A 57,671-nucleotide genomic window follows, 5' to 3' on the forward strand; every position below is an offset into this window, starting at 1 on the left:
AGATAAAAACACTAAAAAACTCAGTCATTATACTAATATTATGATAGTCGGTGCAGGACAGGCAACAGTAGCCATATTAAATGAAATAAGTAGAAATAATCCTAACAATTATTTAGTGAAGTGTATAGTAGATGATGATAATAGCAAGGTAGGTAGAACTATTAATTCAATACCAGTTATATCAACTACAGATAAAATACCTCATATGGTTAAAAAATATGATATAGAAGAAATCATACTTTCGATACCATCTTTAGATAAAGATAGTAAAAAACGAATATTAGATATATGTGCAGATACTAAGTGTAAACTCAAAATTTTACCTGAGGTATATAGTTTACTAACAAATGATAATAACTTCATGGATAAAATTAGAGATGTTCAAGTAGATGACCTCCTTGGCAGGGACCCAATATCTCTTGACTGTACATTGACTAAAGAGTATATTCAAGGTAAAACAGTACTTGTAACAGGTGGTGGAGGCTCTATTGGTTCTGAATTGTGCAGACAAATATCTTCATATTATCCAAAATCACTAATCATACTAGATATATATGAGAACAATGCTTATGATATACAACAAGAATTAATACGAACTTATGGCGATGAATTGAATATGGAAGTAGAAATAGCTTCCGTAAGAGATAAAAATAAATTAGATAAAATCTTCGCATCAGAAAATATAGATATAGTATTTCATGCAGCGGCACATAAACATGTTCCTCTAATGGAAAAAAATCCAGAAGAAGCAATTAAAAACAATGTCATTGGAACATACAATGTGGTACAATCAGCACATGAATATAAAGTAGATAAATTCGTTCTTATTTCAACTGACAAAGCTGTTAATCCAACAAATGTTATGGGAGCAACAAAAAGAATAGCAGAAATGATTATACAGTCGTACAACAAACATAGCGAAACAGATTTTGTAGCAGTTAGATTCGGCAATGTTTTAGGTAGCAATGGCTCAGTAATTCCATTATTCAAGGAGCAAATAAAAGAAGGTGGACCTGTTACAGTAACTCATGAAAAAATAACAAGATATTTCATGACTATACCTGAAGCAGTTCAATTAGTCCTTAGAGCTTCATCAATGGCTAACGGTGGAGAAATATTTGTACTAGATATGGGAGACCCAGTTAAAATAAAAGACTTAGCATATAATTTAATCAAACTTTCTGGTTTAGAGCCAGAAGTAGATATTGAGATAGAATATACAGGTCTCAGACCTGGAGAAAAACTTTACGAAGAATTATTAATAAGCCAAGATAAAAATCAAATTAAAACAAATTTGGATAAAATATTCATAGAAAGACCTACAGAATTCGATGAAAATGAACTATTTGAACTAATAAAACAACTAGAACAAGCAGCACACAACGCAGACATCGAATCAATACTAACACTAATAGAAAAACTAGTACCAACATACAAAAGAACAACAAACGTACAGCACGAATGCCTGTAACTGTAACACAAACGTACGGAACGCATTCCATGCGTACCGCCCCCACGAATAACATGGAACTGAAACAACAACGTAGGGGACGCATTGCATGCGTACCGTTCCCACGACGCACATAAATGAATTGAACGCAAACGTAGGGGACGCATTGTATGCGTACCGTAACCACAACGACTGACCCAAACTAAAACGTACGGAACGCATTCCATGCGTCCCGCAAGAAAGGACCGACACCAAAATGCCAAAAAAAATATACCTATCATCCCCACATATGTCCGACGAAGGCTACGAAATGCAATACATCCAACAAGCCTTCGACACAAATTGGATAGCACCACTAGGTGCCAACGTAGACGGTTTCGAAAACGAACTATCACAAAAAATAGGCTCAAAACACGCAGCTGCATTGTCATCTGGTACAGCGGCAATCCATATGGCCCTAAAAGCAATAGGCGTTGAAAAAGGTGACATAGTATTTTGTCCGACACTTACTTTTTCAGCAACAGCCAATCCAATTATTTATCAGGATGCTACACCAGTTTTTATAGATAGTAATTATGAAACATGGAATATGGACCCTGAGTTATTAGAAGCTGCTTTTGAAAAATATCCTAACGTTAAAGCTATTTTAGTAGTTCATCTTTACGGCCTTTCAGCTGACATGGATAAAATAGTTGAAATTTGTAAAAAACATAATGTACCACTTATCGAAGATGCAGCAGAAAGTCTAGGTACAACATATAAAGGTAAACATACAGGAACTTTTGGTGACTATGGTATATTTTCATTTAATGGTAATAAAATTATAACTACTTCAGGTGGAGGAATGTTAGTTTCAGATAATGAAGAAAGAATAGCTAAGGTGAGATTTTGGTCTACACAGTCTAGAGACAAAGCTAGACATTATCAACATAGCGAAATTGGTTATAACTATAGAATGAGTAATATTGTAGCTGGAATTGGTAGAGGACAGCTTAAAGTATTAGATCAGAGAGTTGCGAAGAAAAAATATATATTTGACTTTTATGAGAGAGAATTAGGAAATCTTGAAGGTGTAGAATTCATGCCTATTAATGAATGGAATAAACCAAATTGCTGGCTAAGTTGTATGACCGTTACTGGTAGAGTTAAACCACTTGGCATAATGGAAGCTCTTGAGAATGAAAACATTGAATCAAGACCAATTTGGAAACCAATGCATTTGCAGCCATTCTTTGCGGAGTATGATTTCATTGGAGAAGGTATATCTGAAAGGATATTTGAAAATGGTGTATGTTTACCATCTGATACGAAGATGACTGATGAAGAAATTGAGAGGATATGTAAAATAATAAAATTATTATGGAAATAGAATGGATGATGTTATTTTGAGAAATGTAAATTTATTTATAAAAAGGTTGATAGACTTCTTTGGAAGTTTAATTGGCGCAATTATCATATTACCAATCCTTATAATAATTGCATTATTTATTAAGTTAACATCTAAGGGTCCTGTTTTTTTTAAACAAGAACGCTTAGGGAAAAATGGTAAAAAATTTAAGATACTTAAGTTTAGAACAATGGTTGTGAATGCTGAGAAGATTGGTGATGGATTATTCGTTAAGACCGAGCAGGACAATCGAATCACTAAAATTGGGAAAATATTAAGAGCAACTAGTTTAGACGAGCTTCCTCAACTCTGGAATGTAATAGTTGGTGATATGAGCTTGGTAGGACCGAGACCACCAGTACCACACCACCCATATAAGTATGATGATTACACAGAGCTCCAGAGAAAGCGATTTGAGATGAAGCCTGGTATGACAGGATTAACACAAGTAACGGTAAGAAATTCTGTTACATGGGAAGAAAGGATTCCTGTTGATGTTAAGTATGTAGAAACATTTAACGTTTGGGTTGATATTAAAATACTTATTAAGACAATACAGAAAATATTTGTTAGAGAGGATATATATACACATCCTGAACAAAAAGATTCAAAGTCTACTTACATGAGTTGAGGTTAAAATATGGAAATCATGATAAGAAAATTTCAAGAAGAAGATATTCCTTATAAAGTTAAATGGATTAATGATGAAGAAAATAATAAGTTTCTTCATTATGACTTACCACTTAGAAAAGATAAAACATTATTATGGTTTAATTCTATTAAAGATAGAAAAGACAGGGCCGATTATACGATTATTTTAAATGATGAGCCAGCAGGACTTATTGGTCTTCTTAATATAGATAATAAGAACAGAAAAGCCGAATATTATATCACGCTTGGCACTGCAAAATACAAAGGTAAAGGGGTTGCAACTATAGCATCTGATCTGTTGATTAAGGAAAGTTTTAATATTTATAAGCTTAATAAAATTTACCTTTACACAGAAGTAGAAAATTTGCATGCTCAAAAGCTATTTGAAAGAATAGGTTTCATTAAAGAAGGGCTACTAAAAGAAGATCTTATTCAAGAAGGAAGAAAAATTGATAGATTCCTTTATGTATTATTTATTGAAGAATATCTCAATAAGGTGAATTAGAATGATGAAAAATAGCTTTTATGCTACACCAATCCAAAAATTAGTTAAAAAATTGAATGAAAATACTGTGTTCATTAAAAGGGATGATCTTCTTCCGTTTTCATTTGGTGGAAATAAAGTGAGAAAGGCTTTACTGTTCTTTAAAGAGCTAGAAAGTCAAGCTTGTGATTGTGTAGTTACTTATGGAAGCAGTAGTTCGAACCATTGCAGAATTATTGCAAATTTAGCAGCATCTCAAAAATTACGATGTGTTATTATATCTCCGTTGGAAACAAGTAAGAAGACATATAATAGTACAATGATGGATTTGTTTTGTGCTGAAATCATCAATTGTCAAATTTCTGAAGTAAAAGATACCATTGAGCAAAAACTAGCGGAATTAGAATACGAAGGCTATAAACCGTATTTTATTCAAGGCGGTGGACACGGTAATCTAGGTACGAAAGCATACATAAGTGCATATGAAGAAATTAGAAATTATGAATTGGAGAAAAATATTCATTTTGACTATATATTTCATACATCTGGAACAGGAACAACTCAAGCAGGACTTGTATGTGGTCAGTTAATTAATAAAGATCAAAGACAAATTGTCGGGATTAGCAATGCTAGAAAGAATCCTTATGGTGGTGAAGTTGTACTAGATAGTGTGAATAGCTATATGGAAAGTATCGGTTTAGATAATGTTAGCCCAGATACGATTAATTTTATAGACGATTACGTGCTTGATGGGTACGGCGCTTACAATAATGAAATTATTGAAACAATAAAAGAAGCATTAATTCAAGAAGGAATTCCCTTAGATACAACATATACAGGTAAAGGATTTTGGGGGATGAAAGAATACATTAAGAGAAATCAAATTACAGGAAAAAACATCTTGTTCATTCACACAGGTGGCTCTCCGCTGTTTTTTGATGATTTGGGGGTATTAAAGAATGACTAATTCAATGAACATATTGATTTTAAGTTGTGGTACAAGAAATAAAATTGTGCAATATTTTAAGAAAGAATTAAATGGTAGAGGTCAGGTTATAGCAACTGATTGTAGTGAACTTGCTCCTGCACTATATGATGCAGACAAACATTTTATCGTTCCAAGAATGGATGATGAAGGATATCTGAATATTATTTTATCTATATGCAAAGAAAATAGTATTAAAGCAGTGTTATCTCTTATTGATCCTGAACTTAGCTTGTTGGCAGAAAACAAAGAAAAGTTTTATGAAATTGGAACAATTCCTATCATATCAGACTATGACATTGTTGAAATGTGCTTTGATAAATATAGGTTTTATGAATTCGTAGCTAGAAATGGATTTAAGACTATTAGAAGTTATGTAAATAAGATAGATTTCTACAGAGATGTGGAAGCAGGAGTAATTAATTATCCTGTTTTTGTTAAGCCTGTAAGAGGTAGCGCAAGCATTAATATCAGCAAAGTAGCAACTGAAGAAGAAATCGACATTCTTTTCGATAAATATGATAACTTGATGATTCAGGAGTTTATGGATGGCATAGAGTACGGTGCTGACGTTTATATCGATATTATTTCAGAAGAGCCAGTTGCAATTTTTATAAAAGAGAAGATAAAGATGAGAGCTGGAGAGACTGATAAGTCAGTGTCTATAAAGGAAAAAAAACTATTTGAATTGATAAAGAAATTTGTTAAGAAAGCTAGATTTAGAGGAATTATTGATATAGATATTTTTAAAGTTAATGGTGAATACTATATTTCAGAAGTTAATCCACGATTTGGTGGAGGGTATCCACATGCATATGAGTGTGGTGTAAATGTACTTAGAATGATCATTAATAACCTTGATGGAATAATAAATCAAGATGTGGTAGGTCATTACAAACAAGATGTTTATATGATGAAGTTTAATGAAGTAAAGATATTAAGAAAGTAGTGGAGTTGAGAACGCATTATGAAAAAAAAAATTTGGATAATGAATCATTATGCCACAAATATGTATTTCAATGAAGGCGGAAGGCACTATTGGTTTGCTGAGAATTTGATTAAACGGGGGTATGGGCCAACTCTATTTTGCGCAAATACAAGACATAACAGTAAAAATGTTATCGAATTAGATAAAAGAAAATATATTGTAAAAAATATTTGTAAAATCCCATTTGTTTTTGTAAAAACTTCAATGTATACAGGAAATGGCAAAAGCAGATTATGGAATATTATAGAATTCTTTATTAATTTATCTCCAGTAGCTAAAGAATATGCAAAACTATATGGTGAACCTGACATTATTATTGCTTCTTCTGTTCACCCACTAACTCTAGTTGCAGGGATACAAATTGCCAAAAAATATAACATTCCTTGTATTTGTGAGGTAAGAGATTTATGGCCATTATCTTTAGTTGAGATGGGTAGAATTAAAAATGAACAAATAGTAACTAAAATTTTATATAAGTTGGAGCATTGGATTTATAAAAAAGCAGATAGTGTAATTTTCACAATGGAAGGTGGAAAAGATTACATATTAGATAAAGGCTGGAATAATGAAATTGATTTATCAAAAATATATAATATTAATAATGGTGTTGATTTTGATAAATTTAAAGAACGACAAAAATATAAAACTATAGAAGATACTGACTTAGATGATGATTCTACGTTTAAAGTAATTTACACTGGATCAATTAGAGCATTTAATAATATTAATTATTTAGTGGATGTTGCAAGACTCATTAATAAAGAAGAAAGTTATAAAAATATAAAATTTATTATATATGGTGATGGAGATGATAGGAAAAATTTAGAGGAAATTTGTAAAAAAGAAAATTTAAATAATATTGTATTCAAAGGATCTATAAGCAAGGAATATATTCCTTATATATTAGGCAAATCTAATCTTAATATGTTGATATACAGGAAAGATTTAGAAGTGTTTAAATATGGTGGAAGCCAGAATAAGTTATTTGAGTATTTTGCCTCAGGAAAGCCTATTATTTCTAATATTAAAATTAACTATGATTTGATTGAAAAATACAATTGTGGTGAAACGATATACGATGGAGATGCCATAAAAATAAAAAACTGCATATTAAAGTTTTATAACATGTCAAAACAAGAATATGATTTTTACTGTAATAATTCTATTAAAGCAGCTCGAGATTATGATTTTAAAGCTTTAACAAATAAGTTGGAAAAAGTAATAGAAAATACAATGGAAGGTAGAAAAAGATGGAGATAGGTGTTATAGGTACAGGTTATGTTGGATTAGTTCAAGGTGTTATTCTATCGGAGTTTGGCATGAATGTAACTTGTATGGATGTATCAGAAGATAAGATTAATAAATTGAATTGTGGTGAGATTCCAATATATGAACCTGGGCTAAAAGAAATGTTATCTAAAAACTTTCAAGCTAAAAGAATAAACTTTACTACAAATATAAAAAGTGTTGTAGAAAAAAGTGAAATTATTTTTATTGCTGTTGGGACCCCTTCAAATGAAGATGGAAGCACTGATTTAAATTATGTAAGAGATGTAGCAAGAGATATCTCTAAATATATTAATGGATATAAAGTAATAGTTATAAAGTCAACTGTACCTGTTGGTACAAGTAATTTAATAAAAGAACTAATAAGTGATGAATTAAAAAAGAGAGATTTTAATATTGACTTTGATATAGTTTCTAATCCAGAATTTTTAAGAGAAGGAAAAGCTTTGAAAGATTGTATGAATCCTGACAGGATAATTATAGGTAGCGAATCAGAAAAAGCTAAGACCATAATGAAAAATGTTTATGATGTTTTTAATATAAATCAAACACCGTTTGTGTTTACAAATTTAGAAACAGCAGAAATGATTAAATATGCTTCAAACTCTTTTTTAGCTGTAAAAATATCGTTTATTAATGAATTGGCTTTACTTTCAGAAAAGGTTGGAGCTGATATACAAGTGATAGCTAGGGCTATGGGGATGGATGGAAGAATTTCATCTAAATTTTTACATGCTGGACCTGGTTATGGAGGAAGTTGCTTTCCTAAGGATACTAAGGCGATTGTAGATGTGGGTAATAAAAATAAAGAAGAAATGTTTGTTATAAACGCTGCAATAAAAGCTAATGAAAAACAAAAACAAAAAATGGTGCAAAAAATTGCTTTGAATATAAATGAAAATGGAAACTTAAAAAATAAAATAATTGGAATTTTGGGTTTGTCATTTAAGCCTGAAACTGATGATATGAGAGATGCACCATCAATAGATATTATCGAAGGACTTGTAAGAGCAGGAGCTAAAATACAAGCATTCTGTCCTGAAGGTATGAAAGAAGCGAAGTGGAGACTTGAACATGTTAATAAATCTGTAAAGTATATGAATGATGAATATGAAGTAGCAAAAGATGCTGATGCTATTGTAATTATAACAGAATGGGCACAGTTTAGAGCAATGGATTTAAAAAAGATACGTGAAAATATGAAGGATAGTTATTTTTTTGACTTGCGAAATGTATATAGTAAAAAAAGAGAAATAATGATGACAGATTTTAAATATTTTGGAACAGGAATTTAGGTGGAGGTATTAATTATGAGCATACCATTAATGGATATAAAGAGACAATATGAAAACATTGAAATTGAAGTGAATGATGCTGTATTCGATGTTTTAAAGTCAGGTAGATATATAATGGGAGAAAATGTAAAAAAATTCGAAAAAGAATATGCAGATTATATAGGGGTTAAATATGCGATTTCTGTTGCTAATGGTACTGATGCATTAACAATTGCTTTAAAAGCTATAGGTATAAAAGAGGGTGATGAAGTAATTACCTGCGCAATGAGTTTTTTTTCTACAGCAGAGGCTATATCAACTGTAGGGGCAATTCCTGTATTTGTGGATTGTACTAAAGATACTTACTTAATTGATGTAAATAAAATTGAAGAGAAAATCACTAAAAAAACAAAAGTTATTATACCGATTCACTTATATGGTCAATGTGCAGATATGGATGAGATAAATAAATTAGCCCAAAAATATAATCTTAAAGTTATTGAGGATGCCGCACAGGCTTCAGGAGCTGAGTATAAAAATAAAAAGGCAGGGTCACTTGGAAATATTGGGTGTTTTTCCTTTTTCCCGACTAAGAATTTAGGATGTGCTGGAGATGGAGGAATAATAACCACTAATGATGAGAGTTATGCTAAGATGTGTAGGGCGTATAGAGTTCATGGTAGTGGATTGGATGGAAAATATACTTATGATGTTATAAATGGTATAGACGAATCAGATAATGTTGATTTTAACGGTAATTTACCTAAATATTATAACTATGTAATTGGAGGTAATTCTAGGCTAGACGAAATTCAAGCAGCCATCTTAAGAGTTAAATTAAGATATTTAGATAGCTGGAATGAGATAAGGATTCAAAATGCAATATTCTATAATAACAGTATAATAGATGAATTTAATATTCCATTTAAAGAAGATTATAATAAACATATATATTACGTGTATATTATAAAAGCTGAAAATCGAAATGATCTTAGAAAATATTTAGAGGAAAATGGTATTACTACCGGAGTATATTTTCCAGTACCATTACATTTACAAAATGTATATAAATACTTAGGATATAGCAGAGGAGATATGCCTAATGCTGAAGACTTAGCTGAAAAATCATTAGCTATACCTATGTTCCCAGAATTAACAAAAGAAGAAAAGGAATATGTTGTAGATAAAATTAATAGCTATATAAAAAAATAATTATTTTTAAGGAGAACTATTATGAAATATGCAATAATAGGTTGTGGAAGAATAGCTACCAATCATATAAAAGCAGTAATAAATAATAAGTTAGAATTTGTTGCAGCTTGTGATATAAAAGATATGCAAATTGAAAAACTTTTATCTAAACATGATTTAGATAAGGATACTAGTATAAAAAGATATACAGATTATAAAAAAATGATAGAAGAAAATGAAATAGATTTGGTAGGCATTGCTACAGAAAGTGGAATACATGCAGAAATAGCATTATATTGTATAGATCATGGCATTAATGTTATTATAGAAAAACCAATGGCTATGGGTATCAAAGATGCAGATAAAATAATAAAACATTCGAATGAAAAAGGTGTTAAAGTTTCTGCCTGTCACCAAAATAGATTTAATTTAGCTATACAAGAATTAAGAAAAGCTGTCGAATTAGGTAGATTTGGAAAGCTATCTAATGGTTCTATTCATGTACGTTGGAATCGTAATAAAGATTATTATACTCAAGCTCCATGGCGTGGTACTTGGTCACAGGATGGTGGAGCATTAATGAATCAATGTATTCATGGAATTGATTTACTTAGGTGGATGATGGGTGATGACATTGACGAAGTATATGGTGCAACACGTCAGCAATTTCATCAATATTTAGAAGCAGAAGATGTTGGAATGGCAATAGTTAAATTTAAAAATGGAGCAATTGCTACGATTGAAGGAACTACTAATGTATATCCTCAGAATCTAGAAGAGACTTTATATTTGTTTGGGGAAAAAGGCACAGTAAAAATTGGCGGAAAATCTGCAAATAATATTGATGTATGGGATTTTGTAGATGAGACAGAGGAAGATAATTTAAAAAAAGGTTTGGAAGAAGAAACAAATAACGTATATGGAAATGGTCATACAAACTTATATGCTGATATGATAGATGCTATAAATAATGATAGAACACCTTATGTAGATGCATATGCTGGTAAAAAAGCATTGGAAGTTGTTTTGGCAATTTATAAAAGTCAAAAATATGGTGTACCTGTGAAATTGCCGTTAGATGATTTCAATTCTACTGATATGATTGGAGAATTTTAGGAGGAATTATGATTAATGACAATGCACATGAGATAGTTTCAGCTTCTTATATAGGTAGACCTGAAAGTAATACTGTAATGTACTTAGCAAAAAAAGTAGAGTATTTATTGAAGAATTTATATGAAGTAGATCATTGTTTGATTTTTTGTGAAGAAACTATTTCTATTCCATATGATTTATCAAAAAAGCATACTTTTATAAAAACGACTAATCCTCAATTTGAATATTCAAAGTATGTAAATGAATTAGCACTTAATATTGAGAAAAAGAAAAAGCAAAGGAAGTATGTTTTGACTGAAGGTGGGTATTATATTGGTGAAAATGTATCTATAGGAAAAAACGCACTAATTGAACCACTATGCTTTATAGATCATGATGTTGTTATAGGGGATAATGCAAAAATATTTTCTGGTGCTAAAATTAAGAATTCAATAATAGGAAATAATTTTATTGCAAATGAAAATTCAGTAATTGGAACATATGGTTATACAATGGCAAGTGATGAGAGTGGTAATAATTTAAGAATTCCTACAATAGGAAAAGTTGTTATAGGCAATTATGTAGAAGTTGGTATGCTTGCAAATATATCTGTTGGATCTGCTGGAAATACAGTTATTAATGACTATGTGAAAATAGATTCTTTTGTTCATATAGCTCATGATGTTAATTTACATAAAAATGTTAGAATTACATCTGGCACAATAATCGGTGGATTTGATATTATTAAGTCTAATGTATTTATAGGCATAAATTCGACACTGCGTAACAGAATAGTGGTTGGGGAAAACTCATTTATTGGTATGGGTAGTGTAGTAACTAAAGATGTACCTGCAAACACTACTATAATGGGAAACCCAGCTAAAAATAATCATGAAAAAACTAAAGCTTAGTTGGATTGGAAAAAAATATGAATTTAAATAAGATATATAACGGAAAAAAAATTTGTCATATGACTAGTGGTCATAAGCGGTACGATGTTCGAATATTTAAAAAAGAGTGTACATCATTGGCTGATTTTGGCCTTGATATAACTTTATTAGTAAATGATAATAAGCCTGATGAAGTTATTAATAATGTTAAAATTATATCTACAAAATATGTACCGAAAAATAGATTTAGTAGGATGATATTTTCTAATAGAAATTTTTATAAAATGGCTGTAGATATTGATGCAGATATATATCATTTTCACGATCCAGAGTTATTACCTGTAGGAAATAAATTAAAGAAGATTGGTAAAAAGGTTATATTTGATGCACATGAAAATTATATAATGCAAATTAAGGAAAAGTATTATATTCCTAAATTATTTAGGAGTGTTATTTCATGTGTTTATGGCAAATATGAGTCATTTTCTGTTAAAAGATTTGATTCAGTGATATTCCCTTGTACATTAAATAACATGAATCCTTTTGAAAAAAAAGCTAAAAAAACTGTTTTCATAGATAATGTTCCTGTTTTGAGTGAACTTTATAATAAGTACAAAGAAAACGAGTCAAAACAAGAAAGGTTAATATGTTATGTAGGAGGCTTGACATACCAAAGAGGAATTACCCATCTTATAAAAGCAGCGTATAAAGCTAGGACTAAATTAATATTAGGAGGTATTTTATCTCCATTAGATTACAGTAATGAAATTAAGAAAATGAAGGAGTTTTCATGCGTTGATTATAAAGGCTATGTTAAACATGACAAAGTTGTCGATATATATAAACAAAGTTCTATAGGCATATGTACAATTTTAAATGTAGGACAATATAATAAAGGCGATAACTTTCCAACAAAAGTATATGAATATATGTCAATGGGTTTACCTGTTATAATATCTGATTATCCATATGTAAGGAAAGTATTTAAACAATATAAGTTTGGTATAGCAGTGCATCCAGAAAATGTTGACGAAATAGCGGATGCTATAATATATCTGTTAAATAATCCAGAGATTGCTTTAAAAATGGGACAAGAAGGTAGGCGAGCTGTAAAGGAAAGATTTAATTGGAACATAGAAGAAAAAAAACTGTTAGAATTGTATGAAAAGTTAATTGAGTAGGATGGATTAATGTTAAATAAAAATTTTTATAAAATAAAAAAAGAATATTTTTATTTATTTTTGGGTTTATTAATTTATAAATTTATATTAGATTTTGTATATGTAAATTTTATTAATAAAGTATATGTATATAGTAATTTTACAATAGATTTTAATAATTTAAAATACATGTATAGTTTTATATTGTTTTTTTTAATTTATATAATGTTACCTAAAAACAATAAAAAGGTATCATCAATTATAATATTATTACACTTTATGTTAATGATATTACCTATGTTTACAATATATGCAATGAAAAATGAATCCACTATTTTTTTAAATATGGTTTGTTTTTGCTTTGCAATAGAATGTTTTTTTGTTCGAAAACTTCCATTAATTAAAGTATATAAAACTAAGCAATCAAAATATATCTTTTATGCAATAGTAGCAGTATTATCAGTATATGTATATAGTTCAATGATTGTAGCAAATGGAATTCCTAGTTTAGATGCATTAAATTTAACAAATGTTTATAATATTAGAAAAAATGTTAACTATCCTTTTTTAATGAATTATTTAGTGACATGGCAAGCTAAGGTAATTAACCCAATGATGATTGCTGTTTCATATAAATATAATAATAGGAAAACATTAATTTTATTTATTGGATTACAATTTATATTATATTTAATTACTGCTCATAAATCATACCTATTTATACCAATAGCAATTATTATTATAATGTATTTATTTAATAAAAAAAATATTATGAGTATAATAAGTTTTGCAGGTGTAACTGGATGTTTAGTTTCTTATTTGTTGTATGAATTGACCTCATCTTTAACAATAGCTTCTTTATTTATTAGGAGATTAATGTTTGTTCCAGCACAATTAAAATATTTTTATTTTGATTTCATTAGCAAAAATGAATACCTACTTTTTTCGAGTGGTATTATTGGAAAAATAATTAATACTAAGTATCCATATAATATGAGATTTGTAAATTTAATAAGTTATGTATATTATAATGATCCTATCACAGCTGCAAATACAGGATACCTGGGAACAGGGTACGCAAACCTAGGATTTAGTGGTATAATTATATATACGGCATTAATTACAGTTATATTAATTATAATTGATTCAATAGGAAAAAAACTTGATAATTCAATGGTTGTAGGGATTTTATTATTTTCGATGCTTTCATTAAATGATAGTGATTTATTAACAACATTATTAACTGGAGGACTATTGTTGTTAATTGTACTGCTATATTTATATGCTGGTATTGATAAGCAAGTAATTTCAAAAAATAAATCTTAGTTACATTAATATTACTATCATATATTAAACGAGGAAAAAATGAAGAAAAAAATTATTTTTGATTTACTATTAAATATAGTAGCGACAGCTATACCAATTGCTATTATACAATTATTAATATATCCTATTATTGCTAAAGAATTAGGAAATACTGATTATGGTTTAATGATAACTCTGGTTAGTTTATTTAATCTAGTTAGTCATCCATATGGAAATGTGCTAAATAACATTAGGTTATTACAAAATAATGATTATGAAAAAAATAATTTTGAAGGTGATTTTAATATTTTACTAATTGTTGGGTTGTTTTTCAATTCAATTATTATGATAATTGGTACTATATATTATGAAGGTGGTTTTTCTTTTGTAAGTATATTATTAAGTATAGCTATATCAGCCTTGATTTTGATTCGGGAATATATGATTGTTACATTTCGAATAAGTTTAAATTACAAAGCAATATTATTGAATAATATTTTTTTAGTATTTGGTTATTTAGTTGGATTTTTGTTATTTATTATTTTTGGATATTGGCAATTAATATATTTAAGTGGTTATTTTGTAAGTTTATTATTTATTTTAAAAAATTCTGATATGTTAAAGGAAAAGTATAAAATTACTCCTTTATTTAATAGTACATCGCATAAAAGTATGATATTGTTTTTTTCTACATTCTTAAAATCTGCAATTGTATATGCTGATAAATTAATAATATATCCATTACTTGGTCCTGTTGCAGTATCAACTTATTACTCAGCTACAATATTAGGTAAAATAATATCAATGGGTATAGCACCTATAAGTAGTGTTTTTTTAAGTTATTTACCGAATATTAAAAAAATAAGTTTGTATAATTTTATAAGGTTACTTTTCATTACAGGTGTAATCGGGGTAGTTGGGTACTACTTATGTATACTTGTCAGCAAACCTATGTTGTTCTTGCTATATCCAGAATGGGCTATTGAATCATTAGATTTGATAAAAATCACCACTGCAAGTGCCATTTTGGGGGTAATGTGTTCTGTAATTAACCCAGTAATCCTTAGGTTTAACAATGTTAATTGGCAATTGGTAATAAGTATGGTAGAAGTTATGTTTTATGTTGTATTTACTATTTTCTTTTATAGAATATTCGGGTTGAAAGGGTTTTGCTTAGGAATTTTAATTACAAAGATTTTTAAATTATTATTAATGATTACTGTATATATATCATATTTAAGAAGGAATAAGCTACAATCTTAATTCCATTAATTTGAAAACTATAAATGTATAATTAAAACACTTGGAGGGACATTTCAATGAAAAAACATCATATTTACTTAATGATAATTAATGCTATAATTTTGAGTCTAATTTATGCTACTCCTAGTGATGCATTGGAAAACGACATAATAAATAAAGAAATTAGAATAAGTATTAATGGAACTTTGATAGATACAGCTATAAGTAAACCATATATGAATAATGAAACTAATGAATTAATGATTCCTATCAGAAAAGTATTAGAGTCATTGGAATTTGATGTTATATGGTTAGATGAAAGCAGAGAAGTTTATCTTGAATTAGGAAATGATAAAATTAAGATAAAAATAGATGAAAACACATATCAATTTCAAAATGATATAACTGCCATGAATGATAATTTTGAAATTATTGAAGGCAGAAGTTTCGCAACTAGTAATTTTTTTGAAAAAGTATTGAATGTAAATATAGATTATCATAAAAACAATGGATTTGTAATTATAAGTGAAAAGGAGCCTTACTATCTTGAAAAAAATGAGATTGATAAAGTAGATAGAAAATTATGGGACGATACTATAAAAACTTACTTATCTAGTGAATTATGGACTGATAGAGATGCTTATGATGCAGGACATTATCTTATGATTCCTTTACACACAGCATTTAAATATAATGAGGAAGAGTGGAAAAATCAATTTTCCGAACATTTTCATAAATTTGTAGAAGAGTACAAAAGTGATACTAATAATATTGTAAAAGGCAGAATTGATAGATTACAGTATATGTATTTAGCTAGTCAATTTGTTGTGTTGTGTGAAAATACTAATAATTCATATTTAATACCAGATGGATTAGTAGATATATTGAATAATGAAATATATGATATATGGATAAATGAACCTGCATGGCAATGGGGAAGGGATCCTTTTGAAGGTGGAATGAAGGAAAGGTTAAATTGGAAGTTAAATAATAAGTACTTTGATAAAAGTTATTATAAGGCAATTATTGACGAAGAGTTTTTTACATTGGCAATAGCTGCAGATTTATATACTAGCGAAAATTTAGTAAGGGGTACTGACAATAGTAGCAAATTCAAAAGTGAAATAATGAATTATGTTCAAATAATATTTGAACAAGAAGGAATATTTAGGGAAGATGGTACATGGTTATTTCAACCTGGCGTTCGGTCACAACACAATGATTATATTTATGCTGGAAATATTAAAAAGTCGAATAATATTAAACCAAGTCCAATAGAAAATATAGCTTCTGATACATCTCATAGTCATAGGTTTCCATTGTGGATAAATAGTTTTATAAATGCATACGAATCTAATGGTGATAGTGAAAAAGTAGCTTTATTTTTGAAGGTTCGAAATGGGCTAGAAAAACAATTTTATGAAAATGTAATTGTAAAACCAACCGAAGAATTTAATGGTTATAGAACCAACAACTTTATGGATGGAAATAATGGTATATATAGATGGAATTATCCAACACAAGGTCAAGGAAATGGATATGGACCATATGAATTATCTGGTACATTAACTCTTGGATGGTGGAGTTTGTTAAAATCTGAAAGGATAAATCAAGTCTATTATGAGATGGCAAGTAAATTTCCCCTAACAGAAAATGTAATTAATGTTTATGTTGGTCCAAATACGACAAGAGATAGACACGATTTAGTAACAATGCCTAATAGTTTTTATAATGGTGTTACAGAGCTGATTTGCAGGCTAGCTAGTAAGATATATTAATATAATTAAGTAATAAATGAACTGGAAACAATTAAACCCTGTAGTATAATTTTATATAACATTATACTACAGGGTTTTTACTTTAATATAAAAAGTCTTTTATTGTCTCTAAAAATATGTTTCAGTTGGATATCAGTAAATTGGAACATGTTTTAGATCATTTCTTTAATCTTGTTGTATTATTATTTAACTGAATATAATTATATATCTATATTGACATTTACAACATTTGCAGGTATTCCACTATATTAATCATTATCAATTATATCTTTAAATAAATCAGAATCAAAAAAGTCTTCATCTCTATTTTCAAACCAAAACAAATGTAGTATATGGTTTTAATTGTTGGATTTTTGCTTTTGCCATATACGACGTCATTTAAAGTTGATTGTGTGATACCAGACATCGTTGCAAGTTTATTAAGCGTAATATTATTATCTTGAAGAAGTTGTAATATTCTTAGTGAAATTGCCTTTTTAATAGATTTTAGATAATGCTATAATTACTAATGATATGTCGTTATATTAGATTCTATAAAATATTATCATAGAGTTTATAAGATGTATTATTGCATAATATCTAGTTTGGATGAGAAATACTAGATTGTTGTGAGGCTCAAGTGCACAGTTGCTTGAACATTTAATGTGAATCAGGTATGGCTCTGTCATTAAGTTAAAAGTTAAAATTATATCTTGATTACAAGAACTTGTAAAATATTGTAAAAAATTTAAGGAATTTTTTCCATAAAATAATGAAGTATGTTATAATTGTAGTAATATAGAAATATGTTTTAACTTTTATTATTTGAATTATTAAAATGTTAAGAAATTATTTACTAATAAAAAGGAGATTATTAAATGGAAAATGAATCTAATAATTGTGGGATTTATATTCAAGGTGGCTCTAAAATCACTGTAGAAGATAATGAGATACAAGGTTATAATTGTGGTATACATGCAGAAAATACAATTGATTTAAAAGTTTCTGGTAATGTAATTCAAAGATTGACTACTACTGAATTTAATGATTTGAAATCTCAAATAGTAAGTGAAATAGAAAGCACGTTGGATGAAATTAGAAATGGAAATAATAATAAAAGAACTAAACATTTATTTAATTTTATTACTTCATTTAGTTCTGCCTGTTTAATAGAAAGCTTAAAGGCGTATGGTATTTTACCTAATTAACATTAATATATTCAAGAATAACAGTCCTGTCATTTTTATTAATGTCAGGGTATATCATTGGTGCCTGTCACCTGAGCTAATGAGTTGTTTGATTGCTTATGCTAAGATTGACAAGAGTCTACCGGTGTACAGTAAGGGGACTTATGAAAAATTTTACTACTTTTAAAAACCAGAACTCATCGCTGAATAGTGATGAGTTCTTTATCGATTGTTGTTTTTATTATAAATCATTTCAGATATTTTTCCTTTAATGATGTTTTGTTCATACTTATCTAAAGTTCTAAACTCTTTTAGTAACTCAGATTCACTAACTGTTAGTTGAACATTATCATTTTTTATTTCATAAGTTGTTTTAGAAACTGATTTTCCTAATAGATAATCAGTTGATACATTAAAATATTCAGATAACATGTAAACTATTTCTATAGAAGGTATTCTATCTCCAGTTTCCCATCGGCTAATAGTTTGCTTTGTTACATGAAAAATTGAACCTAATTGTTTTAAAGTTAGATTTTTTTCAAGTCGCAATTCTTTTAATCTAGTACAAAATATTTTTTTAGGAAACATAAAAATACCTCTTGACAGTTACCACAACGGAGACTATAATAAATATATAGTTACCATTGTGACGACATAATATGAGAAAGGGCTTATATAAAAAGCAAAAACAAATAAACACATACAATGCGGAAAATTAGAAGAAGTAAAAGACCATCACCATATGAATATTAAAACTAAAAAATGTTTACCTTTCTCGTAGGGACTTGCTGCAACAAGTCCCTAATATAATCATTTTATCAAATAAATTACAATAATTCAATAACTATTACAGCAAAACTTAGATAAAGATTAGGTTACTAGGAGGAATTATTATGATAGATAAAAACAAAACTATATGTTTCAGCGGACATAGAACAGAAAAACTACCTAATAGCAAAGAGGAACTCGGCATACTGTGTCATATGTTGTTTGTAGAGATTGATTGCTCAATTGCTAAAGGTTATAATACTTTTATGTTTGGAGGTTGCTATGGTTTTGATTTGATTTGTGCAGAGCAGGTTTTAATTCGAAAACAAATACTTAAACCTGCAGATCCAATTAATATAAAACTTATTGCTGTAGTACCTTTTGAAGAGCAGGCTACTAGGTGGAATGAATATAACAGAGATAAATATTATGATATATTATCTAAGTGCGATGAAGTAATTACTCTTAATAAACAATATAAATCTGGTTGTTACCATGAAAGAAACAGATATATGGTAGAAAATAGCAGCAAGCTAATTTGTTATTATAATGGAAGTGATGGAGGAACAAGATATACTGTAGATTATGCTAAAAAACAATTAGTTCTTGTTTTAAATTTATATGACAAATGTATCAAACGTGTTATTCAATAAAAACTGATGAACTTATAAGGAATTACCAAATCTAACCTATAGAAATGCTATCTCAAAAAATGAGATAGCATTTTTTATAGCGTTATTAGTATTTTTATTTCATGGCCTTTGCCAATTTTAGTAGCAAAGATTCATGAGTGACATTTTGTTACTTCAAGGTCTCTTTTTTTATTGTGCGGTTAAGGAATGGTTTTCTCGTTGAATAAAATTCGAGTTAATGATAAAATATATTAAACTGATAACAAAAGGGGTAAATATGAGAATTGATAATTGGATAAAAGCAATTTTTGATAATCTTTATGATGGAATTTTGATTATTGATACAAATGAAATTGTTAAATATGTAAATCCTGCATATACAAGAATCACAAATGTACCTTATAATGAAATAGTCGGCAATAAATTAAGACACGTAAGACCGGGAGCAAGACTTCAAAATGTATTATCCACTAAAAAACCAATTGTTGGTGCTTTAAGAGAAGAATTTGGAATTCAATATTCGGTAAACATGTCTCCCATATTCGATGATTCAGGATTGGTTGGAGCTATATCTGTTGTCAGTACCATAGATGATATTTACAGGTTATATCAGGATATAGATAAGTACAAATTAAAAGTAAAAACTCTTGAAAATAGAATCAGTGCTATTCAAAAAGCCAAATATACTCTTAACGATATAATATCTACAGATGAAAGTTCAATAAAAGTAAAAAATATAATAAAAAAAATAGCTAATAAGGATATAACAGTATTAATATACGGTGAAAGTGGAACAGGCAAGGAATTGTATGCTAATGCCATACATAATGAATCAGACAGGGTTGACGGACCGTTTATAGCTGTTAATTGTGCTTCATTTCAAGGAAACTTATTAGTCAGCGAACTTTTCGGTTATGAGGAAGGTTCATTTACAGGAGCCAAGCGTGAAGGTAAAATGGGTTTATTCGAGGCGGCTAATAAAGGTACCATATTTTTAGACGAAATATCTGAAATGGATTATGAAGTTCAAGCAAAGTTACTTAGAACACTTCAAGAAGGTACCATAAGAAGAGTAGGAAGCGTTAAAGAAACCGCCATAGATGTAAGAGTAATTGCAGCAACAAATAAAAATCTTGAAGAAATGGTTAACAAAGGACAATTCAGACATGACTTATTTTATAGAATTTCTGTATTTCCTGTAACAATCCCTCCTTTAAGGAAAAGAAAAAATGATATTTTTCCTTTTGTATATGATTTAATATACTCATACAAAAACAGTTTAAAAAAAGATATTATGATTAGCAAGGACGCAGAATCCGCGTTATATAATTATGATTGGCCCGGTAATATAAGAGAGTTGAAAAATACACTTGAATTTGCAATAAACATGATGGAAGATAATATTATAGAATATAACCATTTACCGGCTAGAATACAGCCTAGTAAAAAAGAATTTGCTGATTATAAATTATCCGACAAAATACGGGAAGTAGAAAGACAAGAAATTATAAAAAGGATTAATTTATACGGTGACAGTATTGAAGGTAAAAGAAAGGCAGCCGATAGCCTTGGAATATCATTGGCTACCTTGTACAATAAATTAAAATAATAAGAATTCCGGGGATGGACTTTGAGTGATTGTTCCCCGATTAACTAATTTCTAAAAAATTGGAATTAACAATTTTTGTTTCTAATTTTTTAGAAATTTTTATTTTGCTATGAAATAAGTGCTTTTGGTTTGATAAATAACTATCAATTATGATGGAAATTCTAAATTATTATAAAATGTAATATTTTGTAGGATTTATGTCAATAATAACAGTTGAAATCTCAACATAAGTTTATTTTAACAAATTGGCATGCAAATTGCTATTAATATAATTGCAGAAATAATATTAAAATTTTAGGAGGGTTTTATGTTAGCAACATTAGGATTTTTATCTGTTGTATTATTACTAATTGCAGTAATGGCAAAAAAACTAACACCAACGGTAGCACTTATAGCAGTACCTACTGTTATGGCTTTTATTGCCGGATTTGGATTTGAGGTAGGTGGATTTATTACAAATGGTATTAAAACAATAGCACCTACAGGAGTTATGTTTATATTTGCAATATTATTCTTTGGTGTTTTAAGTGATGCAGGTACATTTGATCCAATAATTAAGAAAATTATAAAGGCTGTTGGAAATGACCCTGTAAAAATTGCAGTTGGTACAGCGATTTTAGCTATGACAGTTCACCTTGATGGTTCAGGAGCGGTTACATTTTTAGTAACCATACCTGCAGTTTTACCTTTATATGATGCTATAGGAATGAGTAGAGCTTCATTGGCTACTATAGTTGCTTTGGCAGCAGGTACTATGAACGTTGTACCATGGGGAGGACCTACATTACGAGCAGCAACATCTTTAAATGTTCCTGTAACAGATTTGTTTAACCCTTTATTAGTGCCTGTTGTTGCAGGTTTGATAACGGTTTTGGTTATAGCAGGATTTATTGGTAAAAGAGAAAAATCAAGAATCGGCAATATAGCACTTGCTAGTATAGGAAGTACAGAACAAGAAGTTGATCCAGAAAAATTAAAATTGCAAAGACCTAAATTGTTTTTAGTAAATATTATTTTGATAATTGCTGCAATAGGAACAATGATTTCAAATTTATTGCCACCACAGGTAGTATTTATGTTTGCATTCGGTATAGCAGTAGTTGTAAATTATCCAAATGTAAAAGAACAAAGAGCACGTGTTGATGCACATGCTAAGGAAGCTTTAATGATGGCAAGTGTTTTATTTGCAGCAGGAGCATTTACAGGAATAATGAAAGATACAGGTATGATTACAGCAATGTCAGAAGTAATTGTAGGATTGATACCTACATCTATGGGAAGGTTTTTACCTGTAGTTACAGGTGTATTAGCAATGCCTATGAGTTTGTTGTTTGATCCTGACTCATTCTACTTTGGAGTAATGCCTGTATTAACAAGTACAGCAGCTCAATTTGGAGTAGATCCTATAATGGTTGGTAGGGCTGCAATTTTAGGTCAAATGACTACAGGATTCCCTGTAAGTCCATTAACAGCAGCAACATTCTTGTTAACAGGTTTGGCTGGAGTAGATTTAGGAGAACATCAGAAAAAGACAATTCCATTTGCATTTGGGATTACTATTGTAATGTTAATAGTTTCTATTGTAATAGGAGTAATCACATTTTAAGTAGGAGGTAGTGTAATTGAAAAAAATTAGAATAGGAAGCGGTGCAGGATATGCGGGAGACAGACTGGAACCTGCATTGGAACTTATAGAAAAAGGCAATATAGATTATATAAGCTTTGAGTGTTTGGCTGAAAGAACAATTGCCATAGCACAAAAAGCTAAGTTAGTAAATCCCAATAAAGGTTATAACGGATTATTGGAGCACAGAATGGATAAAGTTCTTCCTTTAGCCTATAAACATAAAGTAAAAGTTATAACAAACATGGGAGCTGCCAATCCACAAAGTGCTGCTGATGTAGTTTGTAAAATGGCAGAAGAAAAAGGAATTAAAGGATTAAAGGTAGCAGCTGTATACGGTGATGATGTACTTGATAAATTAGATAAGTATAAAGATACTACAGTTTGGGAAACAGGAAAACCCCTATCTGAATTAGATGGTATTATATCTGCCAATGTTTATATGGGAATTGACGGAATAGTAGAAGCTTTAAAAAATGGAGCTGATATAGTAATTACAGGAAGAGTTTCTGACCCGGCATTATTCTTGGCGCCTTTGGTTTATGAATTTGGTTGGGATTTGAATAATTATGATTTATTGGGAAAAGGAACTCTAATAGGCCATTTGCTTGAATGCGGAGGTCAGGCAACCGGTGGTTATTATGCAGAACCGGGCAAAAAAGATGTTGAAAAACTGTGGGAGCTTGGTTTCCCGATTGCCGAAGTAAGCGAAGGCGGCGAATTTATAATGACTAAGGTTGAAGGTTCTGGAGGAGTTGTAAATAAGGATACATTAACAGAACAGATGATATATGAAATTCACGACCCATCAACATATTTGACACCGGATTGTATCGCAGATTTTTCAAAAGTTACTTTTACACAAAAATATAAGGATGTAGTAGAAGTTAAAGGTGCTACAGGAAGAGAAAAAACAGATACATTAAAAGTAAGCTTAGGTTATAAGGATTGTTATATAGGTGAAGGCGAAATCAGCTATGCAGGTCCCGGTTGCTTGGAAAGAGCAAAGCTAGCTGCTGAAATAGTTGAAAAAAGACTTAAATTAACAAATGTAAATTATGATGAGTTAAGAGTTGATTTTATTGGAATTAATGCAATTTACAAAAATAGCGAAAGAAATTACAACACTCCTGAAGAAGTAAGATTAAGAGTTGCAGCAAGAACAAAAAATAAAAATGATGCAGTTCAAATCGGAAATGAAGTTGAAACATTGTATACAAACGGTCCTGCAGGCGGTGGCGGAGCTACTAAAACAGTAAATGAAATTGTATCAGTAGCTTCAATATTAGTTAACCGCAATGATGTAGAAGCTAAAGTGATTTACAAGGAGGTACAATAATGAAATTATGGGAAATTGCTCATTCAAGAACAGGGGATAAAGGTAATATTTCTAATGTATCTCTTATAGTATACGATATCAAAAATTATGAGTTAATAAAAGAAAAAGTAACACCTGAAGTAGTTAAGGAATGGTTTAAAGACATTGTAAAAGGTGAAGTAAAAAGATATGATTTGCCGCAATTAGGAGCACTTAACTTTGTTATGTATGATGCCCTTGGTGGTGGAGTAACAAGGTCTTTAGCATTAGATAAACACGGAAAAAGTTTAAGTTCATATTTGTTGGATATAGAAATATAAAGCACATAAAAGCCTTGCAAGATATTTATTGCGAGGCTTTTATAATCTGGATTTATGACCATTCCCTTTTTTTATTGTAATATGTCGAGATTTGCATTATAATGGAAAATAAAGGATGAAGGTTTTTTTGGAAAACTATTTGAAGAGAAAGATGTGTACATTAAGGTAAGAGTAGAATTAGCTAGTGCTGCACATGCTAGTGGTAATAATTATGTTTTTTGTAATGTCATTTCATTTTGCAGAAATGGACTTTAAAGAATCAGACTTTCCATATAGGTAAGGTTGAGGTGAAAATGATGAATAAAATAAAAAGTAAAAAGAGATTATGCTTAATTTGCATGGAAGAGCATGAGGTAGATACAGTAGAGGTAATTGAAACTGAGATTTTTAAGGATGAAGAAGTATCTTTTATAGCTACCTACGAATATTGTTCAAATGCAGATGAGTATCTTGAAACAGAAGAAATGATAAAGGTAAATAGTCTAGCTATGAAAGATGCCTGGCTTAGCATATAGTGCTCTTCCTATGGGAGCAGTGCCAGAAGGATATGAACAGATAGTATTACTAGATGGTGTGAAGTATGACACTGTTTGGTATGGAGAGAATGTGGGCTACAGATTTAAAACAGCTCTAGGATTTGAGATTAAAGAATTAACTCAGTCTGAGGTTGAAACATTAGATGATGTAATTCAGCAGCTTGGGAACTTAAATTCAGATGAAATTGTGTATAAGATGCATGAAGAAGAAGCGTATAGATGTACTGACAGTAACTGCCTTATATCCTTTTCATTTGCAGAGAGGTTAAATATTGATTAATAGAATTTTACCCTGGTAAATTGTGAGCCAGGGTTTCTATTTTACGTAGAAATAAGCATTGGTGCCAGTCACTTGAGTTATTATAGAAGGCTTTTATGCTGCTGGAGAAGTTACAGGTGATTTATTTGCAGGTAACCGTCTTGGCGGCAATGCAATTACTGAAATCATCGTTTCTGGTAGAATAGCAGGAGAAAGCGCAGCAAAATAACAATAGATTTACAAACAATCAAATAGCACCCATGTGGTGCTATTTTTTGCAGCAGTGTGAATAATTTTATGTAATCTTTTTTTAGTAAAAATACAAATATGAACTGTTTCCGTGATAGGTATTGAACTTATTTTTGATTTAATCAAGTTGATTATTTTTTATTGTGAGTATATAATTGAAGAATAAGGAATGTAATAAAGGGGGACACACCTTTGGAAAAGAAATATGTTCTTGCGTTAGATCAAGGTACTACAAGTTCAAGGGCCATACTTTTTGATAGAAACGGCAGAATTGTTAACATATCTCAAAAAGAATTCACTCAAATATACCCTAATCCCGGATGGGTTGAGCATGATCCCTTGGAAATATGGGAAACTCAGATAAATGCTGCAAAAGAAGCAATGAGAGATATTAATGTTTCTGAAATTGCATGCATAGGCATTACTAATCAAAGAGAAACTACAATTTTGTGGGATAAAAATACAGGTGAACCTGTATACAATGCAATAGTTTGGCAAAGTAGGCAGACCTCAGAAATCTGCGATGATTTAAAAGAATCAGGCTTAGAGCCATATATTAAAGAAAATACGGGGTTGGTTATTGATGCTTACTTTTCGGCAACTAAAATAAAGTGGATTTTAGATAATGTAAAAGGAGTCAGGGAAAAAGCTAAGCGTGGTGACATCTTATTTGGAACGGTAGATACTTGGCTTATTTGGAACCTTACAGGTGGAAATCAACATATAACTGATTACTCAAATGCATCAAGGACTATGATTTATAACATTAAATCACTTAAGTGGGATGAAAAAATTCTTAATTTGTTAAATATACCTCATGAAATTTTACCTGAAGTAAGGCAGTCTTCGCAAATTTATGGAAATACTATAGAAGAGTTATTCGGCTTAGAAATACCTATATCAGGAATTGCCGGAGATCAGCAAGCTGCTCTCTTTGGACAGCTTTGTTTTCAGGAAGGTATGGTAAAGAATACATACGGTACAGGATGCTTCATGCTTATGAACACAGGAGAGAAAATAGTAAAATCTCACAAGGGGCTTATTACCACGATAGCCTGGGGTTTAAACGGTAAGGTTGAATATGCTTTGGAAGGCTCTATATTTGTAGCAGGAGCAGCAATACAATGGCTGAGAGATGAACTTAAAATTATACACGATTCTGCTGATTCGGAATATTTTGCAAACAAAGTCAGTGACACAAAAGGAGTTTATGTGGTTCCTGCATTTACTGGACTTGGTGCTCCTTATTGGGATATGTATGCCAGAGGAGCAATAGTTGGCTTAACAAGAGGAGCAGGCAGAAATCATATAATAAGGGCAACTCTTGAATCCATTGCCTATCAGACAAAGGATATTATTGATGCAATGATTGATGATTCAGGAATCAATTTAACAGTTTTAAAAGTAGATGGAGGGGCATCGGCAAATAATTTTCTGATGCAGTTTCAGTCAGATATATTAAATGTAAATATTGAAAGGCCTGATATAACTGAGACTACTGCTCTTGGTGCTGCATATCTTGCAGGTCTTGCTGTGGGGTTCTGGAAATCAAAAGGGGAAGTTATTCAAAACTGGAATATGAATAAAAAGTTCAAACCGGAAATGAGTGATGATGAGAGAAATAAATTGTACAGTGGCTGGAAGAAGGCAGTTGGTACGACAAAAATCGAGTTTTAAAGTCCTGAAGTTATAGAAACTAAAGCAATTTTTAATAAAGGTAATATTGCCTAAAATAAATCACAAAACTAATTCTTCAGAACTGCTTATTAAATTTGGGAATAATCTGAACGAAAATGAACTTAAAATAATGAAATATGTTAAATCTGCCGGACGAATAACCAGAAAGAAAGCAGAGAATATTTTATCTTTGAAAAAAACTCAAACTGTTCAAATTTCAAGGGATATGGTAGATAATGGAGTTTTGATAAAGGTTGGCGCTGGTAGAAATACAATTTATGTAGCGAACGCCTAATTGTCATTCGACCGTTTGCTCGTTCATAGTAGCAAAGTTAAGGTTATTGAGTTATCTTTAAATTTAGTAATTTATATGACAAATGTATCAAACGTGTTATAAGGAATTACCAAATTTAACCTATAGAAATGCTATCTCAAAAAAATGAGATAGCTTTTTCATAGTGGTATTTGCATTTTTTATTTCATGGCCTTTGCCAATTTTAGTAGCAATGATTCATTGAATTTGTAAAATTTTAAGTATTGCATTGTATTATCATCAATTCCAGTTTTAGATTGGATAATCTTTTCTGCTTCTTGTACTGTTAGATTTTCCATATTCAAATATTCATAAATTACCTTAGCTTGAGTTTGAGCAATTATCCTTAAATTCTCATTGATTTTTAGGAATGCTTCGTCTTGTTCATTGTCATGGAATCCATTTTCGACTAAAAGTATATGCTTACAGTCTGTAGCTGCAGCACCACGAATTACACCATAATAGTTATAAATTATTCCGCTTTCTGTGTAAACTCTCGTCTTTGCGCCTCGATTAGTATTTCCCATTACTGATGCAACACTAGAAGCTAATTTGTTTGCAAATTCATCGTCTTGTGGCTTGTTATAATCATAATATACTTCTACGCCCCTGACAGTACCATTGTAAGCATTAGTATGCTCACTGATAAATAAGTTATATCCCTTTGCTTTTTGTCCTCTAGCGAAAGGTTCTGGATTTTCATCCCAAGTACGACTGAAATCTGCCTGCATGCCTTTTGCCTGTAGGATTTCCTTTAGATAAGTTGATATCTTCCATACTCCTTGATATTCATAATATCCAGTTGGACCTTTATTAGCATTACCTGGCGCATGTCCAGGGTCTATCATTACTTTAATCATTGTTACACCCTCTATTATTGTTGTTGTTGTTATATTAATATTTTAATAAATAATAAGTTATCTTTATAGTATATGTAAATTTCTAAGTTTGTCTCTAAATTACTATAAAGTCTTTTAAATGTAGGGTACGCATTGTATGCGTACCGCGGTTGGTACAGTCAATTATAATTAACTTAGAACTTAGCTAATTATAGATATTGACAAATGGTAAGTCTGCAAATATGATTATGTGATGTGCTGTTGTGTCAAGACAAGCTAGGATGCAAAGGGGAAACGTCCCCGTGTCTTATAAACGAAGAAAGTTAGGAGAATTAAATAATGGACTACACAAACTTTTCGAGAGAACAGCTTAGAACATTGATAGAAAGCTTGAAAGCAGAGATAGCTGATTATAATAGGACAAAGATTCCATTATCTATTGCAATGTTTGACATTGACGATTTCAAAAAAGTAAATGATAGAAAAGGGCACGTATACGGGGATCAGGTACTTGTTGATGTTGCAGCTCTCATAAATAAAAGTATAAGGGATACAGATTTAGTTGGAAGATATGGTGGAGAAGAGTTTATGGTTATTTTTAAAGAGGCTAATCTTGTGACAGCATCAATTATTGCTGAACGAATCAGAAAAGCTGTTGAAAAACACATTTTTAATGAAGGAATAACCATAACAATAAGTGGTGGAGTAAAGCAGTATGAAGGAGAAAATTTGAAGGACTTTATTCACGAAGCTGATAAAAATTTGTATAAAGCGAAACATAATGGAAAAAATCAAGTTATATAAAACTAGAGTTCATTTTACTGTTCTATCAACTATGGAGGACGGATTATGATGAAAAGAGGCTTTGATTAAATTGCAATTTTTTTTATTATTGTTATTATGAAAGAAAAAGGATATTATAGATTAAAAAAGGAAAATAAATGTATACAATAAAAACAACTCATAAAAGTATAAAAACTGATGAACTAATAAAGAATTATTATGATAAAGAGAAAATAGAAAATTTTTGTAAACAATGTGAAAAGTACAATAAAATTTGGTCTTGTCCACCTTATGATTTTGATACTGAACAATATGTCAGACAATTTGAATACATTCATATTATAGGAACACAGATTATTTTTGATAAAACTACTATAGAAGAAGTTAATACAATAGAAAATATTAAAAAGTTTTCAATTGGAACAATTTTAAAAGAAAGAAAAAAGATTTTTGATAAACTATTATTATTAGAAAGCAAATACCCAGGTAGTAAGGCTATAAATGCAGGTAATTGTTCTATTTGTGAAAAGTGTACAAGGGTTAATAATAGAAAATGTATCAACGAAAGTTTAATTAGGTATTCTTTAGAATCTTTAGGTTTTGATGTAGCGAAAATAACTAGTGAAATATTAGGTATAGAACTTAAATGGTCATCTGAGACTCTTCCAGAATACTTAACAATGGCTAGTGGGTTTATGACCACATAGGATAAATTGAACCTATAGAAATGCTATTTCAAAAAATGAGATAATATTTCTTAATGTAGGGGACGCATTGTATGCGTACCGCTGGTGGATGGTTTGTTACTATTTTTTTTGTGATTTGATATAACTTATTTTCATAAATCCCTTAATTTCAATGAAATTGTTTTATTATTCTTTATAATTTAACTATGATATAATCACTGATGAAGTAAAAATAATAACAATGAGGTATTTTATGAAAAAGTATAGTTTTATCAGTATTATATTAGTACTTATGCTTGTAATCGCTGTTGGATGCACAGCTGAAAAACCACAAGAAACCCCTGAAGTTTTAGAATCTAGCGATGAATTTAATTCACAGATATTATTTAACGGTTCATCAACTTTAGCTCCTGTTATGGCTTCAATTTCCACTAACTTTATTGAAGGTTTTGTAACGTGGGACAAGGTTGATGCATCATTCCCTGAAAAGAATATCGCTATATATGTATCAGCAGGAGGTTCAGGACAAGGTGTTAAATCTGTTATAGATAAAACGAGTGATTTTGGTATGGTTGCAAGAACTGTTAAGGATTCAGAAAAAGAACAGCTTCCTGAACTTCAGGAATTCAAGGTTGGTATTGACGCTTTAACATTGGGAGTTAACCCTAATAATCCTATTTTAATAATCAAGGATGATTTAACAAAAGACGAAATAGTAAAAATATTCTCTGGTGAATATAAAACTTGGAAAGACATAGACTCCTCACTTCCTGACAAAGAAATTATCGTAGTGACAAGAGATATAGGTGGAGGAGCTCATGAAGTATTCCAGTCAAAAATAATGGGTGATGTTGATGTTAAGGCTGATGCTATACAAGCACCATCTATGGGAGCATTGGTTACAAAGATAATTGAAAATGAATATGCCATAGGATATGCATCTTTTGGTGTTGTTAACCAAAATGCAGGAAAAGTATCTACAATAAAAGTAGACGGAGTAGAAGCAACACAAGAAAACATCATAAACGGTTCATACATAATTCAAAGACCATTAATGGCTATTATAAACGGTGAGTTAACTGTACAACAGCAAGCATTCATGGACTATGTAATGAGTGATGAAGGAATGGAAGTAGTAGAATCAATGGGCTTTGTGCCGGCAAAATAATTACTATAACTCCCGCTTTATGCGGGAGTTATAGTTTTAAGGAGTCATTATGAAAGATTATAGAGAAAATATATTTCGCATAACAATAACCATTGGAGCTATATTATCAAGTTTGTTGGTTCTGTTGGTATTTTTTTATATACTAAAAGAAAGTCTTCCCTTCTTCAAGGAGGTAAATTTTCGCGAATATATTTTGGGGTACAGCTGGAGTCCTTTAAGCTCTAAGCCTAATTATTCTTTTCTCCCAATGATATTAGCAACCCTATATATTTCTTTTTTGGCTATTTTAATTGCGACTCCTTTAAGCATAGGCTGTGCTCTGTTTTTAAGTTTTAATTCAAATAAAAAATATTCAAAAGTAATATTATCATTTATTGACATGATAGCTGGCATTCCTTCAGTAATTTTCGGGTTTTTAGGATTAGTAATACTTGTTAAGTTTTTAGAAAAAAATCTAAATATGGTAACAGGTGAAAGTGTATTAGCAGGAGGGATACTTTTATCAGTAATGCTTTTTCCGTATATAGTTACCGGATGCACAGAAACATTTATTAAGGGTAAGAAAGTATATTATGCTGCTTCACAATCATTAGGAGTATCAAAATGGTATACAATGAGAAAAATAATGCTTCCATTTGCTGTAAATTCAATATTTGTTAATATGCTTCTGGCATTTGGCAGGGCAATAGGCGAAACAATGGCAGTAATGATGGTCACCGGTAATTCCCCAATATTCCCTAAGCTTTTTGGAAGGGCTGAAACCATTCCATCACTTATAGCTCTTGAAATGGGGACAGCAACCTACAAAAGTATTCATTATTCATCCCTTTATGCAGCAGGACTTATTTTAATAATTATAATATTGATTATTCAGTTAATTGCATATATGATTAATAAGACAGGAACGAGGCATTCAAAGTGAAATTAAAAGATTTATTTTTTAAATTATGGGTTATTTTTTCAGGAATAATAATTATATCGTCTACTTTTGGGTTATTTTTGTATCTTTTGTATAAAGGTATTGGAGTAGTTACACCTGAATTCATCCTTGGCTCTCCAAAAGGTATACCCCTTGGCACAGAAGGTGGAATATTTCCGGCAATTATAGGCTCTCTTATGTCCGGATTAATATCAGGATTGTTTGGGGGAACTTTGGGATTATGTACCGCTGTTTATTTAACCTTTTATTGTGAAAATGAAAAAATAAGAAAATATATAATGTTGGCACTTCAATGCTTGGCGGGAATACCATCTGTTGTTATCGGACTTTTTGGATATACACTATTAATAGTAGGACTTGGTGTTAGTAAAAGCCTTCTAAGCGCATCCATAACTTTGACGATTATGATTATTCCCTTTATTGCAATTCGAATGAAAAAAGCATTGGAGGAAACATCAAAAGACCAGTTTATTTGTTCATTAAGCTTAGGAATCCCCAAGGGTTATACAATAGTAAAATTAGTAATTCCAAGTGCATTCAAATATATAATGACTTCACTTGGCCTTGGAATAGTATTCGCCATGGGAGCAACTGCACCGATAATGTTTACAGGAGCTGTGATAATGTCAGGTGTCCCCGGTAAGCTTACAGACCCATTTATGGCACTACCATACCATTTATATATTTTGGTAAATGAGGGATTGTCTCTTGAAATGGCCTATGGAACTGCTTTTATGCTAATTGTTATAGTATTATTAATAAATATGATTTGCCATTTTATCGGCAGCTATGAGGATATGTAAATGAATATTTTAAAAACAGAAAATTTAAGTGTAAATTATGGAAATAAAAGCGTATTGAAAAATTTAAATATCGACTTTGAGAAAAATAAAATAACTGCAATTATAGGTCCTTCTGGCTGCGGCAAATCAACATTTCTAAAAACACTAAACAGAACAATCGAAGAATACGGTGGAAGTGCAGAAGGAAATATTTATTTAAACAATGTAAATATAATGGACATACCGGTTCATAATTTAAGAAATAAAATTGGAATGGTTTTTCAGACACCAGTAGTATTTCCATTTTCAATATATAAAAATTTGACTTATGCACCAATTTATTATGGCGAAAAGAACAAGGAAAAATTACAGGAAATTGCAGTTAAATACTTAAGAAAAGCAGGGCTATACGAAGAAGTCAAGGGTGATTTAAATATGCAGGCTTCAAAGCTTTCCGGAGGACAACAGCAACGCTTAGTAATTGCAAGGTGCCTTACTGTAAATCCTGAAGTAATTTTGTTGGATGAGCCATGTTCAGCATTGGACATTAAAAATACTGCTAATATTGAAAAAATGCTTTTAGATATAAAAAAGGAATATTCAATAATTATTGTTACTCATAATTTGGCACAGGCTAAACGAATTGCAGACTATGTAATTTATATGGAAGACGGAACTATCGTGGAAACGGGAACACCTGATGAAATATTCAATTATCCTATGGATTCGCGTACAAAAGAATATATAATGTATATGAAAAATTAGGAGGTTGTTTTTGTGATAAATATAAATATACCAGGGAGATGTGATTGCTTTATAGAAAATATAGTTTTCGACTTTAACGGAACTATTGCTGTAAACGGTAAAATTGAACCATCCATAAAAGAAAAAATATCCATCTTATGCAATATGGCAAATGTATATGTGCTTACTGCTGACACATATGGCTCTGCAGCAATGGAATGCCAAGGCCTTAATTTAAACCTTAAAACTTTTCCAAATGATAAGGTAGCTGATTATAAAGCGAAAATAGTCAATGAATTAGGAAAAGATAAAACAATATGTTTCGGTAACGGATATAATGATATTAAAATGTTTGAAATTGCAGCTCTTTCAGTTGCAGTTCTTGAAAAGGAAGGAACATGCAGTTCTATATTGAAAGAATCTGATGTAATGGTTAAGTCAATAGACGATGGAATTAATTTATTATTGAATCCTAAAGCATTGATTGCTACATTAAGGGCATAAGCCAAAGGGAAAAGAAAGACATAAGCTTAATATAAATATAGAGGATTTATCGTTGTTGATTCGAGTGGTATCGTTGTTTATATGAACAATATATATGCAAAATTTTTAGGTATAAAACAAGAAGAAGCAATTGGTAATGAAATCGGCGATATGCCTATGTATCTTCAAACAAAACTTCTTCGCGTACTTCAAGAAAATGAAGTAGAAAGATTAGGAAGTATAAAAACAATTCAATGAATGACAAGTTGGTATTTATAAAGAACAATTTAATAGAAAATTAGGTATTAATTTACCTATAGAAAAAATTTCAATCTAAAGGGTTGTATAAACATTTGATAAAAAGGAAGCATTTTAAATGTTTAAAATATATAGATATCATATCAGACATATTAGAAGAACCAGATTATATTGGTATTAGCCCTAATGAAGTAAATAGCATAGAAATTATTAAAAGGTATGATGACATTATTCTTTTAGGTATTAAATTAGATATGGAAGAAAATTATTTTTATATATCAACAATATACGATATACAAAAATCAAAAATATCCCGTAGGTTATATAGTGGAAGGATTGTAGAATTCAATCATTAATCAGGTTCGTAAAAAATGCACGAAAGATTGTGAATTAGCACAATATATAAAGCGCGTATTATAAAATGGCAAATTATTATACTACAAAATTTATTTTTAAAAAAGCAGAGTTGACAATTTTATTATTTTAAGGTATCATTATTGTGAAAGTACATATAATTATATTAGAATTATTGAGGTCGGAAATGGTTCCCGACACACTCTAACGAGTACCTGAGATGATGGATACACCGCCCATCCAATAATTCCATAATTGTTTAAGTGGAGTATTCGCATTAATTTGTGGATGCTCCTTTCTTACACTTTTATTACCACCCGCGGTACGCATGCAATGCGTCCCCTACAATTTAATAAATAATAGGTGTATTTTTCATACGCCTATGTAAAAACAGTAACTTAGCAGCTTGAGGGGAAGGATATCCTAGGAATGCCAAATAAATAAAATGTTTTATACAAGTAGTTTGTTGTGTAGAGGAAATTCGTTATAGAAATAGGAGTAAAATTTAAATGAATAAAAAGAAATACATAATAGTTGGTTTTATTATATTAGTTATTGTTTCGTTAATTTATATTAACAATGATAATAATAAAAACCAATTAACTACAGAGGAAAGACAGTGGCTTAAAAGTCAAAGTGCAATTATTTATGCTGCTAATGAAAAGGCACCGCCTCTACGTTTTGTTGATCAAATAGACAATCAATATAAGGGAGTGGTAGTTGACTTAATTAATCAATTGTCCTTAGAACTGGGATATGAAATTCAGACCATTCCAATGAAATGGGATGAAGCTTTACTATCTTTAAAAGAAGGTAAGACACAAATATGTGATATATTTATTAATGCTGAAAGAAGTCAATTCTACTTATTTACAGATTCAATTTATAATTTAAGAACGGTTTTATTGACCAGATCATCTGAAAGCTTTAATGTTAATCAAATTAATAATATGAGAGTAGCTACAGAAAAAGGCGATTATGCCAATAATTATCTGATGGAAAATTATCCTAATGTTGAATTAGTTTATACTAATAATGTTGAAGAGGGATTAGTTCTTTTCTTAAATGGAAAGGTAGATGCTGTTATTGGAGATGAACCTATTATAACTTATTTATTGAATAAAAGGAATGAGAATCAAAATCCAGAATATTCGAATATTGTTTTATATCAGGAAGAGGTTGTTTTAGGTGTACCAAAAGATAAGCCGGAGTTGGTGCCGATATTAAACAAGGCAATAAATAGTATAAAAACTAAAGGGCAGATAGAGAAAATTCAGCAAAAATGGTTTGGTATATCAACACCTTTAACCGTTAACAACATAGAAAGAGAAATTATTAGAAATATTGCTATATTAGTTGTAATAGTAGGTAGCACATTTGTATTTATAATATTAAATAATTTATCATTACAAAAAAAGGTAAAGAAGAGAACAAAGGAATTAGAGAACAGTAGAGATGAACTTCAAATTATATTTGATGAAATTTCTGATTATATGCTTGTTGTTGATAGTGATAAAAAGGTATTGAGAATAAATAAAAGTTTAGCTGATTATTTAGGTGTTTCTACTAATGAAATTTTAGGAGAAGATTGTAATAAGTATATTGGAATGTTTTGCAATAATTGCAATGAATGTATAATTAAAGAGGTTAATTTAGGAAACAACAAAGTAAAAAAAGAAAGCACGGTAGGGAACGAAGTTTATGAAATAAACCTGCAAGTGTTAAAAGAAATTAATAACACATTACTTATAACGATAAAGAATATAACTTTGGATAAAATCAAAGGAAATCAAATGCTACAAACTAATAAAATGGTTGCGATAGGGCAACTGGCTGCAGGGATGGCTCATGAAATAAGAAATCCATTAGGTATAATCAGGACTCAAAGTTACTTAATCAGAATTAATGATAAAATTGATGATGCAGTCAATAAGTCCTTAGAGTTTATAGACAATGCAGTTGAAAGAGCAAGTAAAATAATTGATAATATATTGAGTTTTTCAAGGTTATCTAGCAATGATATTCAAAATATAGACATAAATGAATTGATTAAAAAATTATTAGAAATGCACAATGATATAATTTATAAAAACAATATAAAAGTAGAAATTAAAACTAACATAAAAAAAGAACTTAAGTTAAATGTTGAAAGTATGGAACATATTATAATAAATTTAATTTCAAACTCTATAGATGCAATGGAGAATAACGGTATCCTTAAAATTAGTACTGATATAGAGGATGGTAATTTAATATTAATTTGTGAAGATAATGGATATGGAATTAGTGATAAAGACATTAATAATATCTATAATCCATTCTTCACGACAAAAGAGTTAGGCAAGGGTACTGGTTTAGGGTTGTTCATAGTATATTCTGAGGTTGAAAAATTAAACGGAAAAATTGATGTACAAAGTATATTAGGGGAAAAAGCTAAATTTACCATAAAAATTCCTTTAGAGAGGAGGGACGATTAATGTCTAGATTATTTAAAATTTTAATAGTAGATGATGATGCTGATTATAGAGAAACATATCGTATGTTATTGACTAAAAAAGGATATATGATTAATACTGCTGCTAGTGCTGAAGAGGCATATGAGTTAATGGAAAAAGAATTTTATCCGTTAATAATCAGCGATATAATGATGCCTGGTATAAATGGAGTAGATTTTTTGAGAGACGTTAAAGAAAGATATAATAAAAATATTGAAATGATTATGGTTACTGGATATGGAAGTGTTGATACAGCAGTACAATCAATGAAAATTGGCGCTTTTGGTTATTTCATTAAAAGCCATAATCCAGAAGAATTAATTTTAGAAATTGAAAAAGTTCGTAAGATATTTTCTCTGCAAAATATTAATGAATTAAATAAACGCAATCAAAAAAGCAAATTTCTATATACAAGCAAAAATAAAGAAATGAAAAATGTATATGAATTGGTAAGACGTGTTGCAAACAGCAATACTAATGTATTAATTACAGGTGAATCAGGCGTGGGTAAAGAAATTATTGCTCATATGATTCATGATATGAGCAATAGAGCAAATATGCCTTTTATACCAATAAACTGTCAATATTACTCATCTGAATTAATAGAATCAGAACTTTTTGGTCATGAAAAGGGATCTTTTACTGGTGCGACAACTACTAGAGTAGGTCATTTAGAAGAAGCAAACGGAGGCACTGTATTTTTAGATGAAATTGGAGATATAAAAGAGGGTACACAGGTAAAGCTTTTAAGAGTATTAGAAACCAAGCAGATAGAAAGAATTGGTTCGAATAAATTGATAGACGTTGATTTTAGGTTGGTTTCTGCTACAAATAAGGATTTGTCAAAGGCAACTGAAGAAGGAAAATTTAGAGAAGATTTATATTACAGAATTAATACTATAAAAATCGAAATACCACCATTAAGGAAAAGAAAAGAAGATATAGAAGATTTAATTTATTTTTTTATTGATAGTTTTAATAAGGAAATGGGTAAAGGAATTTTAGATATTGAAGAAAATACAAAAAATCAATTATTGAATTACGATTATCCTGGAAATATACGTGAACTTAAAAATATTATCGAAAGGTTGATTGTTTTATCATCAGGGAATATTTTGAAAGGGGAAATTAGTAGTGGAAGTAAATTTAATTCAAATGAAGATAGTGAAGGATTAAATCAAAATATTATAACTTATAAAGACGCAAAAAGAAATTTTGAAATTGATTATATAAATAAGGTTTTAAAAAGTTGTGATAATAATATTACTCACGCAGCTAAAGTAATGGATATAAGCAGAAGACAATTATTCAATAAAATTTCACAATATAATTTAAAAAAATATTTAAATTAATGATTCGGAAAAATCTTGCTAGGAAATAATTTTCTATATGAAATTAATTTCCTAGCAAGATTTTTATAATTTGGCTAAATCCAAGCTTTGCAGATATTAAATACTTGGCAAGGAAATTGCTTATATATTAATATGAACTAAATAAATTAATATTGGAGGGATTTTATGGAACTAAAAGAAAAAAAGTTAGAGTTTTATGGTGGTGAATGGATATCCTTTGTACCATTCCTGGTATTTTTGGTATTAATTATAACAACGACATTCCATTTTGGGTCAATCTCAGATGGTGCATTGTGGTTACCAGCATTTATGGCAATAGTAGTTGGACTTTTCTTTGCAAAAAATAAGAAAGATTATTCAAATGCGATTATTGAAGGTATGGCAAGCAAGGAGGCTATTATTCCTATAGTTTGTTGGTTGTTTGCAGGTGTTTTTTCAAGAATATTGAGGGACTCTGGTTTAGCATTAGGAATTGCAGGAGTTGCTGCTAATATGGGTGTTGGAAGCACAGCTTTCGTAGTGATAACATTTATTGCTTCAGCGATTTTTGCTACGGCAACAGGTACAGGCTTTGGTACAATTGCAACAGGTATGGGCGTTTTGTATCCAGCAGCAGTTACTCTTGGTGCGTATCCGCCATTAGTTGCAGGTGCAATAATATCTGGTGGAGTATTTGGTGATAACTTAGCACCAATTTCAGATACAACTATTTGTTCTGCTACATCGCAAGGAGTTGATGTACCTGGAGTTGTTCGCTCAAGATTAAAGTATGCAATTACTGCTGGAGTTATTACAATTATTCTTATATTGATATTTGGATCTGCTAAAGCTAGTAGTGGAATGTCTATAGAAGCAGTTGAATATAATTCAAATACCTTATTTATGTTTATACCTATTATTCTTACAATTATGGTTGCAGTTAAAACAGGTGATATAATTATTGCGACAATTGTAGGTTCGGTAATAGGGGCTATTACAGGAATATCTGTAGGGTTATTTGATTTTATACAAATTGATGTGGTAGATGCTGTAAAGCCTGCATTATTTACAATATCAGGATCAGGACTTGATCGTACAGTAGGCGGTATTATACAAACAGGATTAAGTAGTATGATACAGGTTATTGTGTTGGCTTTATTATTGTTTGGCTCAATTTCAGTTATGAGAAATGGTCATGGTGACATTAAATTATTAAATGCTTTAAATAAGGTTACAAATACAAGAATCGGCGCAGAGTTAACTATTTCAGGAATGGTAATTTCACTTTCAGGTTTAATGGGATTAAATGCTCCGGCAATATTGGCAGTAGGTTCATCATTTGCAAAACCATTAGGAGAAAAGCATGGCATAAGTCCATACAGAATTGCAAATTTGTTGGATGCACAATCTAACACATTTGTTTACAGTCTTCCTTGGACGCCTGCGATGATTTACACATTAGGATTTGCAGCTGACAGTAAAGCGCCTTTAGCAGCTCTTGATATTGCACCATTTGTATTTTATGCATATGCAATACTTGTAGTAATGTTTGTATCGATATTATTAGGTATTGGTCAAAATGATAATTTAGGCAAATCAAAAAAAGCAAGAAAAACAGCCGAGTAAGTCAATAACGAGTATTTTAAAAAAGAATTTTTAAATGCTTGTTTATAAATTATATAAAGGAAGTGTTTAACATGATTAAAAAAGGAGAATGGGTTTTAATACACAGAGTTGTTTTAGAACCATCACAAAGAGCACCTCAGGTACCAGATGATACTAAAAAAGCTCCATTGGAAATGTGGGTTAAGGGATATTTACAAGAAGATGCAAATATTGGCGACGAAGTAACAGTATTAACAAGAACTAAGCGAATTGAAAGAGGTTCTTTATTGGAAGTGAATCCATATTATAAACATGATTTTGGTAAATTTGTTCCTGAACTAAATAAGATCAGCGATCAAGTAAAAGAAATTCTATTTGGAGGTGCTGATAATGAGTAAAGATATGAGTTATGCTGGTGTAATGGCTAGAAGACCAGAAATAATGAAACAAGCAGCAGGACTAGATTTTTCGGTATTTGAAAGTGGTTCGATTGCTTTTGATTATGAAAGAATGATGAAGGAAGCAGGATTTACTATTAAAGAAATTCAAAAAATTCAGTCTGAGCACGGAGTTGGAAATACTCCTATTATAGAGCTTAGAAATTTAACTGCTTTAGCAAGAAAACTTGCTCCTGAAGGAAAAGGTGCAAGAATATTCATAAAAGATGAAGCTTCCAATGCTTCAGGTAGTTTTAAAGCAAGAAGAGCGTCAACAGCGGTGTATCAAGCTAAAAAGCTTGGATATAAAGGTGTTGTTACAGCTACAAGTGGTAACTACGGTGCAGCAGTTGCATCACAGGCAGCTATGTATGGATTAAAATGTATAGTTGTTCAGGAGTGTTATGACTCAAGGGGAGTTGGTCAGCCAGAAATTATTGAAAAAGCAAGAAAGTGTGAAGCTTTAGGGGCTGAAGTCGTGCAACTGACAGTTGGTCCTGAATTGTTCTACACATTCCTTGCAATATTGGAGGAAACAGGATATTTTAACGCATCACTTTATACTCCATTTGCAATTGCAGGTATTGAAACATTAGGATATGAAATTGCAACGCAATTCAGAGAAAAACATGGCAAGGATCCTGACGTTGTAGTAGCTACAAATGCTGGAGGAGGAAATCTTACAGGAACTGCAAGAGGACTTAAAAAAGCAGGTGCTCAATCTAAAATTGTTGCAGCAAGTGTTGATTTATCAGGACTTCATATGGCATCTGATGCACAGTTTAATAAAAAGTCATTTACCACAGGTCACACTGGATTTGGAATGCCTTTTTCAACATGGCCAGACAGGTCTGATGTTCCTCGTTCAGCTGCTAGACCATTAAGATATATTGAAAGATACTTAACAGTTCATCAGGGAGAAGTGTTCTATATTACAGAAGCTTTAGCGGCTCTTGAAGGATTGGAAAAAGGTCCAGCAGGAAATACCGCTCTTACAGCTGCATTTTCATTGGCACAGGAATTAGATCAAGATAAGATGATAGTTGTTCAGGAAACTGAATATACCGGAGCAGGCAAGCACATTCAACCTCAGCTTTCATTTGCAAGAGATAACGGAATTGAAATTAAATTTGGTGAACCAAAGGATGAAGTTCCAGGAAAAAATATTATTTTCCCATCACATCCTTCGAAGATAAAAGCAAATGATGCAGATGTAATTCGTATGAGAAAATCATTGATTAAGAATGCATTATCTAATTATGACGTAACACCTACAGAAGCAGATATAGAATTTCTTGCAATAGAAACAAATTCTGATGTAGAATTTGTGAAAAATACAATAGCATCTTTGTAAAACAAAAATAATAGGCGTATGAAAAATACACCTATTATTTTTTATATTGTAGGGTACGCATTTGGAGGCCTGCAGTGCGGCTGCAGTGCAGTCACTATGCAAAATGATGATTTTACGACAAGAAAATCTGTGCTCGTTGACGTGTTGATAAATGTTGTAAGCTTTAAATATGAAAACGATAGTTCTAATGTTCTGTAATTATAACACAAAACGTATAATTAAAGTGAAAAATGCAAAAACTATTCCGAAAATGTCATAAATACATAACATTTTATTGACATTTTAATGACAAGGATATACATCTATTGAACGGATTAGATATTGCAAGATTGCAAACAGCTTTTGGTGTTAGTTATGAAATGGTTTTAGTTAGATTAAAATCATTAAATATATTAAATGATGATATTTATGAGAAACTAAAACTTGAGCAATTAATTCTTGCAAAAAGAAGGCGGCTTTAGAATTCTAAAAAATTTAGGTTTTGAAACACAGGATCTAAATATCTATGAAACTACAGAGCCGCTATCATATTATTCACATCATAAAAATATTCCACAAAATGTATTAATTTTAGAAAATAAGGATACATTCTACAGTATGAGAAGATACTTAATAAAAGGCAATAAAAAATATTAAATTAATATAGCTAATACGGTGTGATAAATCCAGCTAAAAGATGCTGGATTTTATTGATTATGAATGAAAGTAAGCAAAGAATTATTTCGAGGAATTTATTATTATAAAAGTGGATATGTATCGTATATCATAAGTAAGAAAACAAAAAAATGTATTAATTAATACATTTTTTGTTGCAAAATTAGTTTAAAACTAGTATAATTAGGTATACTATAGATAAGGAGTGTGTCAATTGAGTTCAAAAAAACAGGATCCTCAGAAGTTCACTAATCTTACTATTAATGAAATTAAAGATTATTTAGATAAATTTAGAAAGTGCGTTCTTGAAGGCAGGTATTCAATTTCTCAAAATGAAAATAGACAAGAGAATATTGACTTTATTGAAGACTATAAGATTGATACAAAAAAAGAACATGAAATATTATTAGGTTTACAATTTGATGATTTTTGTTATGCAGTTGAGAACGATAATATTAATTATGCTGATGAAGTTTTGTATATATTTTGTAAGCAACATGAACTGGATTTTTGGGGAACAATAGAGACAGTTGACATATATATTAAAGTGAATATGATTGAAACGAGAAAAGGGGATTTGTTTTCAGTTATTGTTTCTTTTCATAAAAGAAATTTTGAAATTAAGTATTTGTTTAGATAGATTTTATGGTGGTAATTGACTGCTAAATAAGGAGGAAATTTAAATGAAGGGATTTTGCGAAAAGTGCCGTGATACAGTGGAGTATTACGTAAAGACTATCGATAAGGAAAAGGAAATTAGGGGTAAAAGGTTTAACTATGTCGGCAAAGCAGCTTATTGCAATGAGTGTAGAGAAGAGATTTTTGTGTCGAAGATTAGAGATTATAATTTAAGGGAACTTGATAATGTATACAGAAAAGATGAAGGTTTAATCAAAGTAGATGAAATTGAGAAGATTTTAGAGAAATACGATATAGGGAAAAGACCATTATCTTTATTGCTTGGATGGGGAGAAGGAACATTGACTAGATATGTAGATGGAGATACACCAACAAAACCTTATTCTGAGATGTTGAAGCGAATTCTCGAGGATAAAGAATATTATCGAGAGATATTGGATAAAAATAAAGATAACATTTCGCCTGTGGCCTATCGGAAAAGTATGAAAGCTGTTGATAGTATAAATATAGTAACGGTAAATGAAATTAATAAGCTTGAATCTGCCGTAAAATATTTATTAATGCAAACATCGGAAATTACGCCACTTGCATTGCAAAAGTTATTATATTTTGCTCAGGGATTTCATAGAGCTTTTACTAATGCATTTATGTTTGAAGAAGATTGTGAAGCTTGGGCACACGGTCCTGTGTATCGCGACATTTATTTTAAGTATAGAGCTTATGGATATAACCCAATAGAAGAGAAAAAGTTATCTTTTGAGGATATCAGTTTGACAGAGGATGAAAAAGAGTTGCTTGATTACATTATTTTATACTTTGGATGCTATAGCGGAAAAATATTAGAGAATATGACACACTCAGAAGAACCTTGGCGGGTAGCCAGACGAGGTTTAAAGGATGGGGAAGGTTCTGATAGGATTATTGAAAAGACAGATATTGAGTCCTACTTTAATAATGTAAAAGAAAAATACAAAATGTTGAACCTTGTTGACATAAAAGATTACTCTAAAGACTTATTTAGTAAGCTTTATTCTATCCATGAAAGATGCCTATAGACAAAAAGTATATATGACGCATAGTCATATAATAATTTGTATCCTTTATTTGTCATTGCTAATTTAATAAGTAAGCATAGAAGTTAGTAAAGTAAATTTATTCATTGCTATCAACATGGACAAATTTTATGGTGCTAAATCTATTGCAGCTGTATCCACTAAAACGTTGGAAGTATCTATATCAAAGAAGCTAAAGAAAAGAAGAATAGACGGTAAATATTGTTTACATGAAGGGGAAACAATAGAAGAGATAGCAGCAGCTTTAGAAATAAATGCTGAAAATCTACAATTAACAATAGATTCATATAATACTTATGTAGATGCTCAAGAAGATAGCGAATTCGCAAGACCTGACATGCCAAGAAAATTGGAAAAAGCTAAGTTTTATGCAATAGAAATAGGACCTGCAATTCATCATACTATGGGTGGACTTAAAATCAATTCAAATGCGGAAGTATTAAATACGAGTGGTGATGTCATTAATGGATTGTTTGCCGCAGGAGAGGTAACAGGAGGAGTTCATGGTGGAAATAGATTAGGCGGAAATGCTGTTGCCGATATAATTGTATTTGGAAGAATGGCAGGAAAAACAGCTGTAGAATATATCAAATAAATACAATTAATTATAAATAAAATCACTCCTTTGGAGTGTAATAAAATAGCTGTTGCAACATTTTAGATTTTATTATGTGCAACAGCTATATTTAAACATTCCTTTTACTTGATCATGTGTATAGAAACGTCCTTCTTGAATATCTGAAATTCCTATGTTAACATTGCTCATCATGTATAGATGATAAAGCAAATCTTCAAATGATATATCATCAGGTAAAGAATTGATTAGTTTTAAAACTTCCTGCTTTGACATATTATCACTCTCCTATGAAGATTGTAAATATAGTAGGTAATTAATTATTTAAATTACCTACTATAACATCTTATTTATAATAACTTGTTTAAACTTATTCTAAATTTATAATTTTTGCATCGGCTCTTGTAGTTGTAGCTGCATTTTCTCCTGCCAAACGTCCAAATACAAATGCTTGCAATAATCCGTTTCCTGACATATATCCAGGACCTGCTGTATCAGAAAAACCTTCCATTACACCTCCGGCAGCATAAAGACCTTTGATTAAGGTTCCGTCTTCTTTTAAAACATGACCTACTGTATCTGTAACAAGACCACCTTGTGTGTGTCTTAAATCAGCTGTTATTTCAAAAGCATAATAAGGTCCGTCGAAATGATCTGGGAAAAATGTTCTATTTAAACTATCTTGACCTGTTTCAATTCCATTCAAATAATCATTAATTGATGCATTGAATTTGTCTTGGTCAATATTTAAAGCCGTAGCAAGTTCTTCTAAGTTATCAGCCTTAGTTAATATATCTGCCTTGTCATAATCGGCAAAACTTGCGGTTGCATCTGCATTCGCTTGGTTAAACACCATATAAACATGGTAGTCAGGTTGTGCTAATACATCAGGAGATAGTTCAGAGTAACCTTTATGCTCATTTGTAAATCTTTCTCCATTTTTGTTAACTAAAATTCCACCTCTATAAAGTATATTTAAATCTGCAGAGCCTTGTAATTCTTCACTATATACACCGTGACCCTGATAGGATTTCATATTTGCAACAGATGCTCCAAGATTTTGTCCCCAGATTATTCCTTCACCAGTTGCACCAGGAGCTACATATGGGTATGCATTAATCATTTCAGGTATGTATTCTTCAAGCATTTCTTTATTTGCACCGAAACCACTTGTACATAATACGGTATTTTCAGCCTTAATTAAAATTATATTTTTGTTGTCTTTTTTAATAAATGCGCCTATTACTTGTTCATTTTCGACAGCTAGTTCAATAGCAGGAGAATTTACCAAAACTTCTATTTTATCATTCTTATTAACATTGTCTATCAACACTTTAGTCATACCGTTACCGCTACCCTCTGCAATATGCATACGATAATTTGACTGACCATAATATAAATTATTTGTTATAAGGCTCATTTTAACTCCTTGTTCTTCAAGCCATTCAACAACATTTTTAGCATTTTCTGTTACAGTATATACTAAGTCTTTTCTAACACTGTAAGAATTCGGTCTAAATATATCACGAGCGAATAAATCTTGATTGTCAATTATGCCGGCTTCTTTTTGTTGTTTAGTTTCTGCTGCAGGAACTATACCTCCTGATAACAAAGTAGCTCCTCCAAGATATCCTAATTTTTCTGCCAATATTACATTTTTACCATTTTCGGAAGCAGTTAAAGCACTTGTTAGACCAGCACCTCCACCGCCAAGTACTAGTACGTCCGCTTCTATGGTTTCGTCATATTCTGGTGCGGACTCTCCAGTAGAAATTGTTATGGAAGATACATTGTTTTCTTCATTGTTGTTATCTTCAATATTTTCTTCTTCTGGTGGATTAACTTGTTCAGTGCATCCAACCAACAAACTAATAATCATAAGACCGCACATAAGTAAGCTAATAATTTTTTTCATATAACCTAACCTCCTAAAAGTTATGTAAATGTTACTATTATATCATCATATAATCGTATTTATTATTATTACCAATACTATAACGAACTATTCCATTATTTACTTGTACCTTGGCGTCGATGCCTGTCACCTGGGTTATTGTAGGGGACGCATTGTATGCGTACCGCGGTTGGGGCTATAAAATTGAGCTTGATTATGTTCAGAGAAAGGATAAATCCCCTTGGATAGCAAGGGGATTAGCAGTAATACTTTATTTAACATTATAAAGCTTTTACTTGGGATTTTATAACATTATATCCCAGTTTATCGATAGTATTCTCGATATCTTTTATTGATACCTTTTCATCATCAAAGTTTAATTTTACTTTACTTGAGTTAAAAGATACACTTAAACTTTCTTTATCTACACCATCTAAAGATTTTACCCCGTTTTCTATTTTTTGCATACATGATGGACAAGTTAATGTTTCTAATTGAATAGTTGCTTTTTGCATTTTCATTCTCCTTTAAATTTTATATTATATATATTATATACCATTACTATTTATTTTAAATTGATTTACATCAAAATTTTTATTTACTTTAATTTGTAGCGAAGAAGTCTCATACCGTTTAAAATTACTACTAATATACTTGCTTCGTGTATTAACATTCCTATTGACATGTTCATCCATTCACTGAAGAATACACTAGCAAGTAGGACTAATACAACTCCAACTGCGATAATAATATTTTGGCGCATATTATAAGCTGTTGATTTTGTTAAACCTAAGGCATGTGGCAAACGACTAAAGTCTGAATTCATTAAGACAACATCTGAAGTTTCTATTGCTACGTCTGTACCATTTCCCATGGCTATTCCAATTTGTGCTAAAGCTAATGAGGGACTATCATTTACTCCATCACCAACAAATGCTACAATTTGACCTTTATCTATTAACTTTTTAATATATGCTGATTTATCTTCTGGCAACATGTGTCCGTGAGCTTCTGTAAGTTCTAATTCACTTGCTACTAAATCAACAGTTCCTTGGTTGTCTCCTGAAAGAACTACTAAGTTTTTAACGCCTAATTTCTTTAATTTTTGAAGATTTTCTTTTACACCAGGGCGTATTTGGTCACGAATACCCATTAGTACTTTTAATTCATTATCAACTGAAGTTAGAACAAGAGAGTTTCCATTTTTCTCAAACTTTGTAATATCTGCACGTGTTTTTTCACTTAAATGAACATTTTCTTGTTTTATCAGAGCAACATTACCAACTGCAACTCTATGTCCATTTACCTGAGCGACGATTCCTCCACCTTTTACAACCTCTGTTTTTTCAACTGCATATGCTTTAGTATCTCCTATATATTCTACTACTGATTTAGCTAATGGGTGGTCTGATTCTTTTTCAACACTTGCAAGGTAACTCAATATTTCATCAACGTTATCTGCATAAATTTCTTTGTCAGTTACTTTAGGATTTCCTATTGTTAATGTACCTGTTTTGTCAAATACTATTGTATTAACTTTACTAAAATCACCAATAACTTCACTACCTTTTAGCAGAACACCGTGTTTTGCTCCATTACCAATGCCTGCAACGTTTGATACAGGTACACCGATAACTAATGCTCCTGGGCATCCTAGAACTAATATTGTAATTGCAAGTTCAATGTCTTGTGAAAATAACCATACAATGAAAGCGAGAACTAATACTACAGGAGTGTAGTATTTAGAGAATTTATCTATGAAACGTTCGGCTTCTGATTTTGAATCTTGCGCTTCTTCAATTAACTCAATAATTTTACCAAATGTAGTATCTTCCCCTACACGATTAGCAATAATTTGAATAGTTCCATTTTCTAAAATTGTTCCAGCATATACTTGAGAATCTTTGTTTTTACTTACAGGAAGAGATTCACCAGTAATACTTGCTTCATTAATATGACCTTCTCCTGTTAAAACTGTACCATCGACAGGGACTTTTGCACCGGTTTTGACGAGTAAAATATTGCCTACGTCAACTTCATCTACTTCTATTTCTTCAAACTCACCATTTTCCATTTGTTTCAAAGCATTTTCTGGTGCCATTTCAGTTAATTCTTTAATTGCAGAACGTGTTTTATTCAATGTACGTTGTTCTAAATAAGCTCCAAATAAGAATAAGAATGTAACAATAGCTGATTCTTCAAATTCGCTAATTAAGAATGCTCCGATAACTGCGATGGTAACTAAAACATCAATGCTAACAACTTTTACTTTTAATGATTGATACGCTTGGATAGCGATAGGTGTAGCCCCTATAGCTGAAGATATAATCAAGGACCAAGTAAATATATTTATATTTCCAAAACCTAACTTGCTAATATATGCAATTACGATTAAAATTCCACTAATTATTGTTATGTGATTTTTCTTCTTTAATATATGTCTTTGCATATTGCTTTTCCTCCATTCATGTCATCCTTATATTTCTTAAACTCGATATGCTTTATCTAATTCGGCTAACATGTTGTAAACTGTTTCGTAACTTTCGCATACATCACCTGGAACCTTGTAATTATCTGTAATTTCACGTAGCTTTGAGAATTCTTTGTTTAATTCAGGTTTTTCTGCTCCTGCTTTTTTTGTTTTCGTAATGATTGTATCAAATACATTATGAACTTCATGGAATTCAGGGTGATTACCTCCATGAACTCTTGCTACAATCGGTACATATTGTTCCAATATTTTAAAGCGATTTTCCTTTATTTGATTAAATGTTAATTGTTTTGACATAATTTTTCTCCTTCTTTTTTATAGTATTTAGGCATTTGTTAAATGCCCAAACCCATTGATTTAGATGGGTTTAGTGTTAATCTTATATATAAATTTCTCTCCTGTTATGGTATAATGTAAGTACCAACAAACAAAAACTACAACAGGAGGAAACTTATGTCTATTAAATACTCTCAGCTAACACTTGCTGAAAATTTCAGTGAATGTCAAGATTTACTAACATCTGACACATCTACATTCTTCTCACTATTAGAAGAACATATTAATTTATGTGATTTCATACCAGTGGAATTTTACTGTGCTTTCCACTTATCAATAGGCAGAAAAAGGGATTATCCTTTAAAAGGATTTTTATCTGCTTTAATATTGCAGAAGATATTAACCATTCCTACTGATGCTTTACTTATCAATTTACTTTCTTTATGTCGCGAATTGCGTGATTTCTGTGGTTTTACAAAAGTGCCTGACGCCCCTATGTTTACACGTTTTAAACAGACCTTTATACCTCAATTAGAGCTTATGTTCTCTAAAATGGTTGACTATACTGAACCTATCTGTCAAGCTATCGATTCTACCCTTGCTTCAATTATTACACTTGATACTTCCGGAATTGAATTATATGTTAAAGAAAACAATCCTAAGTATTTGAATACTCTCATTAGACAGCTTAAAACTTACTATAAGAATAATCTTAACGTTGATCCATACAAAATGGCTTATGGTCTAATGCCTTCTCAAGCTACATCTTCTCCTGATGCTAAACAGATGTACATTAATGGTCATTTCTGTTATGCCGACAAATTTGCTATTATCACCAATGGTTTAGGACTTGTGCGTAATATTGCTTTCTTGGATGATGACTTCAAACAAAAGCATCAAGATATTGAAATTGACAAGAAATCCGATTCCCCTGACGAGGATAAATCAATCGGTGATTCTTCTGCATTAAAACCGGTTTTACAAGACTTCTTTGAACTTCATCCTGATTTTCACCCATCGACTTTTCTTGGAGATTCCGCCTTTGATACTATTGAAACCTATACTTTTTTAAAAGATGAATTTAATTTTAAAAAAGCAATTATCCCTTACAATACAAGGAATGAAAGTACTCTTAAAAAAGTTGGTTACAATGAATATGGTTATCCATTATGTCCAAATGACTCCTCTTTGGTTATGAAATATTGTGGGCCTTGCCGTGAAAAGGGTCGTGCCGACCGTATAAAATGGATATGCCCTAAAGTTCATATGGAAAGAGGTCAATTTGTTTGTAATTGTGACAATCCGTGCAGCACTGCCAAAAAAGGTAGAACTACTTACACTTATGAAAATATGAGTTTTCGTATGTTTCCAGGCTTACAACGTGATTCTGATGAATGGAATGAGTTGTATAAAATACGTACTGTTGTAGAAAGAGCCATTAACCATTTTAAAATGAACATGTGCATAGCCGGAAGAAAATCTCGTGACCATCTTACTACTAAAGCTGATGTGCTTATTGCAGGAATTGCTAGTCAATTCACAGCAATTATCGCACACAGATTAAGTTGTCCACAGTATCTTAGAAGTCTTAAACCACTAATTGCATAATTTCTTAATGCTTAAAGTTATTGATATTTCAATGTTCGTAGGTGTATTAAGGTTGCCCTTAAATCCAATTATTTCACTTGCTTTAACTTGTTTTTCTTTTTTTTTGCTATTTTTTATTAGATTCTATCAACAGTTATCAAAAAATCATTTTACAATTTCCTATTTTATAGTATTTTATATTTTATATTTTTTATGATTTTATTGTATCAAAGAGTTAAAGAATTTAAATTGATGTAAATCAAATATTTCAAGAATCCTTGAAGAAAAAGATGTAATGGATTATAATAATATGATAGAATTCTATTTAAAAAATGAGAAATTATTGTATTAGTTATTAAAATTTCTCTTTTCGTTATGAGGTGAATTGAATGAAAATAGTAAAGGATGTCTACAAAGGATTGTTATCCTTATTTAATTATCCATATATATCAGAGGACCTTTTGAAAAATATAAAAGGGCCTATACTATTGCATATAAGCGATACTCCTGTTGATATCTACCGTTACATTTTCAGAATAATCGATATCTTAAAGCCTCAATATATTATACACACAGGTGATATGGCAGATAATATTAAGCTAGAGATTTATAAAAATAGAATTGATTTTTACTATAGAGGCGTTTCTAAGCTTATTGAAGGTTTAGAAAAAAAAGAATTCTCAAAAATCTATTATGTATTGGGTAACCATGATGATTATGAAACGGTTAGTCAATTGACTAAAAGAGGCATAATTCTTGAGGAGGGCCCATTGATAATAGATGACTGTAAGTTTGCAGTTGGTCATTATTACAAGGAATTTTCATATAAAGTAGATTTTAATCTTTATGGTCATAGTTTTGAACCTGAACACTATAATAAAAATGGAACGATTGGTCTAAATGGATTATTAAATATCAATATAATTGATTTGTCGAACAAAAGTGTATTTTATTTAGATTACCCTATAGGTACAAATCGTTTAAGATTAATGGAGTTAAGAGGTATTGGGTTATAATTGAAAGGAGGATATGTTATGTTATTTTTTAGGATGGGACCACGTTGTTTGTTTATTAGAAGTGAAAAAATTGATGAAATTACAAGCTTTTTAGAAACAAAGCTTAATGGCGAAATAACAGACTACCAGCAGGGAATTAAAAGGGCATCAGAGTATAGTACTCTTTGTTTTATAACAGGTATTAATCATGAAAAGACATATGTACAGGATGCAAAAAAAATTGTGCTTGTTAATAATGTTGCTTCAGGGATTCTCTCATCAATTATCAATAGTCATGCATGTGCTCTTATACATAAGATTGACATGGGACCAACTTCGATAGTTATGCGTATACCTGGTAATGAACAAAAATTAATAGGTAAACTCAAGGTATTATTTGATGGCAAAGAAGTTGATTTAGTCGATGGAATTGGATTGGGAGAAAAGGATGATACTATTCTTATATTTACTAATAAGGTACTTAGCGGACCGATTACTGATGTATTGGCTACTAAGTTGTTAATTCCACAGTCAGCTATTGTAGTTCAAGAAAGACTACGATTAGAGGGATTGAGGTTAATTACTCAAAGTTTAGATGATAGTCAGTGGTATGAGCTTAGAATTAATATATATGATTCTTATGGAAAATATGAAGAAAATTATGATAGGTTAATGTTTATATTATCAAAGTTAGAAATAGGTATGGTTTTAGGGGAAAGCTGGACTAAGGACTATGCCGTAATGCTTTATTCGGTATTGACTTATCAGGTGAGGTTATTTACATTCTTTACACCTCAGGAGGTAAAAAGGATTTTAATGGCATTAGAATATACAAATGATGGTAAGCGGTTGGTTGACTTTGATTTATACTATAAAAATAAAAAAGTTTACTGGAGTGATGTTCACAGGACTAAGAAAGGAAAAAATAAACTTGAGGAAGTTAAAGAATACAGACAAAGTTTGTATGAAAAATTGAAGTTAGAAGATATAAAAATTTTAGAGGAAATGGATAAAGAATTGGAGCATTAATGGAAAAAACGCAGATAATCGCAGCAAATCAGTAAATAATAAATACGAGGTGATTAATATGAAAACAAAAGCTGCTTTTTTTGATATAGATGGTACAATATTTAGAAATTCCTTGATGATTGAACATTTTCAAAAGCTTATAACCTTTGAAGTAATAGATCCCGAAGTTTGGTATACAAAGGTAAAAAAAGTATATATTGAGTGGGAGAAAAGATATGGGGATTTTGAGGAATACTTAGAAATTTTAGCAGGTGTTTATTTAGATGAGCTTAAGGGTTTCGATAAATCTTATATCGAATATATTGCTGATCATGTTATAAAATCTAATGGAGACATGGTTTATAAATATTCTAGAAATCAAATCGAATATCATAAAAAGCAAAAGCATAATGTTTTTTTTATCTCTGGTAGTCCTGACTTTTTAGTATCAAGAATGGCCGAAAAATACGAGGCAACAGATTACAGAGGAAGTATTTATAAAGTTGATTCTCAAAATAAGTTCACTGGCGAAATAGTGAAAATGTGGGATTCTGAAAGCAAACAGAGAGAGCTTAATAATTTGATTAAGGAATATGATGTTGATTTAGATAATAGCTATGCTTATGGTGATACAACGGGAGATTTTTCAATGCTTAAAATGATTGGCAATCCAGTTGCAATCAATCCAAATAGGGATTTGTTGTTATCTATAAGAGAGGATGAAGAATTGAGTAAAAAAACTACAATAATTGTTGAACGTAAAAATGTAATATACAAATTAGATCCAAATATTGAATTATTGTATTAAAAATCCATTCGACATCATTATCTATAATATCATCAATTTATTTAGTTTGATTACTTTTTGCGAAAAATAGTATTGCAAATATAAATCTTCTATGTTATAATTTTGGAAAACGTGGTATATACCAGTATACCATATATGAAAGAGTGTGATACTATCAAAAATAAAAGATACTTACCTCCTGTATATATTCAAATTAGGGATATTCTTGTAGAAAAAATAAATTCTGGCGAATTTACAAGTGGTAATCAATTACCATCAGAGAGAGAACTAAGTGATACATATAATATTAGCAGAATGACTGCAAGGAATGCGTTAACACAACTTGTTGATTCGGGGTATGCTTATAGACTTAAAGGCAAAGGAACTTTTGTAAGTTATCCCGAAATTGAAAGAGATTTTGTTAAACTTAGTGGTTTTTCTCAAATGCTGAAATCGAAGGGAATTAAACCTAGCAACAAAATTGTTAAATCAGGAATTATTGAGGCTGATAAAAAAATAGCATCACTGCTGGAAACTACAATTGGTACAAAGGTCTATGAGATTGTACGTATCAGGTATGGAAATAACGTTGCATTGGCATTAGAGTATTCTTATTTGCCTATAAATCTTTTTGATGACTTGCTGCAATATGACTTTGAAAGAAATTCATTATACAATGTTATAGAAGAAAATTATAACTACAAGTTAAAGTATTCTAAGCAATGGATAAAAATAACTACTTTAAATAAAAACGAATCTATAATTTTAAATGTTAAAGAGCATACACCAGCATTTCTTTTGGAATCTATATCATACGACATGGATGAAAAAGTTGTAGAATCTACATTGTCATTAAATATTGGTGATAGAACAGCTTTTTATACTGAGTTGTGGCCAAATAATATTTAAAATATACGAACTTTTTGCAAGCAATATGAAAACGTTATAAACATCTAGTCTAAGTATTAACAAATTAGTGCAAGAAATTAATATTATTACGATTCATAAAATTTTAACGATTAATTTAAGAGGTGAAAGATGTCTGTTTCTGCTGTAACTTCCGTAACATCTGATTCTATTGTATCTTTAATAGGTGTTGAAAAAAGTTTTGGAAAAAACAAGGTTGTAAAAAATATGAATGTTGAAATTAAAGAAGGGGAATTTCTAACTCTTCTTGGACCTTCAGGATGCGGGAAAACCACCACATTGAGAATGATTGCTGGATTCGAAGAAGCTTCTTCTGGGACAATCAAGGTTCAGGGTGAAAGTATCGAAGATAAGGAGCCTTTTGAAAGAGATGTAAATACAGTTTTTCAGAATTATGCTCTTTTTCCACATATGACTGTGTTTGATAATATAGGATATGGACTTAGAATTAGAAAAAGGCCAAAAGATGAAATTATAAAAAGAGTTAATGAAATGCTGGAACTTGTTCAGTTAAAAGGATATGAAAACAGGAAACCGGATGCTCTCTCCGGAGGCCAAAAGCAAAGAGTTGCTATTGCAAGAGCTCTCATAAATAATCCAAAGGTATTGCTTCTTGATGAACCACTTGGTGCTCTGGATCTTAAGCTTAGAAAACAGATGCAGATAGAGCTTAAAAGATTGCAGAAGAAGCTTGGAATTACATTTGTTTATGTAACTCATGACCAGGAAGAAGCTCTTACAATGAGTGACAGAATAGCAGTAATGAATGAAGGTGTAATAGAACAGCTTGCTACGCCAAGAGAGGTATATGACAGACCTCTTACTAAATTCGTGGCAGGTTTTATTGGAGAATCTAATATATTTGATGGCAAGATTAAAGGCTTGCATGATGGAATAATAGATGTTGAAACTTCAGCTGGTAACATGAAGGTTAAGGGAAACGGATTTGAAGTAGGTGAAAGTATCCATGTGTCAATTAGACCAGAGTACATAAAGGTGAGCACTGATACTGTTGAAGGGTTTAGCTTAGAGGGTAAAGTTAAAGATTTCATATATATGGGAACTGTTGTAAAAACTTCTGTTGATTTGAAAGATAATACTGAAATAAAGTATTCCCGTTTTGAAAAGGATGAAGATTTTAGAGAAGGAGATTCTGTAAATATATACTGGAATCCGGAAAAAGCTGTTGCCATTAAGGCAAAGAGGTAGTATGGAGGACAATATGAAAAAAGATACTTTTAAGCGAAATACACTGCCAGCTTTAGCTATGGCAGGACCGGTTTCATTATGGATGATTTTATTTGTAACATTGCCTATGTTGTATATTATCTACATAAGTTTTATGTCTAGGGGAGTATTTGGAGATGTTGTTTATGAATTTTCGTTAGAAAGTTATGAAACATTGCTGGATAGCACATATTTTAAGGTTATAGTAAAATCCTTAAGGGCGGCATTTTTAACTACAGTACTATGTATATTTATAGGATATCCTTTTGCATATTATATTGCAAAAAAACCAAAGGAAGTTGCATCAAAGCTTATTATGCTTATTATGATTCCGTTTTGGACAAACTCTTTAATGAGACTTAATAGCTGGCTTCTTTTGTTTCAGACAAGTGGACCTGTAAATAATTTTCTTCAAAGTGCAGGTTTTATAGATGCACCTATGAGTTTTGTATATACGGACGGCCTTGTAATGCTTGGTATGATAACTAACATGCTTCCATTTGCAGTGCTTCCCATGTACAGCTCAATTGAAAAATTAAGTAAGTCTTTTTTGGAAGCATCAGCGGACCTTGGCGCTACAAGGAGGACCACTTTTTTTAATATAACATTACCTCTTACCTTTCCGGGAATATTTTCTTCGATAATATTGGTATTTATACCTTCTCTTGGTATATATACTGTAACGGACATGCTTGGTGGAGGAAAAGTTTTGTATATAGGTAATATAATAAAAAATCAATTTGGAGCTATTAGAAACTGGCCTCTAGGAGCTGCCCTTTCTGTACTGTTGATTGTTATAACAGGATTGCTTATATTTATATACACCAGATTTGCAAAAATTGAAGATATGGAGGTAGTATAAATGAGCATTTCAAAAAAGCAAAAAAGACGAAGATGGGAAGAATTCATTGGAACGGTTTACTCAATAATCATATACGCAGTACTATATATTCCGGTATTTGTAATGATGATGTTTTCATTTAACAATCAAAGATACAACTATTACTGGAATGGCTTTACAACACAATGGTATTCAAAGTTATTCTCAAACTCTGCTTTAATCGAAAGCCTTTGGTATTCTGTTGTAATTGCAGTGTTAGCAACTTTAATTTCTGTCACAATAGGCACTATTGGAGCATTAGGATTAAAAAAATATGAATTCAGAGGAAAGAAATTTATTAATGAAATGTTATATATACCCATAATAGTACCTGAAATTGTTATGGCGGTTGCACTTCTTATTATATTTATCAAAATAGGACTTGCTCTTGGAATGGGAAGTATTTTAATAGGTCATTGCACTTTCTGTATACCATACGCAGTAGTTACTATTAAAGGCCGTATAAGTGGTGATGGTTATAGTCATGAAGAGGCATCCATGGATCTTGGAGCCAACAGAATTCAGACGTTTATAAATGTTACTCTTCCGAGTATTATGCCGGGAGTAATGAGTGCAGCGTTTCTGTCATTTACTCTTTCTATAGATGACGTTGTAATGAGTAATATGCTAGCAGGTGCAAAAAATTCCACTTTGCCGGTTTTAATTCTCTCTATGAACAAGTCAGGAGTTACTCCTGATGTTAATGCACTTACCACAATCATGATTCTAGTCATTGTAATAGCAATGATTTTGAATAATATA

At 30.7% G+C, this 57,671-nt stretch carries 58 protein-coding genes and 1 pseudogene (2 of these 59 only partly in view); 51 read left to right on the top strand and 8 right to left on the bottom strand.

The annotated features are described in order from the left end of the window. From U8307_RS10900 to U8307_RS10970, 15 genes are all read left to right on the top strand, one after another. Positions 1-1,471, top strand: partial view of a polysaccharide biosynthesis protein gene (locus tag U8307_RS10900; RefSeq protein WP_326907811.1) — the 3' portion only. The gene continues 410 nt to the left of window position 1, outside the view; 1,471 of the gene's 1,881 nt are visible here — the last part of the coding sequence; its start codon lies off the left edge, out of view; its stop codon occupies positions 1,469-1,471. Between the two features lie 235 nt (positions 1,472-1,706). Then, positions 1,707-2,819 (top strand): DegT/DnrJ/EryC1/StrS family aminotransferase, encoded by a 1,113-nt coding sequence (locus U8307_RS10905; RefSeq protein ID WP_326907812.1) that lies wholly within the window; start codon positions 1,707-1,709, stop codon positions 2,817-2,819. 1 nt (position 2,820) lies between these two features. Next, positions 2,821-3,468: a sugar transferase gene (locus tag U8307_RS10910; protein ID WP_326907813.1), complete on the top strand. Its 648-nt coding sequence runs from the start codon at positions 2,821-2,823 to the stop codon at positions 3,466-3,468. Between the two features lie 9 nt (positions 3,469-3,477). After that, on the top strand, positions 3,478-3,993 hold the full coding sequence (locus U8307_RS10915; protein ID WP_326907815.1) for a GNAT family N-acetyltransferase: 516 nt from the start codon (positions 3,478-3,480) through the stop codon (positions 3,991-3,993). 1 nt (position 3,994) lies between these two features. After that, positions 3,995-4,939 (top strand): 1-aminocyclopropane-1-carboxylate deaminase/D-cysteine desulfhydrase, encoded by a 945-nt coding sequence (locus U8307_RS10920; protein WP_326907817.1) that lies wholly within the window; start codon positions 3,995-3,997, stop codon positions 4,937-4,939. After that, complete coding sequence (locus U8307_RS10925; RefSeq protein WP_326907819.1) at positions 4,932-5,906, top strand: ATP-grasp domain-containing protein; 975 nt, start codon at positions 4,932-4,934, stop codon at positions 5,904-5,906. Before U8307_RS10920 ends, U8307_RS10925 begins: the two co-directional genes overlap by 8 nt. 18 nt (positions 5,907-5,924) lie before the next feature. Then, positions 5,925-7,205 carry a glycosyltransferase family 4 protein gene (locus U8307_RS10930; protein WP_326907821.1) on the top strand — a complete coding sequence of 427 codons (1,281 nt, stop codon included), beginning with the start codon at positions 5,925-5,927 and terminating at the stop codon, positions 7,203-7,205. Further along, the gene (locus tag U8307_RS10935; protein WP_326907823.1) at positions 7,196-8,527 is read left to right on the top strand and encodes a UDP-glucose dehydrogenase family protein; all 1,332 of its coding nucleotides are present in this window, start codon (positions 7,196-7,198) and stop codon (positions 8,525-8,527) included. Before U8307_RS10930 ends, U8307_RS10935 begins: the two co-directional genes overlap by 10 nt. A gap of 15 nt (positions 8,528-8,542) precedes the next feature. Then, positions 8,543-9,718 (top strand): DegT/DnrJ/EryC1/StrS family aminotransferase, encoded by a 1,176-nt coding sequence (locus tag U8307_RS10940; RefSeq protein WP_326907825.1) that lies wholly within the window; start codon positions 8,543-8,545, stop codon positions 9,716-9,718. 21 nt (positions 9,719-9,739) lie between these two features. Beyond that, the gene (locus U8307_RS10945) at positions 9,740-10,813 is read left to right on the top strand and encodes a Gfo/Idh/MocA family protein (protein ID WP_326907827.1); all 1,074 of its coding nucleotides are present in this window, start codon (positions 9,740-9,742) and stop codon (positions 10,811-10,813) included. A gap of 8 nt (positions 10,814-10,821) precedes the next feature. After that, positions 10,822-11,703: a hypothetical protein gene (locus tag U8307_RS10950; protein ID WP_326907829.1), complete on the top strand. Its 882-nt coding sequence runs from the start codon at positions 10,822-10,824 to the stop codon at positions 11,701-11,703. A gap of 17 nt (positions 11,704-11,720) precedes the next feature. Beyond that, complete coding sequence (locus tag U8307_RS10955) at positions 11,721-12,863, top strand: glycosyltransferase family 4 protein (protein WP_326907831.1); 1,143 nt, start codon at positions 11,721-11,723, stop codon at positions 12,861-12,863. A gap of 9 nt (positions 12,864-12,872) precedes the next feature. Then, positions 12,873-14,168 (top strand): hypothetical protein, encoded by a 1,296-nt coding sequence (locus U8307_RS10960; protein ID WP_326907833.1) that lies wholly within the window; start codon positions 12,873-12,875, stop codon positions 14,166-14,168. 39 nt (positions 14,169-14,207) lie between these two features. Continuing rightward, complete coding sequence (locus U8307_RS10965) at positions 14,208-15,410, top strand: hypothetical protein (protein WP_326907834.1); 1,203 nt, start codon at positions 14,208-14,210, stop codon at positions 15,408-15,410. Positions 15,411-15,466: 56 nt separating this feature from the next. Next, positions 15,467-17,167 carry a copper amine oxidase N-terminal domain-containing protein gene (locus U8307_RS10970; protein WP_326907835.1) on the top strand — a complete coding sequence of 567 codons (1,701 nt, stop codon included), beginning with the start codon at positions 15,467-15,469 and terminating at the stop codon, positions 17,165-17,167. A gap of 262 nt (positions 17,168-17,429) precedes the next feature. On the opposite strand, the gene U8307_RS10975 is transcribed toward U8307_RS10970, so the two are convergent. Further along, positions 17,430-17,573 carry an XRE family transcriptional regulator gene (locus tag U8307_RS10975; RefSeq protein ID WP_326907837.1) on the bottom strand — a complete coding sequence of 48 codons (144 nt, stop codon included), beginning with the start codon at positions 17,571-17,573 and terminating at the stop codon, positions 17,430-17,432. A 451-nt stretch (positions 17,574-18,024) separates the two neighbouring features. On the opposite strand from U8307_RS10975, the gene U8307_RS10980 reads away from it, so the two are divergent. Then, positions 18,025-18,354 (top strand): hypothetical protein, encoded by a 330-nt coding sequence (locus tag U8307_RS10980; RefSeq protein WP_326907839.1) that lies wholly within the window; start codon positions 18,025-18,027, stop codon positions 18,352-18,354. A gap of 201 nt (positions 18,355-18,555) precedes the next feature. On the opposite strand, the gene U8307_RS10985 is transcribed toward U8307_RS10980, so the two are convergent. Continuing rightward, positions 18,556-18,921, bottom strand: a complete 366-nt coding sequence (locus tag U8307_RS10985; RefSeq protein WP_326907840.1) for a helix-turn-helix domain-containing protein — start codon at positions 18,919-18,921, stop codon at positions 18,556-18,558. 305 nt (positions 18,922-19,226) lie between these two features. On the opposite strand from U8307_RS10985, the gene U8307_RS10990 reads away from it, so the two are divergent. The 9 genes from U8307_RS10990 (at position 19,227) to U8307_RS11030 (ending at position 27,620) form a co-directional block, all read left to right on the top strand. Further along, the gene (locus tag U8307_RS10990; protein WP_326907841.1) at positions 19,227-19,754 is read left to right on the top strand and encodes an SLOG family protein; all 528 of its coding nucleotides are present in this window, start codon (positions 19,227-19,229) and stop codon (positions 19,752-19,754) included. Between the two features lie 256 nt (positions 19,755-20,010). After that, the gene (locus U8307_RS10995; protein ID WP_326907843.1) at positions 20,011-21,342 is read left to right on the top strand and encodes a sigma-54 interaction domain-containing protein; all 1,332 of its coding nucleotides are present in this window, start codon (positions 20,011-20,013) and stop codon (positions 21,340-21,342) included. A gap of 307 nt (positions 21,343-21,649) precedes the next feature. Beyond that, positions 21,650-22,948 carry a CitMHS family transporter gene (locus tag U8307_RS11000; protein WP_326907845.1) on the top strand — a complete coding sequence of 433 codons (1,299 nt, stop codon included), beginning with the start codon at positions 21,650-21,652 and terminating at the stop codon, positions 22,946-22,948. 16 nt (positions 22,949-22,964) lie between these two features. Further along, on the top strand, positions 22,965-24,305 hold the full coding sequence (locus tag U8307_RS11005) for an acyclic terpene utilization AtuA family protein (RefSeq protein WP_326907847.1): 1,341 nt from the start codon (positions 22,965-22,967) through the stop codon (positions 24,303-24,305). Further along, on the top strand, positions 24,305-24,604 hold the full coding sequence (locus U8307_RS11010; protein ID WP_326907849.1) for an AtuA-related protein: 300 nt from the start codon (positions 24,305-24,307) through the stop codon (positions 24,602-24,604). Before U8307_RS11005 ends, U8307_RS11010 begins: the two co-directional genes overlap by 1 nt. 293 nt (positions 24,605-24,897) lie before the next feature. Further along, positions 24,898-25,119: a hypothetical protein gene (locus U8307_RS11015; RefSeq protein WP_326907851.1), complete on the top strand. Its 222-nt coding sequence runs from the start codon at positions 24,898-24,900 to the stop codon at positions 25,117-25,119. Then, positions 25,100-25,420, top strand: coding sequence for a type II toxin-antitoxin system antitoxin SocA domain-containing protein (locus tag U8307_RS11020; protein WP_326907853.1), 321 nt, complete (start codon positions 25,100-25,102; stop codon positions 25,418-25,420). The genes U8307_RS11015 and U8307_RS11020 overlap by 20 nt, the downstream gene beginning before the upstream one ends. Positions 25,421-25,840: 420 nt before the next feature. Beyond that, a complete protein-coding gene (gene glpK / locus U8307_RS11025) occupies positions 25,841-27,325 on the top strand; it encodes a glycerol kinase GlpK (protein WP_326907855.1) in 1,485 nt (494 codons plus the stop codon). A gap of 46 nt (positions 27,326-27,371) precedes the next feature. Continuing rightward, positions 27,372-27,620 carry a hypothetical protein gene (locus U8307_RS11030; protein WP_326907857.1) on the top strand — a complete coding sequence of 83 codons (249 nt, stop codon included), beginning with the start codon at positions 27,372-27,374 and terminating at the stop codon, positions 27,618-27,620. Between the two features lie 179 nt (positions 27,621-27,799). On the opposite strand, the gene U8307_RS11035 is transcribed toward U8307_RS11030, so the two are convergent. Further along, the gene (locus tag U8307_RS11035; RefSeq protein ID WP_326907859.1) at positions 27,800-28,498 is read right to left on the bottom strand and encodes an N-acetylmuramoyl-L-alanine amidase family protein; all 699 of its coding nucleotides are present in this window, start codon (positions 28,496-28,498) and stop codon (positions 27,800-27,802) included. Positions 28,499-28,816: 318 nt separating this feature from the next. On the opposite strand from U8307_RS11035, the gene U8307_RS11040 reads away from it, so the two are divergent. From U8307_RS11040 to U8307_RS11125, 18 genes and pseudogenes are all read left to right on the top strand, one after another. Beyond that, complete coding sequence (locus tag U8307_RS11040) at positions 28,817-29,281, top strand: GGDEF domain-containing protein (RefSeq protein WP_326907861.1); 465 nt, start codon at positions 28,817-28,819, stop codon at positions 29,279-29,281. A 137-nt stretch (positions 29,282-29,418) separates the two neighbouring features. Then, positions 29,419-29,967 carry a DUF2284 domain-containing protein gene (locus tag U8307_RS11045; RefSeq protein WP_326907863.1) on the top strand — a complete coding sequence of 183 codons (549 nt, stop codon included), beginning with the start codon at positions 29,419-29,421 and terminating at the stop codon, positions 29,965-29,967. A 232-nt stretch (positions 29,968-30,199) separates the two neighbouring features. After that, on the top strand, positions 30,200-31,114 hold the full coding sequence (locus tag U8307_RS11050; protein ID WP_326907865.1) for a phosphate ABC transporter substrate-binding protein: 915 nt from the start codon (positions 30,200-30,202) through the stop codon (positions 31,112-31,114). Positions 31,115-31,163: 49 nt separating this feature from the next. Beyond that, the gene (gene pstC / locus U8307_RS11055) at positions 31,164-32,036 is read left to right on the top strand and encodes a phosphate ABC transporter permease subunit PstC (protein ID WP_326907866.1); all 873 of its coding nucleotides are present in this window, start codon (positions 31,164-31,166) and stop codon (positions 32,034-32,036) included. Further along, on the top strand, positions 32,033-32,857 hold the full coding sequence (locus U8307_RS11060) for a PstA family ABC transporter permease (RefSeq protein ID WP_326907868.1): 825 nt from the start codon (positions 32,033-32,035) through the stop codon (positions 32,855-32,857). Before pstC ends, U8307_RS11060 begins: the two co-directional genes overlap by 4 nt. Then, complete coding sequence (locus tag U8307_RS11065; protein WP_326907870.1) at positions 32,858-33,601, top strand: phosphate ABC transporter ATP-binding protein; 744 nt, start codon at positions 32,858-32,860, stop codon at positions 33,599-33,601. Between the two features lie 12 nt (positions 33,602-33,613). Beyond that, positions 33,614-34,084 (top strand): HAD family hydrolase, encoded by a 471-nt coding sequence (locus U8307_RS11070; RefSeq protein ID WP_326907872.1) that lies wholly within the window; start codon positions 33,614-33,616, stop codon positions 34,082-34,084. 48 nt (positions 34,085-34,132) lie between these two features. Then, a pseudogene (locus U8307_RS11075) lies at positions 34,133-34,315 on the top strand (sigma 54-interacting transcriptional regulator); the annotation flags it as partial. Between the two features lie 101 nt (positions 34,316-34,416). Further along, positions 34,417-34,677 (top strand): PBECR3 domain-containing polyvalent protein, encoded by a 261-nt coding sequence (locus tag U8307_RS11080; protein ID WP_326907874.1) that lies wholly within the window; start codon positions 34,417-34,419, stop codon positions 34,675-34,677. Between the two features lie 507 nt (positions 34,678-35,184). After that, positions 35,185-37,152, top strand: coding sequence for a transporter substrate-binding domain-containing protein (locus U8307_RS11085; RefSeq protein ID WP_326907876.1), 1,968 nt, complete (start codon positions 35,185-35,187; stop codon positions 37,150-37,152). Next, positions 37,152-38,522 carry a sigma-54-dependent transcriptional regulator gene (locus U8307_RS11090; RefSeq protein ID WP_326907878.1) on the top strand — a complete coding sequence of 457 codons (1,371 nt, stop codon included), beginning with the start codon at positions 37,152-37,154 and terminating at the stop codon, positions 38,520-38,522. Before U8307_RS11085 ends, U8307_RS11090 begins: the two co-directional genes overlap by 1 nt. 165 nt (positions 38,523-38,687) lie before the next feature. After that, the gene (locus U8307_RS11095; protein ID WP_326907879.1) at positions 38,688-40,127 is read left to right on the top strand and encodes a Na+/H+ antiporter NhaC family protein; all 1,440 of its coding nucleotides are present in this window, start codon (positions 38,688-38,690) and stop codon (positions 40,125-40,127) included. A gap of 71 nt (positions 40,128-40,198) precedes the next feature. Continuing rightward, positions 40,199-40,504, top strand: a complete 306-nt coding sequence (gene ortA / locus U8307_RS11100) for a 2-amino-4-oxopentanoate thiolase subunit OrtA (RefSeq protein ID WP_326907881.1) — start codon at positions 40,199-40,201, stop codon at positions 40,502-40,504. Further along, a complete protein-coding gene (gene ortB / locus U8307_RS11105; RefSeq protein WP_326907883.1) occupies positions 40,497-41,897 on the top strand; it encodes a 2-amino-4-oxopentanoate thiolase subunit OrtB in 1,401 nt (466 codons plus the stop codon). The genes ortA and ortB overlap by 8 nt, the downstream gene beginning before the upstream one ends. 305 nt (positions 41,898-42,202) lie before the next feature. Further along, positions 42,203-42,358 carry a hypothetical protein gene (locus U8307_RS11110; RefSeq protein ID WP_326907885.1) on the top strand — a complete coding sequence of 52 codons (156 nt, stop codon included), beginning with the start codon at positions 42,203-42,205 and terminating at the stop codon, positions 42,356-42,358. 407 nt (positions 42,359-42,765) lie between these two features. Continuing rightward, entirely contained in the window at positions 42,766-43,191 is a 426-nt protein-coding gene (locus tag U8307_RS11115) for a hypothetical protein (protein WP_442985521.1), read from the top strand. 43 nt (positions 43,192-43,234) lie between these two features. Then, the gene (locus U8307_RS11120; protein ID WP_326907888.1) at positions 43,235-44,245 is read left to right on the top strand and encodes a type II toxin-antitoxin system antitoxin SocA domain-containing protein; all 1,011 of its coding nucleotides are present in this window, start codon (positions 43,235-43,237) and stop codon (positions 44,243-44,245) included. 115 nt (positions 44,246-44,360) lie between these two features. After that, positions 44,361-44,858 carry an FAD-binding protein gene (locus U8307_RS11125; RefSeq protein WP_326907890.1) on the top strand — a complete coding sequence of 166 codons (498 nt, stop codon included), beginning with the start codon at positions 44,361-44,363 and terminating at the stop codon, positions 44,856-44,858. A 72-nt stretch (positions 44,859-44,930) separates the two neighbouring features. Here the strand turns inward: U8307_RS11125 and U8307_RS11130 are convergent, their stop codons facing one another. The 5 genes from U8307_RS11130 to U8307_RS11150 all read right to left on the bottom strand — a co-directional run bounded on the left by U8307_RS11130 (position 44,931) and on the right by U8307_RS11150 (position 49,519). Then, entirely contained in the window at positions 44,931-45,113 is a 183-nt protein-coding gene (locus U8307_RS11130; RefSeq protein ID WP_326907892.1) for a hypothetical protein, read from the bottom strand. A 94-nt stretch (positions 45,114-45,207) separates the two neighbouring features. Beyond that, entirely contained in the window at positions 45,208-46,752 is a 1,545-nt protein-coding gene (locus U8307_RS11135) for an FAD-dependent oxidoreductase (RefSeq protein ID WP_326907894.1), read from the bottom strand. Positions 46,753-47,012: 260 nt separating this feature from the next. Beyond that, the gene (locus U8307_RS11140; RefSeq protein WP_326907896.1) at positions 47,013-47,246 is read right to left on the bottom strand and encodes a heavy-metal-associated domain-containing protein; all 234 of its coding nucleotides are present in this window, start codon (positions 47,244-47,246) and stop codon (positions 47,013-47,015) included. A gap of 83 nt (positions 47,247-47,329) precedes the next feature. Beyond that, on the bottom strand, positions 47,330-49,180 hold the full coding sequence (locus tag U8307_RS11145; RefSeq protein WP_326907898.1) for a heavy metal translocating P-type ATPase: 1,851 nt from the start codon (positions 49,178-49,180) through the stop codon (positions 47,330-47,332). A gap of 36 nt (positions 49,181-49,216) precedes the next feature. Continuing rightward, positions 49,217-49,519, bottom strand: a complete 303-nt coding sequence (locus U8307_RS11150; RefSeq protein WP_326907900.1) for an iron-sulfur cluster repair di-iron protein, ric — start codon at positions 49,517-49,519, stop codon at positions 49,217-49,219. A gap of 156 nt (positions 49,520-49,675) precedes the next feature. On the opposite strand from U8307_RS11150, the gene U8307_RS11155 reads away from it, so the two are divergent. The 8 genes from U8307_RS11155 to U8307_RS11190 form a co-directional block, all read left to right on the top strand. Next, entirely contained in the window at positions 49,676-51,106 is a 1,431-nt protein-coding gene (locus tag U8307_RS11155; protein ID WP_326906634.1) for a transposase, read from the top strand. A 368-nt stretch (positions 51,107-51,474) separates the two neighbouring features. Continuing rightward, a complete protein-coding gene (locus tag U8307_RS11160) occupies positions 51,475-52,101 on the top strand; it encodes a metallophosphoesterase (RefSeq protein ID WP_326907902.1) in 627 nt (208 codons plus the stop codon). Positions 52,102-52,119: 18 nt separating this feature from the next. Continuing rightward, entirely contained in the window at positions 52,120-53,109 is a 990-nt protein-coding gene (locus U8307_RS11165; protein ID WP_326907904.1) for a hypothetical protein, read from the top strand. A 58-nt stretch (positions 53,110-53,167) separates the two neighbouring features. Beyond that, positions 53,168-53,896 carry an HAD family hydrolase gene (locus tag U8307_RS11170; RefSeq protein WP_326907906.1) on the top strand — a complete coding sequence of 243 codons (729 nt, stop codon included), beginning with the start codon at positions 53,168-53,170 and terminating at the stop codon, positions 53,894-53,896. Between the two features lie 135 nt (positions 53,897-54,031). After that, on the top strand, positions 54,032-54,784 hold the full coding sequence (locus U8307_RS11175) for a GntR family transcriptional regulator (protein WP_326907908.1): 753 nt from the start codon (positions 54,032-54,034) through the stop codon (positions 54,782-54,784). A 129-nt stretch (positions 54,785-54,913) separates the two neighbouring features. Then, positions 54,914-56,011 (top strand): ABC transporter ATP-binding protein, encoded by a 1,098-nt coding sequence (locus tag U8307_RS11180; RefSeq protein ID WP_326907909.1) that lies wholly within the window; start codon positions 54,914-54,916, stop codon positions 56,009-56,011. A 13-nt stretch (positions 56,012-56,024) separates the two neighbouring features. Continuing rightward, positions 56,025-56,891 carry an ABC transporter permease gene (locus U8307_RS11185; RefSeq protein WP_326907910.1) on the top strand — a complete coding sequence of 289 codons (867 nt, stop codon included), beginning with the start codon at positions 56,025-56,027 and terminating at the stop codon, positions 56,889-56,891. Continuing rightward, positions 56,892-57,671: the 5' portion of an ABC transporter permease gene (locus U8307_RS11190; protein ID WP_326907912.1), read on the top strand. Its footprint extends 48 nt past the window's final position; the window shows 780 of its 828 coding nt (coding positions 1-780); its start codon is at positions 56,892-56,894; the stop codon falls past the right edge of the window.

This window comes from Sedimentibacter sp. MB31-C6 (genome assembly GCF_035934735.1).
Classification (GTDB): domain Bacteria; phylum Bacillota; class Clostridia; order Tissierellales; family Sedimentibacteraceae; genus Sedimentibacter.

Bases quoted from the DNA above. Each gene is read 5' to 3' on its own strand.
- U8307_RS10905 (WP_326907812.1), top strand. From the start codon at position 1,707: ATGCCAAAAAAAATATACCTATCATCCCCACATATGTCCGACGAAGGC.
- U8307_RS10910 (WP_326907813.1), top strand. From the start codon at position 2,821: ATGGATGATGTTATTTTGAGAAATGTAAATTTATTTATAAAAAGGTTG.
- U8307_RS10915 (WP_326907815.1), top strand. From the start codon at position 3,478: ATGGAAATCATGATAAGAAAATTTCAAGAAGAAGATATTCCTTATAAA.
- U8307_RS10920 (WP_326907817.1), top strand. From the start codon at position 3,995: ATGATGAAAAATAGCTTTTATGCTACACCAATCCAAAAATTAGTTAAA.
- U8307_RS10925 (WP_326907819.1), top strand. From the start codon at position 4,932: ATGACTAATTCAATGAACATATTGATTTTAAGTTGTGGTACAAGAAAT.
- U8307_RS10930 (WP_326907821.1), top strand. From the start codon at position 5,925: ATGAAAAAAAAAATTTGGATAATGAATCATTATGCCACAAATATGTAT.
- U8307_RS10935 (WP_326907823.1), top strand. From the start codon at position 7,196: ATGGAGATAGGTGTTATAGGTACAGGTTATGTTGGATTAGTTCAAGGT.
- U8307_RS10940 (WP_326907825.1), top strand. From the start codon at position 8,543: ATGAGCATACCATTAATGGATATAAAGAGACAATATGAAAACATTGAA.
- U8307_RS10945 (WP_326907827.1), top strand. From the start codon at position 9,740: ATGAAATATGCAATAATAGGTTGTGGAAGAATAGCTACCAATCATATA.
- U8307_RS10950 (WP_326907829.1), top strand. From the start codon at position 10,822: ATGATTAATGACAATGCACATGAGATAGTTTCAGCTTCTTATATAGGT.
- U8307_RS10955 (WP_326907831.1), top strand. From the start codon at position 11,721: ATGAATTTAAATAAGATATATAACGGAAAAAAAATTTGTCATATGACT.
- U8307_RS10960 (WP_326907833.1), top strand. From the start codon at position 12,873: ATGTTAAATAAAAATTTTTATAAAATAAAAAAAGAATATTTTTATTTA.
- U8307_RS10965 (WP_326907834.1), top strand. From the start codon at position 14,208: ATGAAGAAAAAAATTATTTTTGATTTACTATTAAATATAGTAGCGACA.
- U8307_RS10970 (WP_326907835.1), top strand. From the start codon at position 15,467: ATGAAAAAACATCATATTTACTTAATGATAATTAATGCTATAATTTTG.
- U8307_RS10975 (WP_326907837.1), bottom strand. From the start codon at position 17,573: ATGTCTGGTATCACACAATCAACTTTAAATGACGTCGTATATGGCAAA.
- U8307_RS10980 (WP_326907839.1), top strand. From the start codon at position 18,025: ATGGAAAATGAATCTAATAATTGTGGGATTTATATTCAAGGTGGCTCT.
- U8307_RS10985 (WP_326907840.1), bottom strand. From the start codon at position 18,921: ATGTTTCCTAAAAAAATATTTTGTACTAGATTAAAAGAATTGCGACTT.
- U8307_RS10990 (WP_326907841.1), top strand. From the start codon at position 19,227: ATGATAGATAAAAACAAAACTATATGTTTCAGCGGACATAGAACAGAA.
- U8307_RS10995 (WP_326907843.1), top strand. From the start codon at position 20,011: ATGAGAATTGATAATTGGATAAAAGCAATTTTTGATAATCTTTATGAT.
- U8307_RS11000 (WP_326907845.1), top strand. From the start codon at position 21,650: ATGTTAGCAACATTAGGATTTTTATCTGTTGTATTATTACTAATTGCA.
- U8307_RS11010 (WP_326907849.1), top strand. From the start codon at position 24,305: ATGAAATTATGGGAAATTGCTCATTCAAGAACAGGGGATAAAGGTAAT.
- U8307_RS11015 (WP_326907851.1), top strand. From the start codon at position 24,898: ATGATGAATAAAATAAAAAGTAAAAAGAGATTATGCTTAATTTGCATG.
- U8307_RS11020 (WP_326907853.1), top strand. From the start codon at position 25,100: ATGCCTGGCTTAGCATATAGTGCTCTTCCTATGGGAGCAGTGCCAGAA.
- U8307_RS11035 (WP_326907859.1), bottom strand. From the start codon at position 28,498: ATGATTAAAGTAATGATAGACCCTGGACATGCGCCAGGTAATGCTAAT.
- U8307_RS11040 (WP_326907861.1), top strand. From the start codon at position 28,817: ATGGACTACACAAACTTTTCGAGAGAACAGCTTAGAACATTGATAGAA.
- U8307_RS11045 (WP_326907863.1), top strand. From the start codon at position 29,419: ATGTATACAATAAAAACAACTCATAAAAGTATAAAAACTGATGAACTA.
- U8307_RS11050 (WP_326907865.1), top strand. From the start codon at position 30,200: ATGAAAAAGTATAGTTTTATCAGTATTATATTAGTACTTATGCTTGTA.
- pstC (WP_326907866.1), top strand. From the start codon at position 31,164: ATGAAAGATTATAGAGAAAATATATTTCGCATAACAATAACCATTGGA.
- U8307_RS11065 (WP_326907870.1), top strand. From the start codon at position 32,858: ATGAATATTTTAAAAACAGAAAATTTAAGTGTAAATTATGGAAATAAA.
- U8307_RS11085 (WP_326907876.1), top strand. From the start codon at position 35,185: ATGAATAAAAAGAAATACATAATAGTTGGTTTTATTATATTAGTTATT.
- U8307_RS11090 (WP_326907878.1), top strand. From the start codon at position 37,152: ATGTCTAGATTATTTAAAATTTTAATAGTAGATGATGATGCTGATTAT.
- U8307_RS11095 (WP_326907879.1), top strand. From the start codon at position 38,688: ATGGAACTAAAAGAAAAAAAGTTAGAGTTTTATGGTGGTGAATGGATA.
- ortA (WP_326907881.1), top strand. From the start codon at position 40,199: ATGATTAAAAAAGGAGAATGGGTTTTAATACACAGAGTTGTTTTAGAA.
- ortB (WP_326907883.1), top strand. From the start codon at position 40,497: ATGAGTAAAGATATGAGTTATGCTGGTGTAATGGCTAGAAGACCAGAA.
- U8307_RS11120 (WP_326907888.1), top strand. From the start codon at position 43,235: ATGAAGGGATTTTGCGAAAAGTGCCGTGATACAGTGGAGTATTACGTA.
- U8307_RS11125 (WP_326907890.1), top strand. From the start codon at position 44,361: ATGGACAAATTTTATGGTGCTAAATCTATTGCAGCTGTATCCACTAAA.
- U8307_RS11130 (WP_326907892.1), bottom strand. From the start codon at position 45,113: ATGTCAAAGCAGGAAGTTTTAAAACTAATCAATTCTTTACCTGATGAT.
- U8307_RS11135 (WP_326907894.1), bottom strand. From the start codon at position 46,752: ATGAAAAAAATTATTAGCTTACTTATGTGCGGTCTTATGATTATTAGT.
- U8307_RS11140 (WP_326907896.1), bottom strand. From the start codon at position 47,246: ATGCAAAAAGCAACTATTCAATTAGAAACATTAACTTGTCCATCATGT.
- U8307_RS11145 (WP_326907898.1), bottom strand. From the start codon at position 49,180: ATGCAAAGACATATATTAAAGAAGAAAAATCACATAACAATAATTAGT.
- U8307_RS11150 (WP_326907900.1), bottom strand. From the start codon at position 49,519: ATGTCAAAACAATTAACATTTAATCAAATAAAGGAAAATCGCTTTAAA.
- U8307_RS11155 (WP_326906634.1), top strand. From the start codon at position 49,676: ATGTCTATTAAATACTCTCAGCTAACACTTGCTGAAAATTTCAGTGAA.
- U8307_RS11160 (WP_326907902.1), top strand. From the start codon at position 51,475: ATGAAAATAGTAAAGGATGTCTACAAAGGATTGTTATCCTTATTTAAT.
- U8307_RS11165 (WP_326907904.1), top strand. From the start codon at position 52,120: ATGTTATTTTTTAGGATGGGACCACGTTGTTTGTTTATTAGAAGTGAA.
- U8307_RS11170 (WP_326907906.1), top strand. From the start codon at position 53,168: ATGAAAACAAAAGCTGCTTTTTTTGATATAGATGGTACAATATTTAGA.
- U8307_RS11175 (WP_326907908.1), top strand. From the start codon at position 54,032: ATGAAAGAGTGTGATACTATCAAAAATAAAAGATACTTACCTCCTGTA.
- U8307_RS11180 (WP_326907909.1), top strand. From the start codon at position 54,914: ATGTCTGTTTCTGCTGTAACTTCCGTAACATCTGATTCTATTGTATCT.
- U8307_RS11185 (WP_326907910.1), top strand. From the start codon at position 56,025: ATGAAAAAAGATACTTTTAAGCGAAATACACTGCCAGCTTTAGCTATG.